This window comes from Vibrio sp. 2096, assembly GCF_033339595.1.
Classification (GTDB): domain Bacteria; phylum Pseudomonadota; class Gammaproteobacteria; order Enterobacterales; family Vibrionaceae; genus Vibrio; species Vibrio alginolyticus.
This window is the reverse complement of sequence record NZ_JAWOUX010000004.1, coordinates 461,371-519,041: the sequence shown is the minus strand read 5'-3', so window position 1 is coordinate 519,041 and position 57,671 is coordinate 461,371. Positions and strand designations below refer to the sequence as shown.

Here is a 57,671-nt window from a genome sequence, read left to right as displayed (position 1 = left end):
AGCAAAAATACGATTATTATCGTAATCCTCTAATAAACCTTGCAAATAATGGCTACCAATTTCGATATTTTTTCCTACATTGTAGAGATCCTGCGTACCTTGATAACTCAACTTATATTTACGTGCCGTGTACTTCGCCGTCGCAGGCATGATCTGCATAAGACCACGAGCGCCAACTGGAGAGCGGGCTTCAACATCTAACGCACTTTCCTGTCGAGCGAGAGACATCATCGTGACGGGATCAATGTTGTGCTTTTTCGCATAAAAGTTAAACCACCAGCGGTGTGCTATTGGGAACCTAAGTTCGATATTATCCCACATCTGCGCTTGAATACTCGCGGTCACCGTTAGGTGATGCCAACGTTTAAATGATGCATAAGCCGCCAACATCGCCTTTTCATCTTTCCCTACGCGGCGCAGTAAGTGTGCCCATTCACTCTTCGCTGCTGCGATTTTATCCGTCGCGATCAACTCTTCGATACGAGCTAACGAGTCTTGATAGGGTTGAACAACTTTCTTATCCAACTTAACCGTATGCGTTGGGTATTTGATTGATTGCCCGATTGCATTGGCGGCAGCCACACTGTAGAAGTTTCGTTGCCCAAGCAGAGTTGCTAAACGCTGTTTCCCCGCGATGTCATCACCTAACGCTATTTCACTTCTTCCAAGCCAATATTGCCAGCGTAGCGTGGCTTGTTCTTCTTTATTTAGAACAGCAATCCACTCTTGTACGCCTTTCCAATCTGCATTTTGAATCGCTAAGCGGATGCGCGTTTCAATCAACGGTAAGTACTGACTGGTTTTCGTTTTATCATCGCGCCATTTAGCTAATGACTCAGACTCCGTACGAGTCAATCGAAATGCAATATAGTCGGCAAGTTCTTGCGCTTTTTCTGGAGAAAACTTCTGTCCTTTAATGACAGCATCGTACGCACCTTGTGCTTGGCTAGTGTTCATGCGAGCCAACTTTTCTAACGCATATTCACTTTGCGCTCGATTAAAATCATTCGCAGGTTTTTTCTTCGCGAATTCCGCAACACTTGAAGGATTATCAAACAACGCTTTCATTTCTTTGGCTTGTTGCTTTGCCTGCGCTGATTTAGGCAGTTTGAGCAAGTAACTCATCAAACCGCCATTACGAGCATCAAACGCCAGTAACATACGCTGTAGAATCAGTTCATCGGTACGCTCACCCGCCTTGTCCCATGCTGCAAATAATGGGTCACACTCATCAGCAATGCTGATGCCACGTAACCACATATGTTCAGCCCCTTTAAACGCCGCGACTTTCTTGCCTTGCTTTAATTGAGCGACGTAGAAAATACATTGGTAACGCTCACCACTAGGAATGACTTTTTGAAACTCAGTAATGGTTTTCCAATCTTTTTGCTTATAAAGATGATTGAGGTATGGAGCGCGAACTCGACGAGAAAATGGAAAAGACTCGTGCTCAGAAATAAACTCGTTCACCTGTTGTGGTGACTTTTCCGGTAACTGTCTAATAAAAGTGCGGTAATCCACATAAGGCGTTAGTGGATAGTCAGAAATTTTAGGACGAATCGAAAGGTATCCGTCGATGTCATTTTTATCTAATAAATCTTGAGCTTGCTCATATACTTCGCGCTGCTTTTCCAAACTCAGCGCGGCATTAGCACTCAAACTCATAGCACACAACGCGGCGGCGCAGCATACGTTTTTAGCCAATTCAGATACGTTGAATCTCATTTGTGTCATTTTCCCCAGACATATACTGCCCTAAAGCCTAGTTTTGTTAGAGTTCATGTGATGTTAAGGCAATTTTCACACATGCATCTATTTACACAGAATGCAGATGTCCATGTAAAGCAACTTAGTGTATTAAAAATTGTACTCGTCAAACTTTTAAGACGATGGAGACAAAGCGTTTCTAACTCGCATAGAAAACACTTCGTCATTCTTAACGAATAACAAAAGTGTATACCCTAACCGTGTAAGTTTCCGGTCAGCTCAAAATAAGAAATCCATTCGTTAGGGAAATTCTTGCAATGCGGTAACAAAAACAAAGCACTTGGTATAAAATGATGGGTTTGAATGACAGTTAATTTAGGAACGATCGGCAATGGCTGAATACGTATATACCATGTCGCGGGTGAGCAAAATTGTGCCACCTAAGCGTCAAATTCTTAAAGACATCTCTCTGAGCTTCTTCCCTGGTGCGAAAATCGGTGTTTTAGGTCTGAACGGTGCAGGTAAATCCACACTGCTACGTATCATGGCAGGTATCGACACGGATATCGACGGTGAAGCGCGTCCACAACCTGGTCTAAACGTAGGTTACCTACCTCAGGAACCAGTATTAGACGAATCAAAAACCGTTCGTGAAGTTGTTGAAGAAGCGGTTGCTGACGTTGCTGACGCTCTGAAACGTTTGGACGCAGTCTACGCAGCATACGCTGAACCAGATGCAGACTTCGACGCACTTGCAAAAGAGCAAGGCGAGCTAGAAGCCCTTATCCAAGCGAAAGATGGCCACAACCTAGAAAATGCGCTTGAGCGTGCGGCAAACGCACTTCGTTTACCTGAATGGGACCAAAAAATTGCGCACCTATCAGGTGGTGAACGCCGCCGTGTGGCTATTTGTCGCTTGCTACTTTCTAAGCCAGACATGCTACTGCTTGATGAGCCTACCAACCACCTAGATGCAGAATCAGTGGCTTGGCTAGAGCGCTTCTTAGTGGATTACACAGGTACCGTAGTAGCCATCACCCACGACCGTTACTTCCTAGATAACGCTGCGGGCTGGATCTTAGAACTGGACCGTGGTGAAGGTATCCCATGGGAAGGCAACTACACCTCATGGCTGGAGCAAAAAGACGCTCGTCTACAACAAGAAGCCTCCCAAGAGAGTGCTCGCCAAAAGACTATCGAGAAAGAGCTTGAGTGGGTACGTAAAAACCCTAAAGGTCGTCAAGCGAAGTCAAAAGCACGTATGGCTCGCTTTGAAGAACTGCAAAGCTCTGATCACCAAAAACGTAATGAAACCAATGAACTGTTTATCCCACCTGGTGAGCGTCTAGGTGATAAGGTTATTGAAGTGAAGAACCTGACCAAGTCATTTGACGGTCGTGTTCTGATTGATGACCTGTCATTCAGCATCCCTAAAGGTGCAATTGTTGGTATCATCGGTGCGAACGGCGCAGGTAAATCGACGCTATTCAAGATGTTAAGTGGTACTGAACAACCAGACTCGGGCACAATTGAGATGGGCGATACAGTAAAACTGGCATCGGTCGATCAGTTCCGTGACAGCATGGACGATTCTAAAACCGTATTCCAAGAGATCTCTGAAGGTGCTGATATCATTAAGATCAACAACTTCGAAATCCCAGCTCGCGCATACTGTTCACGCTTTAACTTTAAAGGCAGTGACCAACAAAAGATTATTGGTGAACTATCGGGTGGTGAGCGTAACCGTGTCCACCTTGCGAAGCTGCTTAAAGCGGGCGGCAACGTGTTGCTACTCGACGAACCAACCAACGACCTTGACGTTGAAACACTGCGTGCTCTAGAAGAAGCATTACTAGAGTTCCCTGGTTGTGCAATGGTTATCTCGCACGACCGTTGGTTCCTTGACCGTATCGCGACCCACATCATTGACTACCGTGACGAAGGCCAAGTTAACTTCTACGAAGGTAACTACACAGAGTACATGGATTGGTTGAAGAAAACATTGGGTCCTGAAGCCGCAGAACCACACCGTATCAAATACAAGCGTATTGCGAAGTAATCGCAACCCACAAAGTTTGATTGTAATTTGTACAAAGGCCGCTATCATAGCGGCCTTTGTTTTCTTTGTTATAAAAAGAGCTCATTAACCCGTCTCGTTCGTTAAGAACATGACATTGCACTTACGTCACTCTGTAGCGACCTCGACACTTTTCAAACAACAATCGAACACTTTTTGTTCGTATTGATATACTATTCAATTCTGTTTGACGACCTGACGAGAATATTCATATGACAGAGAGACGACGCTTTTCACGTATTCTCCATCAAGCTCCAGCTAAGATAGAACAACGTGACTTGGCAATTGAAGCTAGGATTCAAGATCTTTCCTTGCATGGTTTACTCATGAAAGTGGAAGAGACTGAGGCTTTGGATCCAACCCTTCCAGTCCATGTGACTTTTTCATTTGATCAATCCGAACAAGTGATTACGTTAAAAGCGCAAATTGTGAATGTTTCTAAGTGTGAGATTAGGTTGAAGATCGCTAAGGTAGACATCGAAAGCATTAGCCAACTAAAACGATTTATAGAATTGAATGTAGGCAATAACGACCTTCTGAATCGAGAGTTAGAGCACCTCTCTGGTTTTTAGGAGAAAAATAAATGAACGCCTATTTAAGTAACAATAACTATGTCTAAAAAAATCATCATGCAGATCCCGACGAAAGACGGCGATCAGCAGTTCTATTTGGGCCGCAGTTCGGTCCTAGCAGTATTTGCTTCAGTATTGGCATTACCCGCCGTCGTTGGTGGCGCGTGGTACCTTAATCAGCAGCAGATGCACAATAAAGACGAATTAACACAAATCATCGCCAAACTGGAAAGTGAAAAGGCCGAAGTGACGGCTCTTTACGAAGAACAGCTTGATACCAATCATTCGCTTTCCCAGTCTTTGACGGACAAAAACAATCAAATTCAGCTATTGGGCAAACGGGTATTCGACGTTGAATCGGTTTTAGGTCTCGCAGACGAAGAGTTGATGATCGATGAGAACAGCATGGGGTTAGAGGAGCGAATTGACGCAGCCGCTATCGATTCTGCTGTTCGAGCGACGATGTTCCGTTTGATACCAAATGACAGTCCAGTCACATACCAACGTATTTCTTCTTCTTACGGCAGTCGTATTAATCCGATTTCAGGTAAGAGGCATGTTCATACTGGTATCGATCTGACTTGTAAAAGAGGAGAAGAGATCCTGGCACCGGCTGACGGTGTGGTGGAAACCGTTCGCCCGAGCAATCGTGGTTATGGTAACTATGTCACCATTCGTCACTCATTTGGCTTTATGAGCTCCTTTGCTCATCTACAACGCTTCAAAGTGAAAAGCGGTCAGTTTGTTAGTAAAGGCGACATCATTGCTCAATGCGGTAACTCTGGCAACTCCACAGGGCCACACTTGCACTATGAAGTACGCTTCCTCGGACGAGCACTCAACCCTCAATACTTAATGGAGTGGACGCCAGAAAACTTCAATGACGTCTTTGAAAAAGAGAAAAAAGTGAAATGGGGACCTTTGGTTCAATTGATTGATAACGTTGTACGTCTACAAGTCAATTTAACCAATTCACCCTATCGCGATACCAGTATCAACACAGTATCAAGTGAAGATACGAGTAATACTGCGACGAACTGATTTGTCCATCAACACGAAAAAGAGCAGCTTACGCTGCTCTTTTTGTTTCGGACTCTGCACGGCTAAATGACCCGTGATTAGCCGCGATGAATATTATCATTCGCCTGTTTGAGTAAGTTTTGGCTCTCATTCATAAATTGTTGAGAATAAGTACCAAACCAATCACTCACCTGCTTAAAGCTTTCGATGAATCGCGCTTTGTCTCTGCTATCCAGAATCGCTACCGCATCACCTAAACGCTGATGGAATCGCTTGATCATATCGATATTCTCTTGAGAAGAGAAAATGATATCACCGTACAAGTTCGGATCCTGACCAAACAGTCGTCCCACCATCGCCAATTCAAGGCGGTAGATTGGCGAGCTTAACTTCAACAACTGATCGATGTTCGGATTCTCTTTGCTAAGGTGCATACCGTAAGCAAACGACGTGAAGTGGCGCAGCGCCTGAATCAACGTCATGCCATGATCGTGCTCTTGTGCATCGATTTGGCACAAGCTTGCGCCCCAAATCCCAAACTGTTGCAATAGCCATTGGTAATGCTCGTGACCACGGCCATCACAGTACACAATAACCTGCTTGGCAAGGCTCGGAACATCTGGGCCAAACATTGGGTGCAAACCAACCACAGGACCTTGGTGCACATTCAACATTGCTTGCAGAGGCTCCGACTTGATAGAAGTCAGGTCACACAGAATGCAGTCTTGCGGCAAGTTCCCCAGTTTTTCGATCACCCCTTCCGTTAGATGAATCGGCACCGTGACCACGACTAAACCCGCGTTGTCTAGAATCTCATCCGCATGATCCCAGTCTTTACTGCCGAGAACTTTGACCTGGTAGCCCGACAATTTGAACATACGCCCAAACAGGCCACCCAATTGACCATTACCACCAATAATAACAACTGAGCGTAAATCAGGGTTCAAACACTTAAAACCGGAATCTTTCTCGCTGGCATAAGACTCACGCATTGTTCGACGCAGAATATCTTCAATAAGCTGTGGAGGAATTCCCATTTTTTCAGCTTCAGCGCGACGAGAAGCTAACATCGCCGCTTCGCGGTCTGGAGCATAAATTGGCAAACCATGTTCGCTTTTTACTTCCCCAACTTTCTCTACGAGCGCTAAACGCTGAGCCAATAGCTCCAACATTTGCTTGTCGACTGCATCAATCTGATCGCGTAATGCGTTAAGTTCAACTGCCATTGATGTTCCTTAAATCCTGTATTAATTAGCCTTTAGACGATTTTCTAAGAAAGGCACTAGCTCTTCATGTGCATGACGTAATAGTGCCTCAGTTGAATCCCAATTGATACATGCGTCAGTGATAGATACACCGTATTTCATCTCTTCAAGAGCTAAGTCAGAAGATTGATTTCCTTCATTGATATGGCTTTCAATCATAAGACCGATAATAGATTTATTGCCTTCACGGATTTGATGAATCACATCCTCCGCGACTAATGGCTGGCGACGGTAATCTTTACGTGAGTTGGCGTGACTGCAATCCACCATTAATGAAGCATCAAGACCAGATTTCGCCATCTCTTGCTCACACTCAGTGACTGATACCGAATCGTAGTTAGTTTGCTTGCCGCCACGTAAGATCACATGTCCATTAGCATTGCCCTGGGTGGTCAACAGTGCGACTTGTCCCTCACGGTTAATTCCCATAAAACGGTGGCTAGAGGACGCAGCTTGCATCGCGTTAATTGCGGTTGCCAAACTGCCATCGGTGCCATTCTTAAAACCGATTGGCATAGACAGGCCGCTTGCCATTTCACGGTGAGTTTGTGACTCCGTCGTACGAGCACCGATGGCTGCCCAGCTAAAAGTATCCGCCAAGTATTGTGGGCTAATTGGGTCTAGAGCCTCAGTCGCGAGCGGGATTTCCATCTCTGCCAACTCCACCAGAAGTTCGCGTCCAACATGCAGACCGTGTTCAATATCGAAACTGCCGTCTAGGTGTGGGTCATTGATCAGGCCTTTCCAGCCGACCGTGGTGCGCGGCTTCTCAAAGTAAACACGCATAACAATATACAGTTGGTCACTTAGTTGTTCAGAGAGTGCTTTAAGTCGCTTTGCGTAATCCTTCGCCGCTTCTACGTCGTGGATAGAACATGGACCGCATACAACAAGCAGGCGGTGATCCTTCTTGTGAATAATATTAGCGATAGTTTGACGAGACTCTTGAATAAAGCGACGTGCTTTTTCACTCAAAGGAAGCTTGGTTTTTAGTTCCTCCGGAGTAATAAGAACCTGTTCTTCGATAATATTAATATTGCTCAACTCACTTTTCTGCATAACTCTAACCTGTATATTTATTTTTACACCCAACCAAACCTTTGGTGAGACAACTAAGCTTTAACGACAAGATAACAGGCTAAAAAAGAAAAACAAGCGTACAGAATAAAAAACATTTAGTGTAAACTTAAGCTTACAGTCAAATGAAAAGCCAAAGTATAATTAACTTTGGCTTCTCATCGCTGTTTTGAATCTTTTACAAGAGGTTTAGCTAGTCAAGCGTTTCATCGCTTCACTCGCCGCTTTCCACTCTTGAGATAGCTTAAGTTCGCTTGGAGAAAATGACTGTTTTTTCAGTAATCCATCCGCGAGTGGCACGGTTGAAACCGGTAAGTTGTCTAATACCTCAACGTGCGCTTCTCGTTTATTACACATTAACAACATATCGCAACCAGCTCTCAATGCTTGAGCACCTCGCTCGGCTGAGCTGCCCATAATCGCAGCGCCTTCCATGGTCAAGTCATCCGAAAAAACCAAACCTTTAAAACCCAATTGCTGACGCAGGACCTGTTTTAACCAGTATTCAGAACCGCTGGCTGGTTGAGCATCATAATGTGGGAAAATCACGTGAGCAGGCATCATGGCATCTAAAACACCGGCATCAATTTGCGCTTTGAAGATCGCCATATCTTGTTCAAAAATATCACTGCGCTCATCGTATGGTGTTTCTAGATGTGAGTCTGCAATCACGCCACCATGTCCAGGGAAGTGCTTGCCTGTCGTTGCCATGCCAACACTCTTCATTCCCTGCATATATGCAGTGCTATAGCGAAGAATGGTATCGGCATCTTCACCGAATGCGCGGTTACCGATCGCTTTACATTGATGGCCTTGGTCAAGTACCGGGGCAAAGCTTAAATCAATATCATGGGCAATCAGCTCTGCTGCCATTAACCAACCGCCCATACGAGCAAGCTCTTCACCATTTTGATGTTTAGCGTACTCATCAGCAGCAGGAATTAATGAGAAACCTTCACGAAAGCGCTGCACTCGGCCGCCTTCTTGATCCACACCGATCAAAAACGGGCGCTTAGCCGCCTTTCGGATGGATTGAGTAAGTGCTTGAAGCTGTTCGCTATCATGATAGTTGCGAGCAAATAGAATTAAGCCACCAACCGTAGGATGCTCCAAGATTTCTTTGTCTTCAGCGGTCAGTTCATACCCCGCAACGTCAACCCATAACGGTCCCATGTTTTCTCCTCAAAATCGGCTGAATATCTCGTATTCGATGAGGTTATTCGCTTCAGATTTGCTTTACAATAAGTGAATGAAGAATTGACGAGATCGGCTATGAAATTTAACGAACTGTACATTGGTGTGATGTCTGGAACGAGTATGGATGGCGTTGATACCGCTCTAGTTGAAATAAGCGATGAGCATGTTCGCCTGATTGCGCACGACGACTACCCAATGCCCGCAGCGCTAAAAGACATGCTGTTATCTGTTTGTACCGGTCAAGCAACAAATTTAAAAACCATAGGTGAACTTGACCACCAGCTCGGCCACCTATTTGCAGATGCCGTGTTACAGCTGCTCAATAAGTCTGGTTACGTCGCAGAGCAAATTCGTGCGATTGGTAATCACGGTCAAACAGTGTTCCATCAGCCTACCGGAAACTTGCCGTTTACCACTCAATTGGGCGATGCCAACATTATCGCGGTCAAGACAGGCATTGATACGGTAGCGGATTTTCGTCGTAAAGACATGGCGCTAGGTGGACAAGGTGCCCCACTCGTCCCTGCTTTCCATAAAAGCATTTTTGCGATGCAGGATTCCACAACTGTGGTGCTTAACATTGGAGGCATTGCCAATATCTCTGTACTGCATCCAGAACAACCAGTCATTGGCTATGACACAGGCCCGGGCAATATGTTGATGGACGCATGGTGTGCGCTGCATAAAGGGCAAAGCTTCGACGAAGATGCACAATTTGCACTTAAAGGAACGGTAAACGCTACTTTGTTGACTCAATTACTCAAAGAAGCTTACCTCGCCATGCCAGCCCCTAAAAGTACCGGACGAGAACTGTTCAATATTGACTGGCTGCATCAACAACTGGCCCATCACAATTTACCAATCGAAGACGTACAACGTACACTTTGCGAGTATTCTGCAATTACCATTGCCAACGAAGTCGACAAGTTTTCTCATGGCATCACACCTCAACTATTGGTCTGTGGCGGTGGAGCAAGAAACCCACTTTTGATGCAGCGACTAGCTAAGTTATTGCCACAATGGAGCGTTGCGACAACGGCAGAAAAAGGCATTGATGGCGACTACATGGAAGCAATGGCGTTTGCTTGGCTTGCGCAGCGCCATATTCACGACCTCCCTAGCAACTTACCGGAAGTTACGGGGGCAAGTCGTCTCGCTTCACTGGGTGTACTCTATTCAAAAAATTAAGGGCAATAGATCCTAAACAAAAAGGCTTAATTCATTATGACGAACGATGCACTTATCGCAGCTTTATCCCATCTGGTATCTGAAGGGCGAAACCCAGACACCATGGACATCGACTTGCTGCCTTCTCTCGATATTGTTCAACGCATCAACCAACAGGACAAACTCGTTCCTCTTGCCGTTGAAAAAGTGTTGCCTGAGATCGCTGAAGCCGTTGATAAGATCACGGAAGCATTTAAGGTCGGAGGTCGGTTGTTTTACATCGGTGCGGGTACCAGTGGTCGACTTGGCGTTTTGGACGCTTCAGAATGCCCACCAACTTTTGGCACAGATCCAGAGATGGTCGTTGGTATTATTGCCGGTGGAAAAGAGGCAATGTTCCGTGCAAAAGAAGGGGCGGAGGACGACCCTACATTAGGCGAGCAAGATCTTAAAGAGAATACGCTAACACAACGCGATGTCGTCGTTGGTATTGCGGCAAGTGGACGAACACCTTACGTGATTGGTGGCTTAGAGTATGCGAACGAGCTTGGTGCCACCACTGTAGCACTATCTTGTAACCCTGACTCTCCGATTGCAGATATTGCTGATATTGCGATTAGCCCCGTTGTTGGACCTGAAGCGTTAACGGGATCCACTCGCTTAAAATCAGGGACAGCACAAAAACTCGTACTGAACATGCTCACTACCGCAAGCATGATTCGCCTAGGCAAAAGTTATCAGAACTTAATGGTAGATGTGAAAGCGACGAATGCAAAGCTAGTTGCAAGAGCGGCTCGTATTGTTATGCAAGCAACAGATTGTACTAACCAAGAGGCTAAAACGGCGCTCAAAGAAACGGACTACGACGCCAAGTTAGCGATTTTGATGATTTTAACCGGGCTGGATAGAGAAAGCGCGACTGAGCAACTGAACGCCAAGCAAGGATATTTAAGAAAAGTCGTGATCGCGCAAACTAATCAATCTTAATCAATAAAGCGCCTCACTTATTTAAAAGTCAGGCGCCTTTTATGGCTTAATTTAGTAGTTCAATCGTTCAATGTGAGTAATACCGACTTTACCTTCAAGGTCACTGAACATATGAACCATTGCTGGGTATGGTTGTGCTCCAGGGTAGACAACTTCTGCATTACAGAAAAACGCATAGTTTTGTCCGGCTACGACTTGAGTAGCCACAACCAAAGGGGAGTATTTGACACCGACAAACCCCTCGATACCTTTAGCAAATACTTCTTTATTCTCTGCTGTGAGTTCATGAAATGGACTCCAGCCACCAGCCATTTGCGTTGACATAATGTGATTCCTTTTTTTCTGTGCTCACTATCAAGCAATATGAACATAGTTTAATAAGGAAGATTTTGCCACATTTATGTGATGCAGACAGTGTAACAACGGCTTTATTGACTATTAATTTGAGTATTCATTCCAACCACGTTGCCATTCCATGCGGAATTTTTGCGCTTGCTCAGTACCTTCACAAACCCCTTCGTAATACTGACCAGATAACCCCATTTGATACGCAAAAGCAGGATTACAGTACTCACGTAAACCTTCTAAATAACCTTGGTCGTAGTCACTTTGCTTAACACTACCCAACTCACGAAGCTCGCTCATCGTGCGCGATGTGTGTCCGGTTATGCCATCTTGATATCCGATCTGATGCCAATCTCCCGACTTGGCAAGATCTGCTGTCGTTGCTGTGCATCCTGCAAGTAAAGCCAGTGCCAGACCTACCGTTACCTTTTTCATGGTTCTTCCTTAAGTAATTGTTTTCAAAAATAAGCTTACCACTAATTATTGGCGCTTGCCGCTGAGCTTGCAGATTTAACCACTGATGACTCAAATCAGCCGCTCAAGACTGTCATCAACCTTTCGCCATTTTTAAAAACCGCTCAAGCAGCATATCGACCACTCAGTGCTCTATTCGACCACTCATCTACTAACCGAATGCATTTAACACAAGTGACGCATAACATGCATCCTGAGATTAAAAAATTACCCTACCCAACTAAGACCAAGGACAATTGCTATGATGTGGTTTCTAACCTGTGTCGCAGCCCTAATCGGCGGATACTTCATCTACGGCGCTTTCGTCGAGAAGATTTTCGGCATCAATGAAAAACGCCAAACGCCAGCTCACACCAAATCGGACGGTGTTGACTTCGTTCCAATGTCAACAAAGAAAGTTTACCTAGTTCAACTACTTAACATCGCAGGTGTTGGTCCAATTTTTGGCCCGATCATGGGGGCACTATACGGTCCTGCGGCGATGCTTTGGATTGTAGTCGGTTGTATTTTTGCTGGTGCAGTACACGATTACTTCTCAGGCATGCTTTCAGTGCGTAACGGCGGTGCATCTGTACCTACCATTACAGGTCGCTACCTAGGTAATGGCGCAAAACACTTTATGAATATTTTTGCCATTGTCCTATTGCTTCTAGTTGGCGTAGTGTTCGTTTCAGCCCCTGCTGGCATGATTACTAACCTCATCAATGATCAAACAAGCTTGAGCGTAAGCATGACTACAATGGTTATTGCTATTTTTGCTTACTACATCATTGCGACGATTGTTCCTGTCGATAAAATCATTGGTCGTTTCTACCCACTGTTTGGCGCCCTACTTATCTTTATGTCTGTTGGTCTAATGACAGCCGTTGCTTTCTCTAGCGAACACACAGTAATGGGTGACTTCCAAGTTTCGGACATGTTCTCTAACCTCAACCCAAATGACATGCCGTTATGGCCTGCATTGTTCATCACTATCGCATGTGGCGCTATCTCTGGCTTCCACGCGACTCAGTCTCCACTGATGGCGCGTTGTATGGAAAATGAGAAAAACGGTCGCTTCGTATTCTACGGTGCAATGATTGGTGAAGGTGTTATCGCGCTAATTTGGTGTGCTATCGCTCTGTCTTTCTTCGGCTCTCTAGACGCTCTATCAGAAGCTGTGAAAAACGGTGGCCCTGGTAACGTGGTATACAGCGCATCATTTGGTCTGCTAGGTGTGTTCGGTGGTATCCTTGCGTTCCTGGGTGTGGTTATCCTACCAATTACGTCTGGCGATACAGCGTTCCGTTCAAGCCGCTTGATCCTTGCTGAATACTTCAACATGGAACAAAAAACGCTACGTAACCGTCTACTGATGGCACTTCCACTGTTCGTTATCGGCGGTATCTTAACTCAAGTAGACTTCGGCATTATCTGGCGCTACTTCGGTTTTGCAAACCAAACAACAGCGGTAATGATGCTTTGGACTGCGTCCGCTTACCTACTGCGTCACAACAAGCTGCACTGGATTACCACTATCCCAGCTATCTTCATGACCACGGTATGTGTCACGTTCATCTTAAACAACAGCTCGCTAGGTTTTGGTCTGCCAATGCAACTATCAACTATCGTAGGTATTGTGTTTGCCCTAGCTGTGACAGGTTACGTTATCAAAACCTCTAAGGGTAAAGGTGAAACTGAACTGGCTGACGAAGAGAAACCACAAGCCGTATCAGAAACAGCGTAATACTCGTCACATCTGAGTGACTAAGATAGGAGCCTGCCAATTGCAGGCTCTTTTTGTTTTATACCCAAGTCACTTTAAGGTTCAGAAAGCACAGCGCAGCATCATTTACTTAGCTGTTCTTATCTATCTGAGCCAAGCATCTTGAGGTTACTTAGGTATACAATAACAACATTGATTCTAGGTTAGGTTCACTATGGAACTGGTCATCTCCCTTTTACAACAGATGTGTGTGTACTTAGTTTTGGCTTACATGCTAAGTAAAACGCCAATCATCTTACCTTTGCTGAGTATTTCTTCGCGCTTAAGCCACCGCCTAATTTGTTACGTACTCTTCTCTGGCTTTTGTATTCTCGGCACCTATTTCGGTCTGCACATCAACGATGCTATTGCCAATACTCGTGCGATCGGCGCAGTTATGGGCGGGCTGTTTGGTGGACCTGTTGTAGGTTTCGCCGTCGGATTTACTGGTGGCATCCATCGATACTCTCTTGGTGGTTTTACCGACCTAGCCTGTGCAATTTCAACCACCGCCGAGGGCGTAATTGGTGGTTTGCTCCACGTTTACCTTATCAAGCGAAATAAAGGTGCATTGCTGTTTAATCCAAGCGTTGTATTCAGCGTCACGTTTGTTGCAGAAGTGGTGCAAATGATTTTGCTGCTCGCCGTCGCGAAACCTTTTGATCAAGCCTATGAACTGGTGTCCGCTATTGCAGCGCCTATGATCATCGCGAACTCATTTGGTGCGGCGTTGTTCATGAGTATCCTGCAAGACAGAAAAGCAATCTTTGAAAAGTTTTCTGCGACGTTTTCGCGTCGAGCGCTCACCATTGCTGATCGCTCAGTGGGAATTCTAAGCAACGGCTTCAACACCGAAAACGCAGAGAAAATCGCACGTATTATTTACGAAGAAACCAAAGTGGGCGCTGTCGCGATTACTGACCAAGAAAAGATCTTGGCGTTTGTGGGCATTGGCGATGATCACCATAAACCGAACACGCCGATTTCATCGCAAAGCACATTAGACTCCATGGAGAAAAACGACATCATTTATCTTGATGGTGCGGAGCGTCCATACCAATGCTCCATTGCAAAAGATTGCAAGCTCGGATCTGCGCTGATCATCCCACTGCGTGCAGGGAAAGAGGTCATTGGTACCATAAAGCTGTATGAACCGAAGCGTAAATTGTTCTCGACGGCCAACATGTCGATGGCGGAAGGAATAGCCCAGCTTCTATCTAGCCAAATCCTTTATGGCGATTACCAACAACAACAAGCCTTACTCGCCCAAGCAGAAATAAAATTGCTTCACGCTCAGGTGAATCCACACTTTTTGTTTAATGCACTCAATACTATTAGTGCGATTACTCGTCGTGACCCTGACAAAGCGCGCGAGCTAATCCAAAATCTATCGCACTTCTTCCGCAGCAATTTAAAGCAGAACATTAATACCGTGACGTTAAAGGAAGAGCTTGCACATGTGAACTCGTACTTGAGCATCGAAAAAGCGCGTTTTACGGACCGCTTAGAGGTTGAAATCGATATTCAACCTGAATTGCTGGACATCAAATTACCAAGCTTTACACTCCAGCCTTTGGTTGAGAATGCCATTAAGCATGGCATTTCAAACATGCTTGAAGGTGGTAAAGTTCATATATACAGCGAAGCACACCCACAAGGTCACTTGATTACCGTCGAAGACAACGCAGGCAGTTTTGAGCCGCCAAAAGAAAACCACTCAGGGCTAGGTTTAGAAATTGTCGACAAGCGTCTCACTAATCAATTTGGACGTGATGCAGCGCTAAAAATTACGTGCGAGCCACATCAATTTACTAAAATGAGCTTTATCATTCCCCCAAAATCATAAAAGCACGCTGAAGCAATAAAGGTAATGTTGGATGTTAACCGCACTCGTCATTGATGATGAACAGTTTGCTCGTGAAGAGCTAGCAGAGTTACTGGATGAAACAGGCCAAGTTGAGGTCGTGGGCGATGCCTCAAACGCAATCCTCGGCCTAAAAAAAATCAATGAACTCAAGCCTGATGTGGTGTTTCTCGATATCCAAATGCCTCAAGTCACGGGGATTGAATTACTAGGGATGCTTGATCCAGAAACCATGCCTTATGTGGTTTTTGTCACGGCTTATGATCAGTATGCGATTCAAGCATTTGAAGACAATGCCTTTGATTACTTGCTCAAACCTGTCGACCCATGCCGGCTAACTAAAACGGTAAAACGACTAAACAAAGTCATTAGCCAATCCGCCCTAACGCAACAACTGTCTGCTATTACACCTGACACGTTGGATCAAATACCGTGCATCGGACACAACCGCATCGTTATCATGGCCACCGACACGGTGGAATGTGCTTACAGTGATATCAGCGGCGTGCATGTACGCTCCACCAGCCAAACCGCGAGCACCCAACTGACATTAAAAACGTTGGAAGAGAAAACCCCTCTAGTCCGCTGCCATCGTCAATACTTAGTCAGTATTAAAGCGATTAGCGAAATCAAGTTACTGGAAAATGGGTTAGCGGAAATCATCACCAAAACAGGCTTTGAGATACCAGTAAGCCGCCGCTACTTAAAGGTGCTCAAAGAGATGCTCGGCATTAGCCACTAACACAAAAACTTCACACATCATCGCTGAGTTTCCGCTAGCGTATAAATAGGACGCTCTGAAAAGACGAGGCGATGATGTATAAAGTTTTATTCATATGTAAGCACAACGCTGGACGAAGCGTCCTCGCGGAGTCAATCGCAACCAATATCCTGCCAGCAGATTTTAGTGTCACCAGTGGAGGCTCACATCCCACAGGCAAGGTGCACCCAGTGGTGCAAAAATATTTAGATGACCACCAACTCCCCATTCCGCATATCCACACGCATTCATGGGAGGAGCGAACTCAGTTTCTTCCCGACATCGTTATTATTCTCTGTGATTCTTTACATCAAGAAACCGCTCCTCAGTGGCTTGCAGGTGGTGTTCGAGTAAACTGGCAAGTTGATGCTTTTCCGACCGATGGTTCTGATGAAGACATGTACGCACATTGCGAAAAGGTTGCTCAATCGCTTGAGCGAAGAATCACGAAGATGTCTGATATGATTATCGATGGTTTAGGAAAAGACCAAATTCGTGATTACCTAAATGAGTTAAGAGAGATGTAAAAAAGGCGACCCACAGGTCGCCTTTTGAATATTCGATAAATGGAGACTAATCCACTTGCTTGATTTGCAGTTCTTTAGGTACTTCAAAGAACATATTCTCTTCACGGCCAAGTACTTCATCAACCGCTTCGGCACCAACGAGTTCTTTGATTCGCTCTAGAATCTGATTAACGAGCTCTTCCGGAGCAGATGCTCCCGCAGTCACGCCGACCTTTGTTTTGCCTTCGAACCACTCAGGTTTGATATCTTCCGGACAGTCGGTTAAGTAGCCAGGTGTCCCTAGCTTTTCAGCTAGCTCTTTAAGACGTGTAGAGTTTGATGAGTTTTTAGAACCCACCACAACCATCACATCTACGTCACCAGCTAATTCACGTACGGCATCTTGGCGGTTTTGTGTCGCGTAACAGATATCGTCTTTACGTGGACCTTGGATATCTGGGAACACGCGGCGTAGCTCTTCGATAACATCGGCAGTTTCATCGACAGAAAGCGTCGTTTGGCTTACGTAATGAAGATCGGATGGATCTTTCACAATCGCCTTCAGTTTCTCAACATCGGCTGGAGTTTCAACCAAGTACATACCACCGGTTTCACTGGCGTATTGCCCCATCGTACCTTCGACTTCAGGGTGACCTGCGTGACCAATCAGAACCACTTCCATATTACGACGGCTCGCACGCGCCACTTCCATATGCACTTTGGTTACTAAAGGACACGTTGCGTCAAATACGGTCAAATCACGCAGCTTCGCTTCCTGACGAACCGCCTGCGATACACCATGAGCAGAAAAAATCACAATGTTGTTGTCTGGCACTTCGTGCAGTTCTTCAACGAAGATAGCACCACGCTGTTTTAGACCTTCAACCACAAAACGGTTATGCACCACTTCATGACGCACATAAATCGGTGGCTGATACATCTCTAGCGCACGCTCTACGATGCTAATCGCGCGGTCAACACCAGCACAGAAACCACGTGGGTTAGCTAACAGGATTTTCATTTCATTGCTCATGGAAGTTATCTTTTATTTGGTTCGCTATTCTACTGACAAAATTTCAACTTCGAAAGTCACGTCTTGTCCCGCTAGAGGATGGTTGAAGTCCACAGTGACTGAATCGCCTGCAATCTCTGTAATAATGCCCGGGATTTCCATGCCATCAGGGCCACTGAAGGCCATGATTGTACCAACTTCCACTTCTGCATCACCTACAAATTTAGTGCGATCCATATAGTGAATATGATCAGGGTTTGGCATACCAAACGCGTCTTCTGCCTTTAGCTCAATCGCTTTTTGTGCGCCTGTTTCGAGGCCTATCAAGCACTGCTCAAAGTTTTCACTCAAGCTGCCATCACCCATAACAAATTTCGCTGGTTTACCCATGTTATGAGTACTATCTGCAACCGATCCGTCTTTCATTTTAATCGTAAAGTGAAGGGTTACTACAGATTCATTGGTTATTGTTGTCACGTTAATGCTTCCTTGTTCTTGGGTTATTACGCTGTCAGCTTGGTCTTTTTATACATTGATATGCTGATTGGCGCTCCAACATAATAAAAAGCATCGCTCGAATCAACGGACGACGCTTAGGGTTATTCGATATACCGCAAAAGATTACTTGTCAGCGTCTTTTTTACGGAAGCCATCCAGAATAATCATTGCCGCACCAATACAGATCGCCATGTCAGCAAGGTTGAATGCTGGCCAGTGGTAGTTACCCCAGAAGAAGTCTAGGTAATCAACAACAAAGCCATGAACGACGCGGTCAAACACGTTGCCCACTGCACCACCAATAATCAGTGCATAAGCAATGTTGTTCCATTTTTCTTTTGCTGGAAGCTTACTCATCCAGTAGGTCAAAAGACCCGTAACAACAAACGCGATACCTGTAAATAACCAGCGCTGCCAACCAGCTTGATCGCTCAAGAAGCTGAAAGCGGCACCGTAGTTATGAACGTAAAGTAGGTTGAAGAATGGCAACACCTCAATTCGGTTTGCCCATCCGTAGCCCATGTTGTCCATCACCACCAATTTGATGCCAATATCTGCAATAAATACCAGAATTGCTAACCACAGCCAGCGAACTCCAGATTGCTTTAACGTCAGTGCTTTTTCACTCATTACTTTACCTACAAACAGCCCCAGTAAATACTGGGGCTGTTAATTTTAAAAAAAGTTCAGTCGTTCTAGGCAATTACGCGAATTTACGTACTTCACCTTCGCCGTCTACGTTAGACACACAACGACCACAGATTTTCTCGTGACCTTCAATTGTGCCTACGTCTGGCGTGTGGTGCCAACAACGATCACACTTCTCGCCTTCAGCTGCTGCTACTTCAACAAATAAGCCTTCGATATCTGTGGCTTGTGCTGCATCCGTCTTCTCACCTAGAGGCTTAACTTTCGCCGCAGAGGTTAGTAGAACAAAGCGCAGTTCATCTTCAAGTTTGTTGATCTTCGCCGCTAGTGCGTCATCAGCAAATAGAGTCACTTCAGCTTGTAGTGCACCACCAATGGTTTTCTCTTTACGCGCATCTTCTAGAAGTTTGTTTACCGCACCACGAACCGCTTGGATCTCAGACCAGAATTCGTTGTTCAGCTCTTCACCTTCAGCAAGACCGAATAGACCGTCGAACCACTCACCAGTGAATACGAACTTGTCGCGCTCGCCTGGCATTTCGTTCCAGATTTCATCTGCAGTGAACGACATGATTGGCGCCATCCAACGAACTAGCGCTTCTACGATGTAGTAAAGTGCAGTCTGACAGCTACGTTGAGCGTTGCCGCCACGTTTTGCTGTGTACTGACGGTCTTTAATTACGTCTAAGTAGAAAGAGCCCATTTCGATTGAACAGAATTGCATTAGACGCTGAGTTACGCCGTGTGTGTTGTACTCTTCGTATGCTTTAACAATCTCTTCTTGTGCTGCTAGTGCACGACCAACCGCCCAGCGATCTAGCGCAACCATCTCTTCAACAGGAACGATGTCTGTTTCAGGGTTGAAGCCGCTCAAGTTAGCTAGGAAGAAACGCGCTGTGTTACGGATACGACGGTACGCATCTGCGCTGCGTTTTAGGATTTCATCAGAAACCGCAACTTCACCAGTGTAGTCTGTAGAAGCAACCCATAGACGAAGAATGTCAGCACCTAGCTTGTTGGTTACGTCTTTTGGCGCAACCACGTTACCGATAGATTTAGACATCTTACGACCCTGACCGTCAACCACGAAACCGTGTGTCAGTACTTGTTTGTAAGGTGCTTCGTCTTTCATCGCAATAGATGAAATTAAAGAAGATTGGAACCAACCGCGGTGTTGGTCAGAACCTTCTAGGTATAGGTCTGCACTGTTGCCGTTGTACTCTTCACGAGCATCAACAACAGAGAAGTGAGTGACACCTGAATCGAACCATACGTCTAGCGTATCTAGCACTTTTTCGTATTGGTCAGCGTCAGCACCTAGTAGTTCAGCGGCATCTACATCCCACCATGCTTGGATGCCTTTCTCTTCAACCAGCTTAGCGACTTTCTCGATCAGCTCTAGCGTGTTTGGATGAAGTTCTGCTGTTTCTTTATGAACAAACAGAGCAATTGGCACACCCCAAGTACGTTGACGAGAGATACACCACTCAGGGCGACCTTCGATCATACCTTCGATGCGGCTTTGACCCCACTCAGGCATCCACTCTACATTCTTGATTGACTCTAATGCTTTAGCACGTAGGCCAGCTTGGTCCATAGAAACGAACCATTGAGGTGTAGCACGGAAGATGATTGGGGTCTTATGACGCCAACAGTGTGGGTAGCTGTGCTCGTAAGCGTGGTGGTGTAGTAGTGCACCTTTTTCTTTTAGTACTTCTACTACTGCATCGTTCGCTTTAAAAACGTGCTGACCAGCAAATAGCTCTGTATCTGGTAGGTAAACGCCGTTTGAGCCAACTGGGTTTGCTACTTCTAGGTTGTACTTGTTACCAACCGCGAAGTCTTCTTGACCGTGACCAGGAGCAGTGTGAACAACACCAGTACCTGAATCAGTCGTAACGTGATCACCAAGGATCGCCGGTACAGTGAAATCGTAGAATGGGTGTTGGAATTGAGAAAGCTCTAGGTCCGCACCTTTAGCAAAGCCAAGGTTGTGGAAGTGCTCGATACCCGCACGGTCCATTACGTCTTTCGCTAGCTCAGCAGCAACGATGATACGCTCAGCGTTGTCGCCTTCTGTTTGGATAAGCACGTACTCTAGATCATCACGTAGACATACTGCGCGGTTTGCAGGCAGTGTCCAAGGTGTTGTTGTCCAGATAACGATAGATACGTCACCGTGACCTTCATGACCTTCTGTCAGTTCAAATTTAGATAGCAGTGCCGCTTCGTCAGCCGCTTTAAAACGAACGTCGATAGATGGCGATACTTTATCTTTGTATTCTACTTCCGCTTCAGCAAGAGCAGAACCACAGTCTGTACACCAGTGAACAGGTTTGAAACCTTTTAGCAGGTGACCATTGCTTGCGATCTTACCAAGAGCACGAATAATGTTCGCTTCAGTTGCGAAATCCATAGTGCGGTATGGCTTGTCCCACTCACCCATGATACCAAGGCGTTTGAAGCTCTCTTTCTGACCTTCAACCTGACCTGCTGCGTATTCACGACATTTCTCGCGGAATTCCGCTGCTGTCACTTTTTGGCCTGGCTTACCTACTTTCTTCTCTACCATTAATTCGATTGGTAGACCGTGGCAGTCCCAGCCTGGGATGTAAGGTGCGTCAAAACCTGAAAGTGTTTTGGATTTAATAATAATGTCTTTAAGAATCTTGTTTAGTGCGTGACCAATATGAATGTCACCATTTGCGTAAGGAGGGCCATCGTGCAATACGAATGACTTTTTGCCTTTCTTAGCTTTACGGATTTCACCGTAAAGATCTTCTTTGTACCAACGCTTAAGCATTTCTGGCTCACGATTGGCCAGGTTGCCGCGCATTGGAAACCCTGTTTCAGGTAAGTTCAGGGTATCTTTATACTCACTCATCGATTCTTAATTCCGTTATATTGGGCGAAAATTAGACATTATGTTGAACGGTGGAATAAACCGCTCAACGCTTAAGCTGACGCAGCCACACCCTTGCTGCTTCAGCATCCAATTCGATTTGTTGTTTAAGTGCTTCAAACGACTCAAACTTTTGCTCATCTCGAAGTTTATGCAAAAGTTCCACTTCTAGTTGCTTGCCATATAAATTGGCATGAAAGTCGAATAAGTGCACTTCTAACTGTTGGCGAACACCATTGACGGTTGGTCTTTGACCAATATTAGCAACACCACCAACTGGCTTATTTCCTAAGCCAAGCGCTTGAACAACATAGACTCCGGAAACCGGAGAAACACAGCGTTTCAAAGGAATATTTGCAGTAGGGAACCCAATGGTTCGACCTAGCTTTCTTCCATGAGAAACACGACCGCTGATGCTGTAGTTTCTTCCCAGCATCTCTTGCGCGGAATGCAAATCGTCACGCGCCAGCGCTTGACGGATAGCCGTACTGCTGACACGTAATTGTTGTAAACAAAAGCTCTGGGTACTTACGACATCAAAGCCGTATTTTTCCCCCGCTTCCTGCAGCATTGCAAAGTTACCTGTACGGCCTTTGCCAAAGCAGAAATCATCACCAACGACAAGAAACTTAACACCCAAACGCTCGACCAACAAGTCACGGATAAACTCTTCCGCGGTTAAACTTGCAAAATGGCGATTGAAATTGACACACAGTAAGCGGTCAATATCGAGCTTACTCAATTGCACGAACTTATCGCGTAATCGCGTCAACCTTGCAGGTGCCTTGTCTTTGGCAAACAGCTCCATCGGCTGAGGTTCAAAGGTCATCACAACAGAAGGCAAGGATAGCCTGTCCGCTTGCTCAGACACTTGCTGCAATACTTGTTGATGGCCTTTATGGACACCATCGAAATTGCCAATAGTCAGCACACAACCATGATGTCGCGGGTTGATATTGTGAATGCCTCTAATCAGTTCCATTGGATACTGCTTTCTGCCTCTGTTTTACTTTACACTGTGTGAAACTGACGGATTATATACTAATCACCCTCAGTCTGTCCCAGCTTTTAGGTCTTTTAAACGCGCACCAGTTAAAAATAGAACCACTAGGTAAACTACGGCTCCTAAACCGATCAACATCCCTAGCACCGCGCTTCGGTGAGCAAAGCTCCAGCCCAGCCATACTGACATATCTTCCAGTTGCCATAAGATTGCCGCCACCATCGCCGCGCCAGCAATAGCTAAACGTATAATAAAGAAGACGGTTCGCTTAGTGATTTGGTATACCTCTGCGATGTGCAGGCCACGATACAGCAGTGCCATATTCACAAATGCCGATAGTGCCGTCGCGATAGCCAAGCCAACGTAGCCATAGAAGTACGCAAAAATTGCATTAAATACCATGTTGGTCACCATCGCAATGATGCCGTATTTCACTGGCGTTTTAGTGTCTTGACGCGAGTAATAACCCGGAGCGAGCACTTTAATCAGCATAAAGTTCAACAAGCCTGAAGCGTAAGCAAAGAGTGACAATGATGCTTGATGTACGTCTTGTGGCGAAAACTCACCTCGCATGAATAACACCATCAACATAGGTTTTGCCAGTACCATCAAACCAAGCATTGCAGGAAGGCCAAGTAAGATCACCATGCGCACCCCCCAGTCCATGGTTTGTGCGAATCCTTCATTTTGTGCGTCAACATGTTTGCGTGATAATGCTGGTAAAATCACCGTTGCAATAGCAATACCAAACAGACCTAACGGGAATTCCAACAAGCGATCTGAATAGTACAACCAACTGATCGAACCGGTTTGCAGAAAGCTGGCAATAAAAGTATCAAACAACAAGTTGATTTGGCTTACCGACACACCGAACAAAGCAGGAATCATTAAGGTTCGGATCTTCACCACGCCCGGATCGCGCCAGCCCCATTTCGGCTTAACCATAACCCCCGCTTTAATAAGGAAAGGGATTTGAAATAAGAACTGAACCAAACCACCAAGGAAAACACCGATGGCAAGACCAATCTCTGGCTGTGGCATCTGCGGCGAGATAAACCATGCTGCCAAAATGATCATCACATTGAGGAAGACAGGAGTAAACGAAGAAACCGCAAACTTACCTAGTGTATTGAGAATGGCTCCCGATAGGGCAACAAAAGTGATGAACCATAAATAAGGAAAGGTAATCTTGAGCATCACGCTAGCAAGTTCGAACTTCTCAGCCGCGGGACCACCATGCATCCAGTCTAGGAACCAACCAAAACCAAACAGTGCAGTCACCACTCCGGAACCTAGAACACCTAAGATGGTAACAATTGAGACTATCACCCCTAATGTACCCGCCGCACGAGCAATGAGCTCCCGAGTTTTATTCATGTCGCCTTGAGCATGGCTTTCCGTTAAAACAGGTACAAACGCTTGGGAAAAAGCACCTTCAGCAAACAAACGTCGTAAAAAATTAGGAATTTTATTGGCGAAGAAAAAGACGTCTGCGCTTGCTCCTGCCCCCATTAAATTTGCCACTACAACATCACGAACTAGGCCAAGAACGCGGGAAATAAATGTCATAGAACTGACGATCATGCCAGACTTGAGTAGTCGTTTACTCACTGTAACCTCGGAATATCACCATAAGACAGCTAACCCTATACTGTTTCTCTGACAGGTGCTGTAAATAGACGTCAAAAATCTATCCGCGGGTTGTAAGGAATAAGTGTGCCTTTCGCGGATAATTATTAGCATTGGTATAAAAATGCTGTTAGAATCCCCGCCATCTTAACCGCGATAACCTCTCTTACCAAAATTTGTTTTGGCTTAGATCGGTTTTTGCACAAATCATTTGACATTTAAGCGCAAATGAGGGATATTCCTCGCCCTTAAATTGTCACAGAACTAAGTTTTTGGGAGTTAGACCCTTGGCAAATAGTAAATCTGCTAAGAAGCGCGCTATCCAAGCTGAGAAACGTCGTCAGCACAATGCTAGCCGTCGCTCAATGATGCGTACTTACATGAAGAAAACTGTTGCTGCTATCGAAGCAGGCGACAAAGAAGCTGCAACTGCTGCATTCGCTGTAGTTACACCTATCCTAGACCGCATGGCAACTAAAGGCCTTATTCACAAGAATAAAGCAGCTCGCCATAAGTCTCGTTTCGCTGCACAAATCAAAGCTCTTTAATAGAGTCCTGATTTTACAGTGAAGAAAAAACCGACCTTGTGTCGGTTTTTTTATATCTACAAAGTTTTCTTAATAAAAAAAGCTGGCAATGCCAGCTTTTCTTTTTCTGAATGTCCCATTTAAAGACATCAGCTTATTCATTACCCATATAACGCTCAAACTAGAAAGCACTAATAAAACACTTGAGAACAAAGCAAATTGGTCGATGAGTAGTACCCTATCATCAAAAGTTTAACGCCACTCTCAAATATTCCAACAAGTTAGATTCACACTCTAAGATGAGCAGTATATTAGGACTATTTAATTAATGTTGAGCACTCTCAGCACAATAAAGACTATGCAGTGTTTTTATTAACGCTTTCACTTCATCACTCTTTAATGTGTAGTACACCGTCTGTGCTTCTTTCCTTGTCGTGACTAACTCATCACGGCGAAGCCAAGCAAGATGCTGAGATAATGCCGACTGGCTTAGCTCTAACTTTGCACACAGCTCTCCCACGGACAGCTCTTGGTTATGCAGCATACAAAGGATTTGTAGGCGTCTCTCGTTTGCCATCGCTTTGAGCAACACGACGGCTTTTGCGGAGTTCTGCTCCATTTCTTGTAGATTCATGTGTTGGACCTCTAGCTACAACTTACTTATTCCAACCCTGGCCAGCTTGTTGTGTTGCACTGATTTATATATCTAAGAAAATCAAGATACACTTCCAGAGTCTTCATTATTAGAACCTCTAATTTAGTTGTTAGTGATACACCAATATTATCCACCAAGGATTTTAATTGGTGCGCCATCAATAATTAATAGTTTTGCTCACTAAAACAAGTATCTTGCTTACTTAGATATTATTTAGAATTATATTTTTATTGATAGTAATCTATTTATTTACGCAACGATACGGGTTTACTCAAACATTTGACTGAAATCAGCATCACAAACATTTTTTACCGCGGGGTGTTGGATCATTCGTTCCGCAAAAATCACGTAGTACTCTTCTTTTAGCCCATCGACATGGCCAATTAGCTGTAAATTTCGGTCGTCTTCAATCTCCGACATGTATACGGTCGGTGCCAAGAAAATCACATCATCGTGGTACCGAGCAAAAGCTTTCATCAACGCAACATCATCAAACTCCCCTAGCACATTGGGTTGAAGGCCTTGACGATCAAACCATTGAATAACTTTACGCCCCATAGCCGTTCGGCTCGCGGGAATCAGAAGTTTTTTTTGTTCCAAGATCTCAGGGAATCGCACATTTTCAATTTCAGAAGAAGCAAAAAAGCTCATGCTACTTTCACCCAACTTTTTGCTATAAAGGCCAGGACTTTGAGTAGAATCAACGGGACAATCCGAAAGGATCATATCTAGCTTGTGCTGAGAAAGGCGTTCAAGTAGCAGTTCGTGGGTCGATTCATAACAGCGTAAATGAATACTGTTATCTTCCGGGACGGTCGTCATCAGTATTTTACTGACCAAGCGTTTAGATAATGCATCGGCTACACCAACTTCAAATAGAATGTTCGAGTGCTGGCTGTAATTGACGATATCTAACATCTCATAGCTCAAACCGAACATCCGGTCGGCGTACTTAAACACAAGCTGACCTAACTCAGTGGGCTCAACTGTACGACCATTACGCTTGGTTAACTTTCCTTTCATGCGCTCTTCAAGCGCTTTAATCTGTCCTGTCACGGTTTGCGGTGTCAGGAAGAGCGCGTCAGCCGCCTTAGTTACAGAGCCCTGTTTGCACACCATCCAGAAATAATAGAGATGGTTGTAGTTTAGATGTGACATGATCGAGTCCCGAAAAGAAAGTGATACTTTTTATACCAAATGTGACAGAGACAAACAATAAACTCGACAAAACCATACAATACCTTACAAAAGCATAAGTTTTACCGAAAGTATAAAGTCAATACTGTCATAAAAGTTGAACTGATGCGCATTTTCTCTACAAAAAAAACGCAAAAACCAAACAAAACGAAATCAAAATTTAATCATTAAAATCAACAGGTTAAAAATTAATTTTCTTCCTCTTTTACGCCATTATCAAAAAGAACAATAAAAATCTCTCACAGCAAGAAATCTGTAATATTACTGAAATATTTGTTCTCTAACATCGCCCGCAGATTCAACTACAGACCGAAAAATGAACTGAAAGGTCAACGGAGAAAATTATGATGAACCAAGCTACTTCAACAGTGGCACCAATTTCGAGCACAGCTCGTTGGTTACGCTGGGCTAACTTGGCATTCATGTTATATCTGCTTCTTCTAGCAGTATCTATGGTTGGTAGTGGCTTTAAATGGGCAACTGGCGATCAAGCTAAGGTGCTATTTGAATTTGCCGCACACCCAGTTGCAGGTCTCATGATCGGCTTGGTGGCAACAGCCTTAATTCAGTCTTCAAGTACTGTAACGTCTATTATTGTAGGCTTGGTTGCAGGTGGCTTACCTGTAGAAACCGCTATCCCTATGGTGATGGGTGCTAACATTGGTACCACAGTGACCAATACGCTTGTGTCTCTTGGCCACGTGCGCTGTAAAGAAGAGTTCAAACGTGCATTTGCAAGTGCAACCATTCACGACTTCTTCAACTTGCTTGCTGTCGCTATTTTCCTTCCGTTGGAAATGATGTTCGGCATTTTAGAGAAAGTTTCTCACTGGCTTGTTTCTCCACTGCTTGCTACTGGTGATATGAGCATTAAGGGCTTCAACTTTATTAAACCAATTACAAAGCCAGTCGTAGGCGCAATTAAAGAGCCACTTTCTACCTTCGGTGATACTGTTGGCGGCGTCATGCTTATTGCTTTGGGTATTGCGACTATCTTCGTTGCAATCACAGTGATGGGTAAATTGATGAAGAGCCTAATGGTTGGTCGCGCACGTGAAATTTTGAAAAACGCCATCGGTCGTGGTCCTATTCACGGCATCGTATCAGGCTCAATCGTGACCGTTCTAGTACAATCTTCCTCAACCACGACAAGTTTAATGGTTCCGTTGGTTGGTACTGGCGTGTTGAAAGTACGAGATATCTACCCTTTCACTCTGGGTGCTAACATTGGTACTTGTATTACGGCACTACTAGCAGCGACAGCGGTATCTGGAGAGTTCGCAGTATTCGCACTACAAATCGCTCTAGTCCACTTAGTATTTAACATCATGGCGACGCTGTTTATCTTTGGAATTCCATTCCTACGTGAGATTCCGGTTAAAGGCGCTGAGATGATTTCTGAAATGGCTATTAAGAATAAAGCTGTTGTTGGTGGTTACCTAATGTCAGTATTCGTTATTCTACCAGGTGCAATTCTAGCCCTAACAACGTAACAACAACGACATACCATCGCTTATTGTTTAGGCTCCACATCGTGGAGCCTTTTTTATGATAATTAAACTGTTCAAATCGATTGTCCGGTGATAATTTGAGCCACATCAGCATGCTTATGCTGAGCTATCTCATTTGGAGTCGACAACATGACGCAGCTTAATGACGCTATTTCTGATCAGCTACTCGCAATAGACGAAAACCTAACCCAACTGGTTGCTGATATTGATATCCTCAGTAGCGTGAATCCTCTTAATTATGCTCAAGAAAGAGAACGTTTCATTAAAAACAAATATTCTCAAGAGCCTAATTTTCAATATTCAATTACTAACGTAGATACCCACAGCGCAAAGCGACGCCTATATGAGCTACCTCTAGAAAACATTCAAGACACCCAACTGCAGAGGCTATACGCGGATGTAATTCAGTCTTATGCAGATAAACTGGATCAAGTGAATACCATCGGCACGCAAGAGTTTCTTTATAACTCCTTACGCTATTATGGGGAACCGAGCGCCAAAGATATTGCCAACGCCCATTTCATATTGCACCTTCCTACAGAAGAAGAAAAAGAACCTCAGCACGATAGCCGTGCAATAGCACGTTTCATGCAAAATTTTGCTCAACGCAATGGGTATGAATGTGAAATACAGGTGTTAGACGGGATGTTAGCAAACGCACTAGTTTCAGGGTCTCGAGTCAAAATTAACCACGCGGCGTACATCACCACTGATGAGCTGGAGGCTCTTGCACATCATGAAATGGGAGTACATCTCCTGACTACGCTTAACGGTCGTCAACAACCGCTAAAAGTCCTGAGCTTAGGTTGTCCTGCCAATACCAACACTCAAGAAGGGCTGGCTATATTATGTGAGTATCTGTCAGGACATTTCAGTATCAAGCGCCTAAGAACCTTAGCCTTACGAGTTCTGGCAGTAGAGTCGATGATCAAGGATCGCGATTTCCGCCATACGTTCATGCTATTAAAAGAACAGTATAAAGCTTCTGATCTTCAAGCATTTACAACGACTGCCCGAGTGTATCGAGGTGGAGGTTTAACGAAGGATTACTTGTATCTTAGAGGATTCCGAGAGGTGCTCAATGCCTATGATAAATTGGGCGATGACTTTTCACTATTGTTGTGCGGGAAAACGGAGCTGAAGTACTTTGAGCTTATCCGTTCATTAGTGAGTAAAGAAATATTCACTCAACCTAAGTTTATTAGCCCGGCACTGTCCAAACCGATGCAGACCAACCCAATTCACCGTTATATTGTCAGTGCACTAAAATAATACCTTCTAAGTACAAAAAAGAAAAAAGCTCCATTCGGAGCTTTTTCTATATCTTGAAGAACGATACTCGTTACACTGAGAATGGGTAACGAATAGGATCGTGATGCTCGTACCCTTCAACCCAAAAGTCATCCAGTGTGACCCATGTTTCCAAATCTTCTAGAGATTTAATCTCTGGGTTGATATGGAACGTCGGCGCTTTTAATGGCTCACGCTTCAACTGAACATCGCGCATCAGTTCAAGCTGGTCTTCATAAATGTGAGCATTCACAATCTTATGAAATGCCTGACCAGGTTTCTTGCCCGTAATTTGCGCCATAATCGCCAAGAATACGTAAACTTGAACCATATTGAAGTTTAAGCCAAGCGGTACATCACACGAACGCTGAGTACTATTCAGGTAAAGCGTATCATCCAGCAATGAAAAATGGTGACTGTACATACAAGGACGCAAGCACCCCATGTGGAACTCACCCGGGTTGTAGAAGTTCAAGATTTCACCGCGATCATCAACACCACGCGTTAAGTCATCCACTATCTTACGTAGCTGGTCAACATGACCACCATCAGGTTTCGCCCAGGCGCGCCCTTGAACCCCATAGACACGGCCCATGTCGTCTTCACCTTTACGGTATGGGTTATTCAACCAGGCATCATTTAGGTTGGCATTGGCATCCCAGGTTTTCGTGCCCAGATTACGAAAATCTTCCGCATTATCGTAACCACGAATGTACCCTAGTAGCTCTGCAACGGCTGCTTTCCAAAAACTTTTACGTGTGGTGACCAACGGAAATTGATTGTTCGCAACATCGTAGGTTAAATCCGCGTTGATTACGGTCAGGCAGCGCTTGCCTGTACGCTCATTTTCAACCCAAACACCTTGGTCAACGATGCGTTGACACAAATCTAAATACTGTTTCACACCAATACCTTACTTCGTCTTTTGTGGTAATTCGTCTTTGTAATGACCACGTTTGTATGCCCAAACCATCATGAGGACACCGATAACCACCATTGGCAGGGATAAAATCTGTCCCATGGAAATAAAGCCACCGAATAAACCCAAATGAGCGTCTGGTTCGCGCACGTATTCTACTAGGAAACGGAAGGTTCCGTAACCCGCAAGAAAGAGTCCTGAAACAGAACCTAGAGGACGAGGTTTCTTGATGAACCAATTCAAAATGAAGAAAAGGACGATACCTTCAAGCGCCATTTCATAAAGTTGCGATGGATGACGTGGCAGTGGACCGCCATTTGGGAAAACGATCGCCCAAGGCACATCCGTTACTCGGCCCCACAACTCGCTGTTCATGAAGTTACCTAAACGCCCCATACCCAAACCAAATGGCACAAGCGGCGCGATAAAGTCAGCAACACCGAAGAAAGTTCGCCCGTTTTTGTGTGCATACCAGAACATCGCGGTAATCACACCCAGTAAGCCCCCGTGGAAAGACATACCACCGGTCCACACTTTAAATAGATACAAAGGGTCAGCCAGGAAGAGCTCAAAATTGTAGAAAAGCACGTAGCCTACACGGCCACCAATCACCACGCCAAGGAAGCCTGCGAACAACAAATCAGAAACCTGCTCTCGTGTCCAACCACTTCCAGGCTTATCCGCACGTCGGTTAGCTAACCATAGAGCAAACATAAAGCCCACAAGGTACATCAAACCGTACCAACGAACCGAAACAGGACCAATAGAGATTAAAACCGGATCAATATTGGGAAATTCAATATATCCCTGAGACATAAATCATTCTCTTCTTATCACAACAAAATAAATATACCCAAGTAACCTCTAGATGCTTGGTTCAGCGAGAATGACTTGGGTACAAACTTAGAGCAGCATGGTCGCTGCAACAAACATTAAGAACACCGCGAATATCTTTTTTAATACCGCAGTTGGAAGGTTAGTTGCCAGCTTCGCACCCACTTTTGTTGTGAGCATCGAGGCCATAGCAATCGCTAATAAAGCGGGAAGATAAACATAGCCAATACTGTATGAAGGTAAGCCTTCCACTTTATAGCCATGTAAGATGAAGCCGATCATACCAGAAATAGCAATCACGCAACCACAAACGGAGGATGAGCCCACCGCTTTACGCATCTCTATCCCATGTTTATTTAAAAATGGTACCGACAGTGAGCCACCACCAATACCAGCAAGGCTTGATACGACACCAATTCCCGTGCCGTAAACTACAGTCACAGGGCTGCTCGGCATAGGTTTACTGCTCGTAACTTTAATGGAACGAAACATTTGTACTGACAGGCAAAGAACAATGACACCAAACACTTTCGGCAAATAGTGTGTAGGGATCCACTCAGCAATATTGGCACCAACAAAGCCACCAATGACCACACCAGGCATCAACCATTTTACGACAAACATATCGACATTGCCGAGCTTAAGGTGATTCATCGCCGATGAGCCAGACGTGACAATAATACTCGCTAACGAAGTGGCTAAGGCCATGTGCATACTCATTTCTGGAGAGATCCCAGCAAGAGGAAGCAAATACAACAAGGCAGGAACAACAATCAAACCACCACCGATACCGAGTAACCCCGCCATCACACCCACAAAAGCGCCTAGCGCCAACAATAACAAAAATAAAGAGACGGTCACGATTTCCTACTTTTTACCTGCACGGATAAAGCCCGCAAAGCCCTGTTGAATGAAGAAGTCATGCATCATTTGATGAATGTCCTCCCCATAGGACTTTGTCATTGCTTGCTCCGCTAATTTTTCTAATTCTTCTTGTTGACTATGACGAATCAAATATTTCACCTTAGCCACGTTGGAGGTGTTCATACTCAAACTGGTATACCCTAACCCAAGTAAGAGAAGAGCGCCAAATGGATCACCCGCTAGCTCACCACAAATACACACGGGCACCTGATATTTATCACACACCTCATGGATTTGCTTAAGCGCTAACAGTACCGCAGGATGCATAGATTCATAGACATCCGCTACGCGCGAATTGTTCCTATCTACCGCTAATAAATACTGAGTTAAATCGTTTGTCCCGACAGAAACAAAATCAACACGGTGAGCAATCGTTGGCAACAGATACACCATCGATGGTACTTCAATCATGACCCCAATTTGTGGGAATTGAATTCTATCATCAAGCAAAACGGCTTCGCTGTGAGCTTGATTAATCAAGCTAATGGCATCGTCTAGCTCTTTTACCCCTGACACCATTGGCAATAAGATACTTAAGTTTCCGCTTTCTGCACTCGCTCTTAACATTGCACGCAGCTGGATCAAGAAAATGTCTGGATGATCCAATGTAAAACGAATGCCACGCCAGCCTAGAAACGGATTATCTTCTTCGATGGGCAAATACGGCAAAGGTTTGTCACCACCAATATCCAAAGTACGCATCACTACTCGTTGATTCGGATAGCTGTTAAGTATTGCTTGGTATTGATGATACTGCTCATCTTCCGAAGGAAAGTGATGCTGAAGTAAAAATGCAATCTCAGTTCGGTACAACCCAACACCATCAACACCTGTGTTGATGGCAATATTACTGTCTGCACTGAGTCCCGCATTCAGCATAATTTCGATATGGTGATTATCTTGCGTAACCGCAGGGAGTGCGAGGTCCTTGTTTACCATGGCAAACAGTTCAGACTCTTCGCTTACTAAGCTGCGATACTCTCGCAACAACTGGCGGTTTGGCTCTAAGAAGATCTCACCCGTATAGCCGTCGACTATCCCGAGTTTGCCATTCACCACATCCGGATTAATGTTGGCGCCCATGACTGCAGGGACCCCAAGAGCTCGAGATAAAATGGCAGCGTGAGAGTTTGCGCCTCCCTCTAATGATACGACGGCTAACAAGAACTCTTTAGGTACAGAAGCGAGCAAGGTGGCAGTGAGTTCATTCGCCACCAAAATAATGGGACGATCAATTGCAGAATTTTCTTGCTCACTGTTGTGCAGAAAATAGAGCAGCCTTTGCCCTAACTCTCGGATATCTTGCGCTCTTTCACGCATGTATACATCCGACATTCTGGCAAATCGATTCGAGTATGACTCTACAACTTGGCGTAACGCCCAGTCTGCCCTATCTCCTTTTTCAATCTGCTTCTTCAAATCACCGCGAAGCATCGGATCATTCAGTAAGTGAGTAAACAGATCGAAGATCGCCAGCGCATCTTTGTTGATTTCACTGTCCAGCTTTTTCCGCATACGGCGAAAGTCATTTAACGCTCGCTCTATGGCCACCAGTAGTGTCTCGTGCTCGCGTTCCTTATCTAACGTGGACGAAGGGAAAACATCCGATAAACTCGGCTGGGTATTGTCGAACCAAAACTCTCCAATCGCGACACCTGTAGACGCAGGCAAACCTTTTAATACCGTGGGTTTAGATGCTAACTGCCAATGCCCAAGATTCTGCGCATGTGCAATGAGCACCGCTAACTGAGCGGATAAGGTAACAAGAAACGATTCTTCCATTTCACTAAACAAGCGCGGCGTTTTTTGTTGGATCACCAACACACCTAAAACTTGTTTACGATGAATGATTGGAGTAGCTAAAAAAGAGTGGTAAATCTGTTCGCCGAGTTGAGGAAAGAATTTGAACTCGGGGTGTTTTGAGGCTTCGGCAAGGTTAAGGGGTTCAGCGCTTCGTTTTACCAACCCAACCAAGCCTTCATTGAAGTTGATATGAATACTATCACCTTCAAAAATAAGGCCTTGAGTTGCCATTAACTCAAGGCGCTGCATTTCTTCATTAGCAAGATAGATAGTACAGCACTCAGTACTAAGGGCAGCACAAGTCTCTTTCACCAATATATCGAGTGCCAGATGCACATCATCGACCCTGGAGACTTTCTCAACTATTTCCCTTAGCTGACTGAGCATGATTATCCTCTACGTTGCTTTTTTCTTTTCCCTTTCGCTTTTCTCTCTCGAAAAGGCATGGCTAAGGATGCAAATTCTTTCATCGCTCGTCGATAAACATCTCGCTTGAAAGAAACAACTTGCCTAACTGGATACCAGTAACTTACCCAGCGCCAACCATCAAATTCAGGGGATTTTCCGCGTTGCATATTAATGCGAGACTCATCGCATTCTAATCTCAGCAGAAACCATTTCTGTTTTTGGCCGATACAAACAGGCTTGGAGTCCCAACGCACCAATCGCTTTGGTAGCTTATATCTTAACCAATGACGACTTGTTGCAATGATCTTAACGTCTTTTTTCGTTAAACCGACTTCTTCGTATAACTCCCTGAACATGGCTTGTTCAGGGGTTTCACCTTCGTCAATCCCACCTTGTGGAAACTGCCATGAGTGTTGCCCGTATCGTTTAGCCCAGAAGACCTGACCATGGTTATTACATATCACAATACCAACATTAAGTCGGTAACCATCGCCATCTATCACTGGCTAACCTCTATGAATAAATTTTTTATTACCGTGATTTTTCCACATATCCCCATTACTAGCAAACTTACTGATGTGATATGAGCAAGATTTATTACCTTTTCAGCATTTTTGGATATCTTTTAATCAAACCATACCTTATCAACACAAGAGTGAGACATTGCCCACATTTATTCACCTTTTCTGTGAATAACTTTGTGAAGAATTCAATTCAAATGAGTAATTCAGTTCAATCCCATCAAATGAAAAACAAATGAATAAACAAAAAAACAAACATAAAGCATTGATAAAAAAGTATTTACTTTTAAAAATAACGATAATTCGATCTTCAATTTCTTGATGATCTTTTCACCAAACTCAGATCGGTCAAAGATCCACCAACAGGCTATTTATCCACACTTACCTGCTATTCGTTTAGATGATTACAACAAAATCAACCCCAAAAATGCATTTTAACCCCTGTTTATTCATACAGACCTCGTCAGGATCTTATCAATACCTCCTCCACCTGTGGATAAGTTATGAATTGATCGTTCTTACACCGCCTCGGTGAAATCTTAAACAGTAGATTTGGTCGGAGTTTGATAAACTATATTTTTTGTAATACCACCTTGTAACTATGAAACCAGAACCACAAACAGAAGCAGAGCTATTGGAACGAGCGCATGATATGGCAGGACTCAGTTTTGCTGAGTTGGCCGCCGAGGCGAATATGATTGTTCCTGAAAACTTAAAACGTGATAAAGGTTGGGTGGGTCAATTACTCGAATGGCACTTGGGCGCTCCAGCTGGCAGTAAACCTCAACAAGATTTCGCAAAACTAGGGATCGAGTTGAAAAGTATTCCGATCAGTTACTCTGGCAAACCTTTAGAAACAACCTTTGTTTCTGTGGCGCCCCTCACTGGTGTTCATGGTCTTACATGGGAAACAAGTCATGTTCGAAACAAGCTATCTCGTGTCCTTTGGGTACCCGTAGAAGGAGAACGAGAAATCCCACTCCCTGAAAGACGTGTGGGCAGTCCACTCATTTGGTCACCAGATGAAGAAGAAGAACGGATTTTGCGAAATGACTGGGAAGAGTTAATGGAGATGATCGTCTTGGGAAGATTTGATCAAATTTCCGCCAGACACGGAGAAGCGCTGCATCTTCGCCCTAAAGCCGCAAATGCAAAAGCGCTCACCGAAGCATATAACTCAAATGGTAAGCCGATGAAAACTCTGCCCCGAGGCTTTTACCTTAGAACACAGTTTACTGAACAGATCTTACTCAAGCACTACATTAACACTCAACCAGAATAAAACTATATCAGCTATTTAGTGCGTCACGAGCGATAACTCAATATCGCAGTATGAGGCTGCCTCTTCAGTGCCACATTCGTCATACGCATTGCGCAGCCTTAAATACGCTTTATCGACCCCTAGCCTCAATAGTTCTTCTTTTACTAAGTCTAGAGAGCCAAAATGTATCGGGTCTTCACCGTCTTTAATCGGCTCAAGTTGATGCTTGTACTCCACAGCTAAAAGATAGTCAGAGACATCAGAACACCCAATCACAAATACTTTGGGAGTTTTATAAGTATCTTTATGTGGACCATGTAGCCACATGTCCAATTGATGCTTCTGCATAACATACCTCCTTCACACGATCATTTAAGTGTAGTTAGGCTAACTGTAGCTTTCGAGTTTGCTCTTCCTTTATACGTAAATCATTTGCGATTGCGGCTACAAATCCCCTATATTGGAGTCACTTATTTAGTCGGTAACTCTTCAAGGACGTGATATGCAATACACAAAACTACCGCACTCATCACTTGAGATCAGTAAAATCTGCCTCGGCACTATGACGTTTGGCGAGCAAAACACAGAAAAGGACGCCTTTGAACAGCTCGACTTTGCCCTCGATCATGGGGTGAACTTCATCGATACCGCAGAGATGTACCCTGTACCGCCAAACTCGGAAACACAAGGGCTCACCGAGCAATACATCGGTAATTGGTTAGCAAAAAGCGGCAAAAGAGAGAAAGTAGTACTGGCAACAAAAGTGGCAGGCCCTCGCAATGTTCCTCACATCAGAGACAACATGAGCCTTAATCGTCGCCACATCCATACAGCAATTGATGACAGCCTTAATCGTCTACAAACCGATTATGTCGATTTGTACCAACTACATTGGCCGCAGCGTCAAACCAACTGCTTTGGTCAACTCAACTACCCATACCCTGACAAACAAGAAGAAGTCACGTTAATTGAAACGTTGGAAGCGCTTACTGAATTAGTGAATGCAGGTAAAGTGCGCTATATCGGCGTATCCAACGAGACGCCGTGGGGTGTGATGTCGCTATTGCGTTTGGCAGAAAAACACGATTTGCCAAGAATTGTCTCCATTCAAAACCCATATAACTTATTGAACCGCAGCTTCGAAGTTGGCTTGTCTGAAATCAGCCATTACGAAGGCGTTCAGTTACTTGCCTACTCTCCTTTGGCATTTGGCTGCCTGAGTGGTAAATACCTAAACGGGGCAAAACCTGAAGGCGCTCGATGCACTAAGTGGGAGCGTTTTGCGCGCTACTTCACTCCGCAAGGTGTTAAAGCGACCGAAGCTTACGTCAATTTAGCTCAAGAGCATGGTCTAAACCCTGCACAAATGGCGCTCGCGTTTGTCAATCAGCGTCCATTTGTTGCTTCTAACATTATCGGAGCAACAAACCTAGACCAATTAAAAGCCAATATCGACAGTATTGATTTGCAACTTAGCGACGAACTACTTACTGAAATTCAAGCAATAGGTACAACTTACTCGAATCCTTGCCCTTAACAGTACCACCTTCAAACGAAAACAGCTGATCTTCAAGATCAGCTGTTTATCCAATGAAGTCATACTTCATATAAAAAGTTAAGCGTGTTGAATGACTCGTTAGCAACTCAGTCAGCCCAACACGCTAACGATTACGTCATTATTCGCGACGTTAAGACTCGACGAAGGTGACGAACTCGACGTTCAACTTTTACTGCATCCGGAACATTGGCACGTGTAGAACGACCATCGCGATCTAAACCAATATCCCTCAATAGATGAACATTCGTCCATGGAATATCATGAGCAGTTCGGCGTATGGTACGCTGCCATTGCTTTTCTTCGCGTTTAAGGTCTGCTTTCAATAGCAAAGTGGCCAATTGTAAGTAAATAGAGTGACGCATAATATTTTCTCCGATTATCGATGTATTCGACTGGGAAAAATAGTGCGTAAAATGAACAGAAATATTCTGTTGATACTAAGCCGCTACTTTCCCGCAGCCTAGTAATAAATATGATAGGTTACGGATTAATTTTTATCTTGTGAGCCAGTGGTATTGGTATCATCCGATTTAAGGGTTATCGGAGCGATAGGCATACGATCAGCGCAAGCAGTGGTGTTAACAACGTAATGTTTCATCTTGCGCCTCCTAGCTAAAAATTAATCCGTTTATGAAAGGTATAACTCATTGAGTTACGGTTAAATTGTAAGCTTTGATGAATATATATCAAACATTTTTTGCCTTTTTGATTAAAAACAAATCAATACACCGCAATTTAGTTTCATATACTTTTATGTATAACATATTCACCTGAGGAATATATAAATTTGCGGATTTTATAAATCAAACCAAACAAAAATAAAAAGAGCGGCTCTGTGGCCACTCTCTTTTATTGTATTTATTCGCCTATTTAACACAGGGAAAGGCCAACTACATGGCTTGTTCGGAAATCAAGTTATGTTTATTAAGTAGTCGATACATGGTTGCACGCGAAACTCCGAGCTCTTTCGCCGCATTTGAAACTTGACCAGAATGAGATTCCAAAACAACCAGCAACGCATCACGTTCACTCTTCTCTCGGATTGATTTCAAGCTGCGCTTTGAGTCATTACGTTGAGGTAAATCTAAGTGATGATCTTCAATCATTACGCTGTCGGACATTAATACCGCTCGCTTCACTTGGTTCATCAGCTCACGCACATTTCCAGGCCAGAAATAACGTGTCAGTGCCTTGAATGCATCCTCAGAAAAGCTTTTTGCTTGCGAGTTGTACTCTTTTGAGAACTCTTGTAAGTAGAAACGAGCCAGCAATGCGATGTCACTCGCACGTTCTTTCAAGCTAGGGACATTGATGCGCAGAACGTTGATGTAATGGTAAAGCTCTTCATTGAAGTCACCGTCAATCAAAGCTTTTTCAACATCCGACGAGTTAGCAGCAAGAATACGCACGTTAACCGCTTTTACGCCATCTTTGGTATCAATGGTGCCTTCTTGCAAGAATCTCAGCAGATTCATTTGCTGCTCTTTTGAAATGGTAAGAATGTCATTAAACAACACGGTGCCACCATCTGCTTGTTCAAGCAGGCATGCTTCCATATCTTCATCGGCGTTAATACCAAATACTTCAGCTTGGAAACGTTGTTCATTGAGTGCGCGACAGTTAATTGCCATAAACGGTTTATGAGAGCGTGAAGAGACTTTATGGATGGCCCTAGCAACCGCCTCTTTACCAGTCCCACTTTCCCCAGAAATCAGAATGCTGACGTCCGTTGGACCAATGCGCTTCACTTGATCGCGTAAACGTTTCATCGGGATAGATTCACCGATCAAACCCATATCTAAACTGCTACCAAAACTAGGCCAAACTTTTTTCTCCAATTTAAGCATGCCAAGCTGGTGACCTATTGTGCTTAATAACTGTGCATCTGGGATCGGCGCTGTGAAAAAATCGATACAAAAGTTAACAATGAACTGGCATATGGTGTCAGTGCCAAGCTGAGATTCACGAATAAACGCTAACCAACGTACGTGTTTGTGAGAGCTGACTAAGTTCGCCAAACCATTCAAGCTGAACTCGTCATGGCTGAGATCAACAATACCGATACATGGACCAATATCTTCTAACAGCGTATTAGCTTTGCGTAAGTCACCTACTTGATGACACTTCCAGCCCACTTGCTCCAGTACCGATAACCAAGGCTCATAAGTACCGCCAACTACCACAAGCGATCCCGGGATGGAATCCATCTTAAACTGCCCAGCCATTCTCTAACCCTTTTTCATTGTTAATAGAAATTTTGTGCCACAAACTTATCTTTGCGAGCGGGTAACATTATCGAGACTCCGCCCCCTCACGTCTGTCTCAGTATTAAGACTATGCAATAGATTGAGATTTGGCGAATGTTTATTTGCATATCCCATTAAAAGGCAAGTGCAACAACTTGAATTACCTTAACTAAAAGGCAAAAAAAAACCACCCGAAGGTGGTTTTTTTACTCATCCTATCGAATTACGCTTGCGGGCGCATTGCAGGGAATAAGATCACGTCACGGATAGTGTGCGTGTTAGTCAGTAGCATAACCAAACGGTCGATACCGATACCTTGGCCTGCTGTTGGCGGTAGGCCGTGCTCTAGAGCAGTGATGTAGTCTGCATCGTAGAACATTGCTTCGTCGTCACCAGACTCTTTCGCTTCAACCTGTGCTTTAAAGCGTGCATCTTGGTCTTCAGCATCGTTAAGCTCTGAGAAACCGTTCGCTACTTCACGGCCACCGATAAAGAACTCAAAGCGGTCTGTAAAGAACGGGTTATCATCGCTACGACGAGCCAACGGAGAAATATCTGCTGGGTAACCAGTGATGAACGTAGGCTGCATTAGCTTAGGTTCTGCTGTTTCACCAAAGATCTCTTCAAGAAGCTGACCGCATGTCCAGAAAGGTTCTACTTCAACGTGAACAGATTTCGCGATAGAAACCATTAGATCACGGTTTTGTAGGTCTTCTTCTGTTAGCGCTTGGATTTGCGCGTGGTCTGGGTTGTAGTGCTTGATTGCTTCGAACATGCTCATACGAGTGTAAGTACCACCAAACTCAACCGTTTCATCACCGTAAGGCATTGACGTTGAACCTAGAACTTCTTGCGCCACTGAGCTTAGTAGTTCTTCAGTTAGGTCCATCAGATCTTTGTAGTCTGCGTACGCCATGTAGAATTCCATCATTGTGAATTCTGGGTTGTGGCGTGGAGAAAGGCCTTCGTTACGGAAGTTACGGTTGATTTCGAATACGCGATCAAAACCACCAACAACTAGACGCTTCAGGTATAGCTCTGGCGCGATACGTAGGTACATTGGCATGTCTAGTGCGTTGTGGTGCGTGATGAATGGACGCGCACTCGCACCGCCAGGGATAACGTGCATCATTGGCGTTTCAACTTCCATGAACTGCTTAGAGATCATGAAGTTGCGGATTGCAGACATTACTTTAGAACGTACTACGAACGCTTGACGAGAGTCTTCGTTAACGATCAGGTCAACGTAACGTTGGCGGTAACGCATCTCTTGGTCAGTTAGACCGTGGAACTTTTCTGGAAGTGGACGTAGTGCTTTGGTTAGCAACTCGTACTCTTCCATGTTCACGTATAGGTCACCCTTACCAGACTTATGAAGTGCACCTTTAACACCGATGATGTCACCGATATCTAGACCTTGGTATTTTTCTTTAAGTACTTTTTGAACCGCTTTGTCAGCATAAGCTTGGATACGGCCAGAAGTTTCTTGAATTACCAAGAATGGACCACGTTTAGCCATGATACGGCCAGCGATTGCTACTACGTGGTTAAGCTCTTCTAGCTCTTCCTTCGTCTTTTCACCGAACTCTTTCTGAAGGTCGCCCGCTAGTGCGTCACGACGGAAGTCGTTTGGATGGCCGTTCGCTTTGCAGCTCTTTCGGATTGCATCCAGTTTAGCGCGGCGTTCAGCAATCAGCTTATTTTCTTCTAGTACAGTTTCGTTTTGAACAGCATCAGTCATTTTCGATGTATCCTGTTTTTGTCGGTGAAAAGCTTTATAGACCTGATTTCAGGCTAGCTTCAATAAATTTGTCCAGATCGCCATCAAGAACCGCTTGAGTATTACGGTTTTCAATGCCCGTACGGAGGTCCTTAATACGTGAGTCATCCAATACGTAAGAACGGATCTGGCTACCCCAGCCAATGTCAGACTTAGCGTCTTCATTAGCTTGTTTTTCCGCATTTTGCTTTTGCAATTCAAGCTCAAATAGCTTCGCTCGAAGCTGTTTCATTGCCTGATCTTTGTTCTTATGTTGAGAACGGTCATTCTGACACTGAACCACTGTGTTCGTAGGTACGTGCGTAATACGTACCGCAGATTCTGTGGTGTTTACGTGCTGACCACCTGCGCCTGACGCACGGTAAACGTCAATACGTAGGTCGGAAGGATTAATGTCGATGTCGATGTTTTCATCAATCTCTGGATAGATGAACGCAGAAGCAAATGACGTATGGCGACGACCGCCTGAATCGAACGGAGATTTACGAACAAGACGATGGACGCCCGTTTCAGTGCGTAACCAACCGTACGCATACTCACCAGAGATGCGAACTGTTGCCGACTTAAGACCCGCGACTTCACCTTCAGAGACTTCAATCACTTCAGCTTTGAAGCCCTTCGCTTCTGCCCAACGTAGGTACATACGCAGCAGCATGTTAGTCCAGTCTTGTGCTTCTGTACCACCAGAACCTGCTTGCAAATCGATGTAACAATCAGAGCTATCGTGGTCGCCAGAGAACATACGACGGAATTCAAGCTTTTCTAGCTTCTCTTCCAACTCAGCAAGTTCTGGTTCAATTTCGTCAAATGTTTCTTGATCTTCTTCTTCTACAGCCAGCTCAAGAAGACCTTCTACATCTTCCACACCTTGCTCTAGTTGATCAATGGTTTCAACAACCGCTTCTAGTGATGCACGCTCTTTACCCAGTGCTTGCGCACGCTCAGGTTCGTTCCATACATCTGGTTGTTCAAGTTCTGCGTTGACTTCTTCTAGACGCTCTTTCTTCGCGTCATAGTCAAAGATACCCCCTCAGGACATTTGTGCGCTGAGACACGTCCTGCAGACGGTTTTTAATTGGATTGATTTCAAACATGTTTACTCAACATTTTAGAATAGAATTTAACCGAGAAATTCTACTGAAAAATGTGACCGAGATACAGGAAAATTTCGGATGAGAAATCAGATTGCGGTGAGAGAGAGCACGGTCATAAAATTTTACGCCCACTTAGGGGCAACCGTACTCTATAAGAAAGGTTAATCTAGGTATTACTTAGCTTCGATATGGTCGATCATCAATTGCAATGATTGATTACCACGAAATTCATTCACATCCAGCTTATACGCGAGACGTACTGTTTTAACCGATGCATCTGGCCATCGGCGTAGATCAACATTGAATGCAATGCCGTCGATCATCACATTGGTAGGGTGACCTTTATAAAGCGGCTCTAACATCAATTTAAGATGCTTCTCACCCACCAGCTTTTGATGCAGTACTTTAAACTCACCATCAAAGATTGGTTCAGGGAAGGCTTGTCCAAAAGGGCCACCCGATCGCAGCTGTTCAGCAACATGCATAGAGAACTCTTCCGGCTTAAGTTCACCATCTGACATGATCACGCCTTTTAGCGCCGCTTCATCGAGTTCCTTTTTTACCACTTCATCAAACAAACGACTGAAACGCTCAAAATCCTGCTCTTTAATCGTTAAGCCTGCTGCCATGGCGTGTCCACCAAACTTGATGATCAAACCCGGGTTTTGTGTGTCGATGAAATCCAACGCATCGCGCATGTGTAGCCCCGGAATAGAACGACACGAGCCTTTAATCGTCCCTTCTCCGCCATCAGCAAATGCAATGACTGGACGGTGAAACTTCTCTTTAATGCGCGAAGCCAAAATACCAATCACACCTTGGTGCCAATCACGCTGGAATAAGGCTAAGCCATAAGGAAGCTCATTGCCTTCACCAAACTGAAGGCGCTCACAGAAAGCCATCGCTTCTTGCTTCATGCCTTCTTCAATCTCTTTACGTGTTTGGTTCAAGCCATCCAATTCACTTGCCATGCGACGAGCAGCGTGGATGTTGTTACACATCAATAGTTCAACACCGAAAGACATGTCATCAAGACGACCTGCAGCGTTAATACGTGGACCTAAAGCAAAGCCAAAGTCAGACGCAACTAAACGACGCGCATCGCGCTTCGCGACCTCAATTAATGCTTGGATGCCGGGACGCGCTTTGCCAGCACGAATACGTTGCAAGCCTTGGTGTACAAGAATGCGGTTGTTTTCATCCAATGGAACGACGTCGGCGACGGTACCCAGTGCAACAAGGTCAATCAGTTCCATCAATTTGGGCTCTTGCATCCCCTGTTCTGCAAACCAATTGTGTTTTCGCATATGAACGCATAGTGCCATCATGAGATAAAACGCGACCCCTACACCCGCAAGCGCTTTAGATGGAAAGCTACAGCTCTCAAGGTTTGGGTTCACCATTGCATCCACATCAGGCAACACTTGTCCTGGCAAGTGGTGATCGGTAACAAGCACAGTAATGCCATTTTCTTTTGCGTAACGCACGCCTTCGATTGATGAGACGCCGTTATCCACCGTCATGATCATCTCAGCGCCAAGCTCTAAGGCTTGGTCAACGACTTCTGGGCTTAACCCATAACCGTCTTCAAAACGATTTGGCACTAGGTAATCCACATTGTGACTACCAAGCATACGCAGCGCGAGCACTGATAATGCTGAGCTTGTCGCGCCATCAGCGTCAAAATCACCGACAACGATGATGCGTTTTTGTTCTTTTATCGCCTGAAACAAAAGATCGACAGCTTGCTCAATCCCCCCGAGTTTTTGATATGAATGCAACCCACGGGCCGACGTTTCTAATTGTGAAAGATCCGTTATCCCACGGTTGATGTAGATACGTTTAAGAATCGGAGGAATGGAATCAGGAAGAAGGGAAAGATCAGGTTCAGGACGTCGTTGAATTTCTATCATGCTTAAAAGAGCCGACAACTTTGCCGGCTCTGCTCCTAATGGATTATAGTTGCTTTAAACGTTTCAATAGCTCTGCAGGTGGTAGGTAGCCACCAACCATTTCGCCATTCGGTAAGAAGATTGCTGGCGTACCAGAAATACCCAATTGGCGACCTAGATTGTAATGCGCCTGGATGGTTTCTTTACACTGTTTCAAGTCTTTCGCAGGGTTATCAAATGTACGATTCACTTTCGCGTTGTGCATTGCCGACGCCGGATCTTCAGCACACCAAATCGTTGCCATTTGCTCCGCTACAGGGCCAGTTGCACCTTGGCGAGGGTAAGCCATGTAACGCACTGTAATACCTAGATCATTATAGCCTTGCATTTGGCTATGCAGACGCACACAGTAACCACAGGTGATATCGGTGAATACGGTCACAACGTACTTTTCATCGTCGGCTTTGTATTCGATCATGCTATCGGAGAACTGCGCAATTTTCTCGGCGTTAAGCGGCGCTTGACGCTCTGCTATGACATCTTTGTAACTGCCATCATCATTAATGGCATAAAGCGTACCGGCGATAAAATGGCTACCATCATTTGAAGCAAACAGGATCCCGCCATTGGTTTGAATTTCCAATAAGCCAGCGACGTCTGATGGTTGAATATCAACGATAGATAAACCAAGCTTTGAGAACTTAGTTTTTAATGCTGCTTCATCAAAGCCGCTTTGTGCAGCTGGCGCCACTTGTTGCGCAGGAGTCTCCGTTTGAGCCTGACTTTCTTCTGCACCACAAGCGGTAACAAAAAATGGTAAAGTCAGCAGAGTTAGTCGGCGTAATACGCTCATGAAATTCACCTTAATGTAAAATCGTTTTTCCAAGAGGACATGGATGAATCTAACCATTGTTATGCTCTTGGGTGGTGTTGACTGTGGATCTGCTTCAATCGTTCAGTCGCCACGTGAGTATAAATTTGCGTGGTCGATAAGTCACTATGTCCTAAAAGCATCTGTACGACCCTGAGATCTGCGCCATAGTTCAATAAATGCGTGGCAAAGGCATGACGCAGTACGTGCGGCGACAGCTGATCAGTATCAATCCCTGCTATCAAAGCATAGTATTTAATACGGTGCCAAAACGTCTGACGAGTCATCTGTCTTGCGCGTTTACTAGGAAAAACAATATCAGATGATGTATCACCAAGTAACGCAGGGCGCCCTTGTTGAATGAACGTCTCGATCCAATCGACCGCGTTTTCCCCCATAGGAACCAGGCGTTCTTTACCACCTTTACCAGTCACGCGCACCACCCCTTGGCGCAAGCTAACATTTTCCATGGTCAAACTGACGAGCTCTGTCACACGCAACCCTGTCGCGTAGAGTAGCTCTAGCATCGCTTTATCGCGCAATTCTATAGGGTCATTCGGGTCTGGCGCTTCGAGCAACGCGTCCACTTGCTCTTCACTAATATCTTTGGGTAAACGTTGTGGCAGTTTAGGACTAACCAAAAGCGCACTCGGGTCATCAGCACGCACCTTCTCACGATGCAGGTATTGAAATAAACGGCGAATCGCCGACAACATACGCGCACGAGACGTCTGTTTGTAATCTAAATCTACAAGGTGGCTTTGATATTCTTGCAAGCCAGACAAACTGATAAAATCAAGACGGTATCGATGTTTTTCCATCCACACGAGCAGCTTCATTAAATCGTTTCGGTAGGAAGCCAACGTGTTCTCTGATAGGCCACGCTCCATCCACATCGCATCTAAGAATTGCTCAACAAGCGAAAAATCTTGTTGATTGACAGGCTGTTGTGCCGTCATGAATGCTTCCTTATCTGTTTATATTTACAGTATTTAGATTAAAGCACCTGCCAATCCAATACCATAAAAAATCATCCCACATAGGATATTCGCTGCAATCTTCCTCAATTTATGGTTAGAATCTTCCACAACAGCAACACAAATAACGACGAATATAATGAAAATCGGACTCTTTTACGGCTCAACGACCTGCTACACCGAAATGGCAGCAGAGAAAATTCGTACCCTTATTGGTGAAGACCTTGTCGACATTCACAATGTGAAAGAGACACCGTTATCACTAATGGCGGACTACGACTTATTACTCCTTGGCATCTCAACTTGGGATTTTGGTGAAATTCAAGAAGATTGGAACGCGATTTGGCAAGACATCGCGACCACGCCACTGAAAGGCAAAGTTGTAGCGCTGTTTGGTCTGGGTGACCAAGAAGGTTACGGAGAGTGGTATTTAGATGCGATGGGCTTACTTCACGATGAATTGCAAGCCACAGGCGCAACCTTTATCGGTTACTGGTCAAATGAAGGCTACGAATTTGAAGCATCGAAAGCACTGATCGAAGATGGCAGCAAGTTTGTTGGACTTGCGTTAGATGAAGACTCACAGTACGAACTGAGTGATGAACGCATCGAAAAATGGTGTGAACAAGTTCTTGTGGAATTCCACGACACGCTTTAATAGCGCAAACACGTAATCATTAAAAAGTAAAAAGCCCGATGAAGTAATTCATCGGGCTTTTTATTATCTTGATAACGCGAAGTGATTACGCGGTTTCTTGTGCTAGTTCTGGGCGAGGTTTCGCGATGAAGAACATGCACACGATAGCCGCAAATGTTGGAAGCACCCAACCCATGCCGACTTCGAATAGTGGCAACATGTTAAACGCAGAAACATCAATACCCGATACTTTTGCCGCATCAACCAACGCAAACAACAGAGATACAAGCAGTACCGCGCGGTAAGCAAAACGTGGATTTGGCAGTTTGCTGCGCACAAATGTTAGTGCAACCAACGCAATCGCCACAGGGTACAGCGCAAACAATACTGGCACTGACAGAGAAATCAGCTGTGCAAGACCAACGTTTGCAACCAATGCACAAACAGAACCATTAATCAGTACCCATTGCTTGTATGACAGTGGTGTTTTCGAGCTGAAGAAATCTGAACACGCAGAAATCAAGCCAATCGCGGTTGTCAGACACGCTAGCAATACGATGACAGACAGAACGATTTGACCGTATGGACCAAACAACGCTTGAACGTATTGGCTAAGCACTAGGCCACCATTATCAGCACCAGCAGCAACCGTTGCACTCGTCGCACCTAAGTAAAATAGTGAGATGTAAACAAACGCAAGACCAGCAGCAGCAATACAACCTGCATAGATCAGATATTTAGTAGTTGCAGAGCGCTCAGTAATGCCTTTACCGCGCAGTGCATCAACCATCAGCATGCCAAACATCAATGACGCGAACGTATCCATTGTGTTGTAGCCTTCTAAGAAGCCTTTGGTCAGAGGCTGCGTTAGGTATTCACCGTGCGCGCCAATCATATCGCCCTGAGGATCAAGGAAGACAGCGACAGCAAGAATGATCAAACCAACGAACAATGCTGGTGTCAGTACTTTACCGATAAGATCGATCAAACGGCCTTGGAACCATGAGAACATCATCGCTGCGATAAAGAAGATCACTGAGAACGCTGTCAGATGCGTTTGTGACGCCTCAAGGAAGAAAGGTTTCACCGCCATCTCGTAAGCCACTAGGCCAGTACGAGGCGCTGCAAACGCAGGACCAATGATGATGAAAATCAGTGCAGCCATAAGAACTGCCGCTTTTTTCGGAAGATCTTGCGTCAAGTGATCCCAAGAACCACCAGCAACAGCAATAGCAACGATAGTAATAAGAGGTAGACCTACCGCTGTTAGCAAGAAACCAAACATAGCTGGCATTAAGTTTTCACCCGCTAACTGACCCGCTAGAGGTGGAAAGATAATATTGCCCGCACCTAAAAAGAACGCAAATAGCATAAAGCCTACTGCGATAATATCTGTTAGTTTTAACGTCTGCTTCACAGATAACCCTTGTCTTTTAATTAATGAATGTTGTGTATGCTTAGACCACTTTTTGTATACCTAAAGTCAATAAGTACACGTGGTTCAATCTATAAAATTTTCGCCGCATAATGACGAAAGACTCATCATTTGGCAACCTTTAAGAAAAAAACACCATATTAATTTAGTTTTCAAACTTAAAAGCAGTGGATATAACCAGATCCAAATAACAGACCAGTTCTTTATCTCGATCAATTAACAATACAATTTAATAACCAACAAAACAACAATCTATACAATTAATAAACAATAGAGCAATCCACTTAATTATTGAGCAAATATAAAACAATCATGAAGAACAAAACACTGAAAACTAAAGGCTTCAATTTTAAGCAATTTTGTATTGAGGGCGGCGAGAGTGGTATGCCAGTCAGCACAGATGGGGTAATGCTTGGTGCTTGGATTCAAAGCCCTAACGACGCTAAAATTCTCGATATTGGGACTGGCACTGGCCTGCTTGCCCTGATGTGTGCTCAACGCTTTACGGAAGCTCAAATAACCGCGGTCGATATCGAATTAACAGCCGTTGCTGCCGCGCAAAAAAATATGGCCCAGTCTCCTTGGTCAGATCGTGTAAGTGTGCATCACACCGACATACTGCACTTTACGCCGACACATCCATTCCAACGCATCATTTGTAACCCGCCCTACTTCAACAGCGGCGAGCAATCGAAACACAGTCAACGTGCAACCGCGAGGCACACAGATACGCTAGGCCATAACGTATTGCTGCAGCGTTGCTATCATTTGCTTGATGACGAAGGGAGGGCTAGTTTTGTGTTGCCAATCACCGAAGGCGAGCAGTTCATTGAGCTAGCATTAAACCAAGGTTGGTATCTATCGCGGATCTGTCGTGTGCAACCATCAGAAAAGAAACCAGTACACCGACTGTTATTTGAACTATCAAAACGACCTTGCGATTCGCAAACGTCACATTTAATTATCCGTTCAAATGACGGCTATAGTGATGATTTCATCCAGTTAACTCGCGAGTTTTATCTTAAGATGTGAAATAACATGTGATCCTTATCACCAATCACTTTATAATGTGCGACCTTTTTGTATTCTATGCTGTTGTGGCGAACCATTAACCAAGCTTTGCTTGTGGAGAACTCATTGTGATCAGAACCTTTGCTGAACTTGATCTAGACCAAAACCTACTTGAAGCCATTGAAGAGATGGGTTACGAACGCCCAACAAAAATTCAGGCAGAAGCGATTCCACAAGCGTTGGACGGTCGTGACATTCTAGCGTCAGCGCCAACAGGAACTGGTAAAACGGCCGCCTTCGTCCTGCCAGCATTGCAATACTTGCAAGACTTCCCTCGTCGTAAGCCTGGACCTGCGCGTATTTTGATCCTAACGCCTACTCGCGAACTGGCGATGCAAATTGCCGATCAAGCACGTGCTTTGGCAAAAAATACCAAACTCAACATTTTCACCATCACTGGTGGTGTTCAGTACCAAGAGCACGCCGACATCCTTGCAACAACGCAAGACATTGTGGTTGCGACACCTGGCCGTTTAAAAGAATACATTGATGCAGAACGTTTTGATTGTCGTGCAATCGAATGGTTAATCCTTGATGAAGCAGACCGTATGCTAGATATGGGTTTTGCTCCTACTGTCGATCGCCTATCTAACGAATGTCGCTGGCGTAAGCAAACCCTTCTGTTTTCAGCAACGTTAGAAGGGAAAGGCGTAGAAGGCTTTACCGCTGATCTGTTGAATGACCCTGCAGAGATCGACGCAAAATCACCGCTGCGTGAGCGTAAGAAAATTGCTCAGTGGTACCACCGTGCTGATGATGCAGAACACAAACTGGAATTACTAAAACACATTATTACTCAGCAAGCTGAGCGCACTATCGTCTTTTTAAAGACTCGTGAGCGTTTGGCTGAGCTACGAGCGCAGCTTGAAAGCGCACAGATTCCATGTTCTTGGATTCAAGGTGAAATGCCGCAAGATCGTCGTAACAATGCGATTTCTCGCTTCCGCGATGGAACTGTGAATGTGCTGCTCGCGACGGACGTTGCTGCGCGTGGTATCGATCTTCCGGATGTATCACACGTTATCAACTACGACATGCCGCGCACGGCTGATGTTTACCTTCACCGTATCGGCCGTACGGCTCGCGCAGGTAAGAAAGGTAACGCTATCTCAATCGTAGAAGCACACGACCAACCAATGATGGATCGCGTTGCACGTTACGTGAAAGAAGACATCAAAGAGCGTTTCGTGAAAGAGATGCGTCCTAAACACAAAAAGCCTGTGTTTAAGAAGAAAAAGAAAAAAGACGACAAGAAAAAAGTAGCGAAAAAGAAAACCGCTAAGAAGAAGTAATCTTGTTGGGGCCAAGTAGCTCAAGCTAGAAAATAACAAAGGGTTGGCAATGCCAACCCTTTTTCGTTTGTGCTGATAGAGATTAACGTCGATTACGTCTCAATCAGCTTTATTTTTGCTCTTCGCGTTTAAATACTAACTCTGTTGGCGTCGATTCATCTTCCACAAAGTAGTAACCCGCCGTATCAAACTTAGTCAGGTCTGCCACGCTCTCAACACGGTTTTCAATGATGTAACGCGCCATCATACCGCGCGCTTTCTTCGCGTAAAAACTGATGACCTTGTATTGACCATTCTTACAATCTTTGAATACTGGCGTGATCACTTGCGCATCTAAATTCTTTGGCTTAACCGCTTTAAAGTATTCATTTGATGCAAGGTTGATAAGAACATTATCACCTTGAGCAGAAATCGCTTCGTTAAGCTTGTCCGTAATTACATTGCCCCAAAACTGGTACAAGTTCGTACCCTTGTCGTTTGCAAGCTTGGTACCCATTTCAAGACGGTATGGCTGCATCAAATCAAGTGGTTTTAGTAAACCATAAAGACCCGATAGCATACGCAGATGATCTTGAGCATATTCGAAGTCCGCTTCAGATAAACTTTCGGCGTCTAGCCCGGTGTAAACGTCACCTTTAAATGCAAGAATGGCTTGTCGTGAGTTTTCCGTGGTAAACGTTTCACTCCACTCTTGGAATCGGCCCACATTTAAATCGGCAATCTTGTCGCTCACTTTCATTAAAGAGGCAACATCAGCAGGAGTCAGTTTGCGGCAAACATCGATAAGCTCTTTTGAGTATTCGACCAACTCAGGTTGAGTAAATTTTTCTGTCGCTAACGGAGACTCGTAATCAAGAGTCTTCGCTGGAGAAACTACGATAAGCATGACTTTCCCTTCTCTAATTTTGTTTTTAATAGGGTACAAAAAAAGCCATGCATTGTCTGCATGGCTTTTTACATCGTACTAATAGCTTTCAACTATGAGTGATAGCTCACTTAGTCTTTTTTATCGTTGTACCAAATGCCTTCTTCAAGCTGAGATTTCAGCTCTGGGAAGTCATTCGCATCAAATGTTGGCACTTTGCCTTCACCAAGCTGGCGGTTGTAATCTTTTGCCAGTTTAATCACGATGCCAGATAGCAAGATGATCGCCACCAAGTTAACTATCGCCATCAGACCCATAGAGACGTCAGCAAGCGACCATACGACTGGTAACGAAGCTAGTGCACCAAACATCACCATACCAAGAACAATAACGCGGAAAATGCTTAAGCCCGCTTTATGATTGTGCTCTAGGAAGATTAAGTTCGTTTCAGCGTACGAGTAGTTTGCAATGATTGAAGTAAACGCAAAGAAGAAGATTGCCACAGCAACAAAGATGCCGCCCCAATCGCCAACTTGTGAGCTCAATGCTCGCTGAGTTAGCTCGATACCAGTCACTTCTGTTGCTTGACCGACATACTCACCAGACATCAGGATGATAGCCACTGTTGCAGAACAGATAACGATCGTATCCATGAACACGCCTAGCATCTGTACGTAACCTTGAGACGCTGGGTGTGGTGGGTAAGGTGTTGCTGAAGCTGCCGCGTTAGGTGCAGAACCCATACCTGCTTCATTCGAGAATAGACCGCGCTTAATACCGTTAATCATTGCCTGTGCAATTGCGTAGCCAAGACCACCTGCTGCTGCTTCTTGCAGACCAAATGCACTCTTAAAGATAAGCATCAATACATCAGGTAATTTCTCTAGGTTAGAGAACATGATGAACAGCGCTAGGGCTAGATAAAGTAGTGCCATGATCGGAACGATCATCTCAGCAACTCTTGCGATACGCTTGATGCCACCGAAAATAACAATTGCAGACAGTAAAACAACGGCAATACCGACATACAGGTTATTCCAACCAAATGCGTTGCTCATTGCATTGGCAATTGAGTTAGCTTGTACGGCGTTGAATACCAAACCAAAAGCGATGATTAGGAAAACTGAGAACAACACGCCCATCCAACGCATGCCCAGGCCTTTTTCCATGTAGTAGGCAGGGCCACCACGGTAGTTGCCATCATCATCTTTGGTTTTGTATAGCTGCGCCAGTGTGCTCTCGGCAAACGATGTTGCCATACCAAGCATTGCAATCAGCCACATCCAGAAGATCGCACCAGGACCACCCGCAGTCAATGCAACTGCAACGCCCGCCATGTTACCTGTACCAACACGTGCAGCAAGACTAGTACAAAGCGCTTGGAAAGAGGAAATACCAGCTTTGTCTGCTTTACGACTGTTCTTAAGAACAGAGAACATGTGGCCGAAATGGCGGAACTGAATGAACCCTAATCGAACGGTGAAGTAAATACCAACACCAACAAGAAGATAAACCAGAATCGAGCCCCAGAGGAGATCGTTCATCAAATTGATTAAGTCTGTCATGTGTACCTCAAAGTGAGTTGCGCCAGTCTATGCGTCCTAGCCATCCACCAAATTGCCTGCTAAGTGTCAAAGTGTGCTTAGCTTTTTAAGTAATGTTTATGGGCAATCTAGAATCGTAAACGTCGCTTCATGCATCCATTTTACGTACCAGCGTATTTTTTGACGGGCGGATAATGCAACCTAGGAGCGCAAAAATCAATATGCAACGATAATAATAACATTGTTATTTTTCACTATAAAGTCACCAAAAAATAACATAAATAGAAGACTTAACACTCAAACTGCGCAACATTTCAATTACCAAACACCAACATAAATAATTATTCTTCATTAAATGGAATGGCAAACCGTATAAACAAGAACAAGCTAGTATTCACAAGGTGTTACATAAATTTACGCTAGTGGCTTACCATCTAATTGAACACTATTTCATCAAACTGATTTTATGCAACTTTAACCTTTGCGCAGAGCACCCATTCATCAAATCGAATTAACATAGAAAATCTCTCTATTTAATCGTTTTCTTGAGATCGTTTGTGCATTTTTTATCCACATCGTTGCAATAAAAAGTGTGATTTTGAGAATATTTTTGCACGAAAATGTCATGCTACCGACACAAATGCGAAATATATCATGGTTATTCTCACGGCTATTGTGGTACTTAAAAAACTCCACAAGGACTGGTTACAACAGTTTAGCTTAAGAAAGGTAAAGGTGGCTTATGGAAGGCTTTCAACTAGATGACATTTTTAATCTGGATACTACCTCAACAACCAAATCTCGTGCCAAACCAGTAAAGCGAAAGTGGCGTGAAATAGAAGAGATGAACGACAGACGCAATTTGCTTAAAGAGCTGCGCGAACTTGATGTCTGTACCGATTATAACTTGGAAGACATTAAACTCTAATTCAAACAAAAGGCACCTTACAGGTGCCTTTTGTTTTTTGTTTACAGTGACCGTAAACACCGTGAGTTTATGTACCAAGGTTTAAGTATGAATACCATTATTACTCAATGAGAATCTTCCGTACTTTTTGCCGAGAAATATGCACACTAAATTTTCGGTTGATTCCCAATAAATAAGAAATGTATCTCACAAACCCGAGAGACGGCTTTCGCTCGCTCAGGTTTCATCACTCAGGCTTAAACATACTCAGTATCACTTTGACGAACACGTTCGGCCAACTGCTTATAACGATCAGCAATCGTGTCACCAAACACAGGATCATCCTCACTGACGCTCCATAAGCTCTCGACATGCTGCCAATCTTCTGTGGTAAATAACTCTTCAATGAGAGGCAAAATTTTTCGCTCTTCTAGCTCCAAGTGGTGCCTTTGCGATTCTATGAAATCTTCTAGGTGAGCGACAAACATGTCTTGTGGCACAACAGCATCCTGAAGGATCATCTCTATCACGGATGAAAACTCTCTGGTTTTACTCGCTAACTCTAGATGTTCTTTCTCTAAATTTTCCATGGTTTGTTGCTTACCATAGTGTTCAAGAAAGTGGTGATAGAGGATATCTTCTTTCGGGTGGTGTACTTTCTCCGAATGATTAGAGAGGTAATCAACAATCTCGCTTACTAACGCATAGTTGATTACACGTTCTTTTTTTATCTCATTAAGCTTATGGCGCAGTATCGCCAACAGACGAACCATATAACCATGTTCGCGTCGAATTCTTTCGATCATCATAGCGTCTCTCCTTAACACCTACTTTTAGTAAGTGTACATGAGAAATTTACTATCAGCCTCGAGCGTGCTCAAAAAAACAGCGATCATACCATCCATGATCGCTGTCTCTTCATTTATACCGTTAATGGCAAATGCCAGTTAATTGGTGCTTTTTCTTGTGATGTAAGCAACTGGTTTGCTTGAGAGAAATGCTTACAACCGAAAAAGCCTCGATGTGCAGAAAGTGGCGATGGGTGTGGGGCAGCTAACACATGGTGCTTATTGCGATCGATAAAACGACCTTTCTTCTGTGCATGTGAACCCCACAGCAAGAACACTACACCTTCTTGATGCTGATTAATGGCTTCAATCACTCGATCAGTAAACGTTTCCCAACCTGTCTTTGAATGTGAATGCGCTTTACCTTGCTCCACCGTTAATACCGTATTGAGTAACAATACGCCTTGTTCAGCCCAGCTTTGCAAAAAACCATGCTGAGGGATTTGGAAACCTTCAATATCTTGCGCCAGCTCTTTATACATATTAACCAGTGACGGTGGCGTTTTAATGCCAGGAAGTACAGAGAAACACAGGCCATGCGCCTGATTTGGGCCGTGGTATGGGTCTTGTCCTAGAATCACGACCTTAACGTCTTTGAACTCGGTAAAACGAAACGCGTTAAAGACATCTTTTGCGGGAGGAAAAATAGCTTTGCCTGCGGCGCGTTCGGCTTCAACAAAATTCAAGGTGTCTACAAAGTAGCTCTGCTTTTTCTCTTCGCCGATCACATCGTGCCAAGTGGGTGACTGATTCATGGAAAGTTCCTGTCCTAAATTTTGCTTCTATTCTAACGAGCGAAACTCAAACAAACAAAAACTTACCACGAACTTGAGACAAGTAATAAAAGACTAATGCTTCTGTGGCGTTCGAAAATGCCCCTGTCCGGTAATGTGACGATTAGGCATCGGTAAGCGAAGCACGCGACGAGTGAAAGCATAAGGAGTAAAAGAGAGTGGTCGAGACATGTTGGCATCCTTCTTTGCTAATTCAGAGATTGATGTTCAATTAATAAGAAAGAAAGGTGCCAACTTTGTGGTTACGCCATTAACTGTCAATGGCCGCTAAATGGAATTGACGCAACGTGTTGATCTCTTGCTGCCAAATATCTGGATCAATTGTCTCTAAAATCAGAGGGATACCATCAAAACGAGGGTCTTTCGCGATGTACTCAAAGCAATCCCACCCGATCTCTCCTTTACCGAGAGAATGGTGGCGATCCACTTTGCTGGCAAACTCTACTTTTGAATCATTTAGATGCATTGCTCTTAAATAGTGCATACCTACGATACGGTCGAACTCTGCAAAGGTGCGCTCGCAATCTTCTTTTGTACGTAAGTCATAACCGGCCGTAAAGGTATGGCAGGTATCAATACAAACGCCGACACGATCTTTATCTTCCACTTGCTCGATGATTTCAGCAAGGTGCTCAAACTTCCAGCCTAAGTTAGTGCCTTGACCTGCCGTATTCTCGATAACAGCGATCACATTCGGCACCGCTTTATGCGCAAGATTGATCGACTCGGCGATCGTTGCGAGGCACTCCTGTTCAGAGACTTTCTTTAGGTGACTACCCGGATGGAAGTTAAGCAAAGTCAGCCCCAACTGATTACAACGCTCCATTTCATCAATAAATGCCGCGCGGGATTTATTCAGCTTTTCTTCTTCCGGCGCACCCAAGTTAATCAGATAAGAATCATGGGGAAGAATATGCTCTGCTCCGAAACCCAGCATTTTACAGTTCGCTTTAAACGCACTGATGGTTTTTGCTTCTAAAGGCTTCGCCACCCACTGGCGTTGGTTTTTTGTAAATAGTGCGAAGGCATTCGCGCCAATTTCACGAGCTCTCAACGGAGCTTGATCGACCCCACCAGCAGCAGAGACATGTGCACCAATGAGTTTATTCCCAAGCTTGTTTTTCATGTTTGTCATTTAATCACTTTAGACTTTCAGTATTGCTACCTAAATACAGATAGTTGCGTTAACCAGTTTAAACTTTAATCTCAATTTGTAGTAAATTTACAACAAAACTAGTTATTAAATATTTTTTATCTTATCAAATAAATTGTAATTAGTTTGTTTTTAAAGGTTTTATTGATTTAACTCAATAAAATAACCTTAATAAAAATAATGTTTTTGGTTGTTTTTTGACTTAAATCAATATTAAAATAGTGGATATTAGCTATATAATACTCAGCTCAACGAAAATTCGAAAATTAACACCAATAATCACCACGTAAGTGGTCTAGGAGATAGTGATGATCCAAGGTATCCAAATTACAAAAGCGGCAAACGACGACCTACTAAACTCTATCTGGCTATTAGATAGCGAAAAAAATGAAGCTCGTTGTGT

At 44.4% G+C, this 57,671-nt stretch carries 52 protein-coding genes (2 of these 52 only partly in view); 19 read left to right on the top strand and 33 right to left on the bottom strand.

Annotated features, from left to right (window positions below):
* Positions 1-1,734, bottom strand: partial view of a murein transglycosylase gene (sltY, locus tag R7Q41_RS11135; protein ID WP_042521869.1) — the 5' portion only. 213 nt of this gene lie to the left of the window's left edge; only the first 1,734 of its 1,947 coding nucleotides appear in the window; it begins with the start codon at positions 1,732-1,734; its stop codon lies beyond the left edge, outside the window.
* Positions 1,735-2,098: 364 nt separating this feature from the next.
* On the opposite strand from sltY, the gene ettA reads away from it, so the two are divergent.
* From ettA to R7Q41_RS11120, 3 genes are all read left to right on the top strand, one after another.
* Positions 2,099-3,766 carry an energy-dependent translational throttle protein EttA gene (gene ettA, locus R7Q41_RS11130; RefSeq protein ID WP_005381894.1) on the top strand — a complete coding sequence of 556 codons (1,668 nt, stop codon included), beginning with the start codon at positions 2,099-2,101 and terminating at the stop codon, positions 3,764-3,766.
* 230 nt (positions 3,767-3,996) lie between these two features.
* Positions 3,997-4,356: a PilZ domain-containing protein gene (locus R7Q41_RS11125; protein ID WP_031781006.1), complete on the top strand. Its 360-nt coding sequence runs from the start codon at positions 3,997-3,999 to the stop codon at positions 4,354-4,356.
* A gap of 39 nt (positions 4,357-4,395) precedes the next feature.
* Positions 4,396-5,397 carry a M23 family metallopeptidase gene (locus tag R7Q41_RS11120; RefSeq protein ID WP_005381900.1) on the top strand — a complete coding sequence of 334 codons (1,002 nt, stop codon included), beginning with the start codon at positions 4,396-4,398 and terminating at the stop codon, positions 5,395-5,397.
* Positions 5,398-5,474: 77 nt separating this feature from the next.
* Here the strand turns inward: R7Q41_RS11120 and tyrA are convergent, their stop codons facing one another.
* From tyrA to nagZ, 3 genes are all read right to left on the bottom strand, one after another.
* Positions 5,475-6,602, bottom strand: coding sequence for a bifunctional chorismate mutase/prephenate dehydrogenase (gene tyrA, locus R7Q41_RS11115; RefSeq protein WP_213966866.1), 1,128 nt, complete (start codon positions 6,600-6,602; stop codon positions 5,475-5,477).
* Positions 6,603-6,623: 21 nt separating this feature from the next.
* Positions 6,624-7,700, bottom strand: coding sequence for a 3-deoxy-7-phosphoheptulonate synthase (locus tag R7Q41_RS11110; RefSeq protein ID WP_005381904.1), 1,077 nt, complete (start codon positions 7,698-7,700; stop codon positions 6,624-6,626).
* A 207-nt stretch (positions 7,701-7,907) separates the two neighbouring features.
* Positions 7,908-8,891 carry a beta-N-acetylhexosaminidase gene (gene nagZ, locus R7Q41_RS11105; protein WP_318144496.1) on the bottom strand — a complete coding sequence of 328 codons (984 nt, stop codon included), beginning with the start codon at positions 8,889-8,891 and terminating at the stop codon, positions 7,908-7,910.
* A gap of 99 nt (positions 8,892-8,990) precedes the next feature.
* Here nagZ and R7Q41_RS11100 point away from each other — a divergent pair, with 99 nt between their 5' ends.
* Entirely contained in the window at positions 8,991-10,103 is a 1,113-nt protein-coding gene (locus R7Q41_RS11100) for an anhydro-N-acetylmuramic acid kinase (RefSeq protein ID WP_318144495.1), read from the top strand.
* Positions 10,104-10,139: 36 nt separating this feature from the next.
* Positions 10,140-11,069 carry an N-acetylmuramic acid 6-phosphate etherase gene (gene murQ, locus R7Q41_RS11095; protein WP_005381910.1) on the top strand — a complete coding sequence of 310 codons (930 nt, stop codon included), beginning with the start codon at positions 10,140-10,142 and terminating at the stop codon, positions 11,067-11,069.
* 51 nt (positions 11,070-11,120) lie between these two features.
* On the opposite strand, the gene R7Q41_RS11090 is transcribed toward murQ, so the two are convergent.
* The gene (locus R7Q41_RS11090) at positions 11,121-11,393 is read right to left on the bottom strand and encodes a hypothetical protein (RefSeq protein ID WP_005381911.1); all 273 of its coding nucleotides are present in this window, start codon (positions 11,391-11,393) and stop codon (positions 11,121-11,123) included.
* A gap of 114 nt (positions 11,394-11,507) precedes the next feature.
* Complete coding sequence (locus R7Q41_RS11085) at positions 11,508-11,849, bottom strand: DUF2799 domain-containing protein (protein ID WP_005381912.1); 342 nt, start codon at positions 11,847-11,849, stop codon at positions 11,508-11,510.
* Positions 11,850-12,129: 280 nt separating this feature from the next.
* Between R7Q41_RS11085 and R7Q41_RS11080 the strand changes: the two genes are divergently transcribed.
* The 4 genes from R7Q41_RS11080 to R7Q41_RS11065 all read left to right on the top strand — a co-directional run bounded on the left by R7Q41_RS11080 (position 12,130) and on the right by R7Q41_RS11065 (position 16,783).
* Positions 12,130-13,614, top strand: a complete 1,485-nt coding sequence (locus R7Q41_RS11080) for a carbon starvation protein A (RefSeq protein WP_005381914.1) — start codon at positions 12,130-12,132, stop codon at positions 13,612-13,614.
* Between the two features lie 193 nt (positions 13,615-13,807).
* The gene (locus R7Q41_RS11075; RefSeq protein WP_005381915.1) at positions 13,808-15,478 is read left to right on the top strand and encodes a sensor histidine kinase; all 1,671 of its coding nucleotides are present in this window, start codon (positions 13,808-13,810) and stop codon (positions 15,476-15,478) included.
* A 31-nt stretch (positions 15,479-15,509) separates the two neighbouring features.
* Positions 15,510-16,238 carry a two-component system response regulator BtsR gene (gene btsR, locus R7Q41_RS11070; RefSeq protein ID WP_005381917.1) on the top strand — a complete coding sequence of 243 codons (729 nt, stop codon included), beginning with the start codon at positions 15,510-15,512 and terminating at the stop codon, positions 16,236-16,238.
* Positions 16,239-16,309: 71 nt separating this feature from the next.
* Positions 16,310-16,783: a low molecular weight phosphatase family protein gene (locus tag R7Q41_RS11065; RefSeq protein ID WP_017636163.1), complete on the top strand. Its 474-nt coding sequence runs from the start codon at positions 16,310-16,312 to the stop codon at positions 16,781-16,783.
* Positions 16,784-16,829: 46 nt separating this feature from the next.
* Here the strand turns inward: R7Q41_RS11065 and ispH are convergent, their stop codons facing one another.
* The 6 genes from ispH to murJ form a co-directional block, all read right to left on the bottom strand.
* Positions 16,830-17,795 (bottom strand): 4-hydroxy-3-methylbut-2-enyl diphosphate reductase, encoded by a 966-nt coding sequence (ispH, locus tag R7Q41_RS11060; RefSeq protein WP_017636164.1) that lies wholly within the window; start codon positions 17,793-17,795, stop codon positions 16,830-16,832.
* A 24-nt stretch (positions 17,796-17,819) separates the two neighbouring features.
* A complete protein-coding gene (gene fkpB, locus R7Q41_RS11055) occupies positions 17,820-18,251 on the bottom strand; it encodes an FKBP-type peptidyl-prolyl cis-trans isomerase (protein ID WP_005381922.1) in 432 nt (143 codons plus the stop codon).
* A gap of 144 nt (positions 18,252-18,395) precedes the next feature.
* Complete coding sequence (gene lspA, locus R7Q41_RS11050; protein WP_005385948.1) at positions 18,396-18,902, bottom strand: signal peptidase II; 507 nt, start codon at positions 18,900-18,902, stop codon at positions 18,396-18,398.
* A gap of 73 nt (positions 18,903-18,975) precedes the next feature.
* A complete protein-coding gene (gene ileS, locus R7Q41_RS11045) occupies positions 18,976-21,804 on the bottom strand; it encodes an isoleucine--tRNA ligase (protein WP_149192039.1) in 2,829 nt (942 codons plus the stop codon).
* A 64-nt stretch (positions 21,805-21,868) separates the two neighbouring features.
* Positions 21,869-22,804, bottom strand: coding sequence for a bifunctional riboflavin kinase/FAD synthetase (ribF, locus tag R7Q41_RS11040; protein WP_017821498.1), 936 nt, complete (start codon positions 22,802-22,804; stop codon positions 21,869-21,871).
* Positions 22,805-22,873: 69 nt separating this feature from the next.
* Positions 22,874-24,436: a murein biosynthesis integral membrane protein MurJ gene (gene murJ / locus R7Q41_RS11035; protein WP_318144494.1), complete on the bottom strand. Its 1,563-nt coding sequence runs from the start codon at positions 24,434-24,436 to the stop codon at positions 22,874-22,876.
* A 305-nt stretch (positions 24,437-24,741) separates the two neighbouring features.
* Between murJ and rpsT the strand changes: the two genes are divergently transcribed.
* Positions 24,742-25,002 carry a 30S ribosomal protein S20 gene (rpsT, locus tag R7Q41_RS11030; protein ID WP_005381938.1) on the top strand — a complete coding sequence of 87 codons (261 nt, stop codon included), beginning with the start codon at positions 24,742-24,744 and terminating at the stop codon, positions 25,000-25,002.
* Positions 25,003-25,306: 304 nt separating this feature from the next.
* Here the strand turns inward: rpsT and R7Q41_RS11025 are convergent, their stop codons facing one another.
* Positions 25,307-25,615, bottom strand: coding sequence for an ArsR/SmtB family transcription factor (locus R7Q41_RS11025; RefSeq protein WP_005381940.1), 309 nt, complete (start codon positions 25,613-25,615; stop codon positions 25,307-25,309).
* Positions 25,616-25,903: 288 nt separating this feature from the next.
* Positions 25,904-26,794 (bottom strand): transcriptional activator NhaR, encoded by an 891-nt coding sequence (nhaR, locus tag R7Q41_RS11020; RefSeq protein WP_017821499.1) that lies wholly within the window; start codon positions 26,792-26,794, stop codon positions 25,904-25,906.
* A 386-nt stretch (positions 26,795-27,180) separates the two neighbouring features.
* On the opposite strand from nhaR, the gene R7Q41_RS11015 reads away from it, so the two are divergent.
* Together R7Q41_RS11015 and R7Q41_RS11010 are read left to right on the top strand one after the other, a co-directional pair.
* A complete protein-coding gene (locus tag R7Q41_RS11015) occupies positions 27,181-28,326 on the top strand; it encodes a Na/Pi symporter (RefSeq protein ID WP_025768431.1) in 1,146 nt (381 codons plus the stop codon).
* 147 nt (positions 28,327-28,473) lie between these two features.
* Complete coding sequence (locus R7Q41_RS11010) at positions 28,474-29,616, top strand: flavohemoglobin expression-modulating QEGLA motif protein (protein ID WP_017636169.1); 1,143 nt, start codon at positions 28,474-28,476, stop codon at positions 29,614-29,616.
* Between the two features lie 70 nt (positions 29,617-29,686).
* On the opposite strand, the gene R7Q41_RS11005 is transcribed toward R7Q41_RS11010, so the two are convergent.
* The 5 genes from R7Q41_RS11005 to rppH form a co-directional block, all read right to left on the bottom strand.
* Positions 29,687-30,538 (bottom strand): thymidylate synthase, encoded by an 852-nt coding sequence (locus R7Q41_RS11005; protein ID WP_158157243.1) that lies wholly within the window; start codon positions 30,536-30,538, stop codon positions 29,687-29,689.
* Positions 30,539-30,547: 9 nt separating this feature from the next.
* Positions 30,548-31,369: a prolipoprotein diacylglyceryl transferase gene (lgt, locus tag R7Q41_RS11000; protein WP_005381948.1), complete on the bottom strand. Its 822-nt coding sequence runs from the start codon at positions 31,367-31,369 to the stop codon at positions 30,548-30,550.
* An 87-nt stretch (positions 31,370-31,456) separates the two neighbouring features.
* Positions 31,457-32,248: a sulfite exporter TauE/SafE family protein gene (locus tag R7Q41_RS10995; RefSeq protein WP_005385965.1), complete on the bottom strand. Its 792-nt coding sequence runs from the start codon at positions 32,246-32,248 to the stop codon at positions 31,457-31,459.
* Positions 32,249-32,254: 6 nt separating this feature from the next.
* Positions 32,255-34,501, bottom strand: a complete 2,247-nt coding sequence (ptsP, locus tag R7Q41_RS10990) for a phosphoenolpyruvate--protein phosphotransferase (protein ID WP_005385966.1) — start codon at positions 34,499-34,501, stop codon at positions 32,255-32,257.
* Positions 34,502-34,503: 2 nt separating this feature from the next.
* Entirely contained in the window at positions 34,504-35,025 is a 522-nt protein-coding gene (gene rppH / locus R7Q41_RS10985; RefSeq protein WP_005381953.1) for an RNA pyrophosphohydrolase, read from the bottom strand.
* A gap of 619 nt (positions 35,026-35,644) precedes the next feature.
* Between rppH and mutH the strand changes: the two genes are divergently transcribed.
* On the top strand, positions 35,645-36,325 hold the full coding sequence (mutH, locus tag R7Q41_RS10980; RefSeq protein ID WP_005381770.1) for a DNA mismatch repair endonuclease MutH: 681 nt from the start codon (positions 35,645-35,647) through the stop codon (positions 36,323-36,325).
* 15 nt (positions 36,326-36,340) lie between these two features.
* Here mutH and R7Q41_RS10975 read toward each other — a convergent pair whose 3' ends face one another.
* Entirely contained in the window at positions 36,341-36,652 is a 312-nt protein-coding gene (locus tag R7Q41_RS10975; RefSeq protein ID WP_005381772.1) for a DUF6482 family protein, read from the bottom strand.
* 154 nt (positions 36,653-36,806) lie between these two features.
* On the opposite strand from R7Q41_RS10975, the gene R7Q41_RS10970 reads away from it, so the two are divergent.
* Positions 36,807-37,841, top strand: coding sequence for an NADP(H)-dependent aldo-keto reductase (locus R7Q41_RS10970; RefSeq protein WP_005381774.1), 1,035 nt, complete (start codon positions 36,807-36,809; stop codon positions 37,839-37,841).
* A gap of 131 nt (positions 37,842-37,972) precedes the next feature.
* Here R7Q41_RS10970 and R7Q41_RS10965 read toward each other — a convergent pair whose 3' ends face one another.
* From R7Q41_RS10965 to xerD, 7 genes are all read right to left on the bottom strand, one after another.
* Complete coding sequence (locus tag R7Q41_RS10965; protein ID WP_005381776.1) at positions 37,973-38,224, bottom strand: hypothetical protein; 252 nt, start codon at positions 38,222-38,224, stop codon at positions 37,973-37,975.
* A gap of 528 nt (positions 38,225-38,752) precedes the next feature.
* Positions 38,753-40,087, bottom strand: a complete 1,335-nt coding sequence (gene vpsR / locus R7Q41_RS10960; RefSeq protein ID WP_005385970.1) for a cyclic-di-GMP-binding transcriptional regulator VpsR — start codon at positions 40,085-40,087, stop codon at positions 38,753-38,755.
* 244 nt (positions 40,088-40,331) lie between these two features.
* Positions 40,332-41,849 carry a lysine--tRNA ligase gene (gene lysS / locus R7Q41_RS10955; RefSeq protein ID WP_005382861.1) on the bottom strand — a complete coding sequence of 506 codons (1,518 nt, stop codon included), beginning with the start codon at positions 41,847-41,849 and terminating at the stop codon, positions 40,332-40,334.
* A 34-nt stretch (positions 41,850-41,883) separates the two neighbouring features.
* A protein-coding gene (gene prfB, locus R7Q41_RS10950) for a peptide chain release factor 2 (RefSeq protein WP_100068604.1) occupies positions 41,884-42,982 on the bottom strand; the annotation gives its coding sequence in 2 pieces (ribosomal slippage) (positions 41,884-42,906 and positions 42,908-42,982; 1,098 coding nt in all).
* 173 nt (positions 42,983-43,155) lie between these two features.
* The gene (gene recJ / locus R7Q41_RS10945; protein ID WP_017821504.1) at positions 43,156-44,895 is read right to left on the bottom strand and encodes a single-stranded-DNA-specific exonuclease RecJ; all 1,740 of its coding nucleotides are present in this window, start codon (positions 44,893-44,895) and stop codon (positions 43,156-43,158) included.
* 43 nt (positions 44,896-44,938) lie between these two features.
* Positions 44,939-45,727 carry a bifunctional protein-disulfide isomerase/oxidoreductase DsbC gene (gene dsbC, locus R7Q41_RS10940; RefSeq protein ID WP_005381786.1) on the bottom strand — a complete coding sequence of 263 codons (789 nt, stop codon included), beginning with the start codon at positions 45,725-45,727 and terminating at the stop codon, positions 44,939-44,941.
* A 59-nt stretch (positions 45,728-45,786) separates the two neighbouring features.
* The gene (xerD, locus tag R7Q41_RS10935; RefSeq protein ID WP_005381788.1) at positions 45,787-46,704 is read right to left on the bottom strand and encodes a site-specific tyrosine recombinase XerD; all 918 of its coding nucleotides are present in this window, start codon (positions 46,702-46,704) and stop codon (positions 45,787-45,789) included.
* A gap of 157 nt (positions 46,705-46,861) precedes the next feature.
* Here xerD and fldB point away from each other — a divergent pair, with 157 nt between their 5' ends.
* Positions 46,862-47,380 (top strand): flavodoxin FldB, encoded by a 519-nt coding sequence (gene fldB / locus R7Q41_RS10930; protein ID WP_318144493.1) that lies wholly within the window; start codon positions 46,862-46,864, stop codon positions 47,378-47,380.
* 85 nt (positions 47,381-47,465) lie between these two features.
* Here the strand turns inward: fldB and brnQ are convergent, their stop codons facing one another.
* Positions 47,466-48,776: a branched-chain amino acid transport system II carrier protein gene (gene brnQ / locus R7Q41_RS10925; protein ID WP_005381792.1), complete on the bottom strand. Its 1,311-nt coding sequence runs from the start codon at positions 48,774-48,776 to the stop codon at positions 47,466-47,468.
* Positions 48,777-49,106: 330 nt separating this feature from the next.
* Here brnQ and R7Q41_RS10920 point away from each other — a divergent pair, with 330 nt between their 5' ends.
* Complete coding sequence (locus R7Q41_RS10920; protein ID WP_213886490.1) at positions 49,107-49,826, top strand: tRNA1(Val) (adenine(37)-N6)-methyltransferase; 720 nt, start codon at positions 49,107-49,109, stop codon at positions 49,824-49,826.
* Between the two features lie 107 nt (positions 49,827-49,933).
* Positions 49,934-51,157: an ATP-dependent RNA helicase SrmB gene (srmB, locus tag R7Q41_RS10915; RefSeq protein ID WP_005381797.1), complete on the top strand. Its 1,224-nt coding sequence runs from the start codon at positions 49,934-49,936 to the stop codon at positions 51,155-51,157.
* Positions 51,158-51,266: 109 nt separating this feature from the next.
* Here srmB and yaaA read toward each other — a convergent pair whose 3' ends face one another.
* Together yaaA and R7Q41_RS10905 are read right to left on the bottom strand one after the other, a co-directional pair.
* The gene (yaaA, locus tag R7Q41_RS10910; protein WP_005382848.1) at positions 51,267-52,043 is read right to left on the bottom strand and encodes a peroxide stress protein YaaA; all 777 of its coding nucleotides are present in this window, start codon (positions 52,041-52,043) and stop codon (positions 51,267-51,269) included.
* Between the two features lie 110 nt (positions 52,044-52,153).
* Positions 52,154-53,587 carry an alanine/glycine:cation symporter family protein gene (locus tag R7Q41_RS10905; RefSeq protein WP_005381800.1) on the bottom strand — a complete coding sequence of 478 codons (1,434 nt, stop codon included), beginning with the start codon at positions 53,585-53,587 and terminating at the stop codon, positions 52,154-52,156.
* Between the two features lie 721 nt (positions 53,588-54,308).
* Here R7Q41_RS10905 and R7Q41_RS10900 point away from each other — a divergent pair.
* Entirely contained in the window at positions 54,309-54,494 is a 186-nt protein-coding gene (locus R7Q41_RS10900) for a DUF3545 family protein (protein WP_005381805.1), read from the top strand.
* A gap of 236 nt (positions 54,495-54,730) precedes the next feature.
* On the opposite strand, the gene R7Q41_RS10895 is transcribed toward R7Q41_RS10900, so the two are convergent.
* The 3 genes from R7Q41_RS10895 to nfo form a co-directional block, all read right to left on the bottom strand.
* Complete coding sequence (locus tag R7Q41_RS10895) at positions 54,731-55,282, bottom strand: hemerythrin domain-containing protein (protein ID WP_005381807.1); 552 nt, start codon at positions 55,280-55,282, stop codon at positions 54,731-54,733.
* A 113-nt stretch (positions 55,283-55,395) separates the two neighbouring features.
* Positions 55,396-56,076, bottom strand: coding sequence for a uracil-DNA glycosylase (gene ung / locus R7Q41_RS10890; protein WP_005382846.1), 681 nt, complete (start codon positions 56,074-56,076; stop codon positions 55,396-55,398).
* 289 nt (positions 56,077-56,365) lie between these two features.
* Positions 56,366-57,250: a deoxyribonuclease IV gene (nfo, locus tag R7Q41_RS10885; RefSeq protein WP_017821508.1), complete on the bottom strand. Its 885-nt coding sequence runs from the start codon at positions 57,248-57,250 to the stop codon at positions 56,366-56,368.
* A gap of 326 nt (positions 57,251-57,576) precedes the next feature.
* Here nfo and grcA point away from each other — a divergent pair, with 326 nt between their 5' ends.
* On the top strand, positions 57,577-57,671 hold the beginning of the coding sequence (grcA, locus tag R7Q41_RS10880; RefSeq protein ID WP_005381814.1) for an autonomous glycyl radical cofactor GrcA. The gene runs 283 nt beyond the window's last position; the window shows 95 of its 378 coding nt (coding positions 1-95); it begins with the start codon at positions 57,577-57,579; its stop codon lies off the right edge, out of view.

Bases quoted from the DNA above. Each gene is read 5' to 3' on its own strand.
- ettA (WP_005381894.1), top strand. From the start codon at position 2,099: ATGGCTGAATACGTATATACCATGTCGCGGGTGAGCAAAATTGTGCCA.
- R7Q41_RS11125 (WP_031781006.1), top strand. From the start codon at position 3,997: ATGACAGAGAGACGACGCTTTTCACGTATTCTCCATCAAGCTCCAGCT.
- R7Q41_RS11120 (WP_005381900.1), top strand. From the start codon at position 4,396: ATGTCTAAAAAAATCATCATGCAGATCCCGACGAAAGACGGCGATCAG.
- tyrA (WP_213966866.1), bottom strand. From the start codon at position 6,602: ATGGCAGTTGAACTTAACGCATTACGCGATCAGATTGATGCAGTCGAC.
- R7Q41_RS11110 (WP_005381904.1), bottom strand. From the start codon at position 7,700: ATGCAGAAAAGTGAGTTGAGCAATATTAATATTATCGAAGAACAGGTT.
- nagZ (WP_318144496.1), bottom strand. From the start codon at position 8,891: ATGGGACCGTTATGGGTTGACGTTGCGGGGTATGAACTGACCGCTGAA.
- R7Q41_RS11100 (WP_318144495.1), top strand. From the start codon at position 8,991: ATGAAATTTAACGAACTGTACATTGGTGTGATGTCTGGAACGAGTATG.
- murQ (WP_005381910.1), top strand. From the start codon at position 10,140: ATGACGAACGATGCACTTATCGCAGCTTTATCCCATCTGGTATCTGAA.
- R7Q41_RS11090 (WP_005381911.1), bottom strand. From the start codon at position 11,393: ATGTCAACGCAAATGGCTGGTGGCTGGAGTCCATTTCATGAACTCACA.
- R7Q41_RS11085 (WP_005381912.1), bottom strand. From the start codon at position 11,849: ATGAAAAAGGTAACGGTAGGTCTGGCACTGGCTTTACTTGCAGGATGC.
- R7Q41_RS11080 (WP_005381914.1), top strand. From the start codon at position 12,130: ATGATGTGGTTTCTAACCTGTGTCGCAGCCCTAATCGGCGGATACTTC.
- R7Q41_RS11075 (WP_005381915.1), top strand. From the start codon at position 13,808: ATGGAACTGGTCATCTCCCTTTTACAACAGATGTGTGTGTACTTAGTT.
- btsR (WP_005381917.1), top strand. From the start codon at position 15,510: ATGTTAACCGCACTCGTCATTGATGATGAACAGTTTGCTCGTGAAGAG.
- R7Q41_RS11065 (WP_017636163.1), top strand. From the start codon at position 16,310: ATGATGTATAAAGTTTTATTCATATGTAAGCACAACGCTGGACGAAGC.
- ispH (WP_017636164.1), bottom strand. From the start codon at position 17,795: ATGAGCAATGAAATGAAAATCCTGTTAGCTAACCCACGTGGTTTCTGT.
- lspA (WP_005385948.1), bottom strand. From the start codon at position 18,902: ATGAGTGAAAAAGCACTGACGTTAAAGCAATCTGGAGTTCGCTGGCTG.
- ileS (WP_149192039.1), bottom strand. From the start codon at position 21,804: ATGAGTGAGTATAAAGATACCCTGAACTTACCTGAAACAGGGTTTCCA.
- ribF (WP_017821498.1), bottom strand. From the start codon at position 22,804: ATGGAACTGATTAGAGGCATTCACAATATCAACCCGCGACATCATGGT.
- R7Q41_RS11025 (WP_005381940.1), bottom strand. From the start codon at position 25,615: ATGAATCTACAAGAAATGGAGCAGAACTCCGCAAAAGCCGTCGTGTTG.
- nhaR (WP_017821499.1), bottom strand. From the start codon at position 26,794: ATGTCACATCTAAACTACAACCATCTCTATTATTTCTGGATGGTGTGC.
- R7Q41_RS11015 (WP_025768431.1), top strand. From the start codon at position 27,181: ATGAACCAAGCTACTTCAACAGTGGCACCAATTTCGAGCACAGCTCGT.
- R7Q41_RS11010 (WP_017636169.1), top strand. From the start codon at position 28,474: ATGACGCAGCTTAATGACGCTATTTCTGATCAGCTACTCGCAATAGAC.
- lgt (WP_005381948.1), bottom strand. From the start codon at position 31,369: ATGTCTCAGGGATATATTGAATTTCCCAATATTGATCCGGTTTTAATC.
- ptsP (WP_005385966.1), bottom strand. From the start codon at position 34,501: ATGCTCAGTCAGCTAAGGGAAATAGTTGAGAAAGTCTCCAGGGTCGAT.
- mutH (WP_005381770.1), top strand. From the start codon at position 35,645: ATGAAACCAGAACCACAAACAGAAGCAGAGCTATTGGAACGAGCGCAT.
- R7Q41_RS10975 (WP_005381772.1), bottom strand. From the start codon at position 36,652: ATGCAGAAGCATCAATTGGACATGTGGCTACATGGTCCACATAAAGAT.
- R7Q41_RS10970 (WP_005381774.1), top strand. From the start codon at position 36,807: ATGCAATACACAAAACTACCGCACTCATCACTTGAGATCAGTAAAATC.
- R7Q41_RS10965 (WP_005381776.1), bottom strand. From the start codon at position 38,224: ATGCGTCACTCTATTTACTTACAATTGGCCACTTTGCTATTGAAAGCA.
- vpsR (WP_005385970.1), bottom strand. From the start codon at position 40,087: ATGGCTGGGCAGTTTAAGATGGATTCCATCCCGGGATCGCTTGTGGTA.
- lysS (WP_005382861.1), bottom strand. From the start codon at position 41,849: ATGACTGATGCTGTTCAAAACGAAACTGTACTAGAAGAAAATAAGCTG.
- recJ (WP_017821504.1), bottom strand. From the start codon at position 44,895: ATGATAGAAATTCAACGACGTCCTGAACCTGATCTTTCCCTTCTTCCT.
- dsbC (WP_005381786.1), bottom strand. From the start codon at position 45,727: ATGAGCGTATTACGCCGACTAACTCTGCTGACTTTACCATTTTTTGTT.
- xerD (WP_005381788.1), bottom strand. From the start codon at position 46,704: ATGACGGCACAACAGCCTGTCAATCAACAAGATTTTTCGCTTGTTGAG.
- fldB (WP_318144493.1), top strand. From the start codon at position 46,862: ATGAAAATCGGACTCTTTTACGGCTCAACGACCTGCTACACCGAAATG.
- R7Q41_RS10920 (WP_213886490.1), top strand. From the start codon at position 49,107: ATGAAGAACAAAACACTGAAAACTAAAGGCTTCAATTTTAAGCAATTT.
- yaaA (WP_005382848.1), bottom strand. From the start codon at position 52,043: ATGCTTATCGTAGTTTCTCCAGCGAAGACTCTTGATTACGAGTCTCCG.
- R7Q41_RS10905 (WP_005381800.1), bottom strand. From the start codon at position 53,587: ATGACAGACTTAATCAATTTGATGAACGATCTCCTCTGGGGCTCGATT.
- R7Q41_RS10900 (WP_005381805.1), top strand. From the start codon at position 54,309: ATGGAAGGCTTTCAACTAGATGACATTTTTAATCTGGATACTACCTCA.
- R7Q41_RS10895 (WP_005381807.1), bottom strand. From the start codon at position 55,282: ATGATGATCGAAAGAATTCGACGCGAACATGGTTATATGGTTCGTCTG.
- ung (WP_005382846.1), bottom strand. From the start codon at position 56,076: ATGAATCAGTCACCCACTTGGCACGATGTGATCGGCGAAGAGAAAAAG.
- nfo (WP_017821508.1), bottom strand. From the start codon at position 57,250: ATGACAAACATGAAAAACAAGCTTGGGAATAAACTCATTGGTGCACAT.